Source organism: Pseudomonas sp. 28 E 9, from assembly GCF_900004785.1.
In the GTDB taxonomy this organism is placed as follows: Bacteria; Pseudomonadota; Gammaproteobacteria; order Pseudomonadales; family Pseudomonadaceae; genus Aquipseudomonas; species Aquipseudomonas orientalis_A.
Map to the genome: position 1 here is coordinate 484,789 of NZ_CVTK01000040.1, position 53,780 is coordinate 538,568.

Genomic DNA, 53,780 nt, shown 5'->3' on the forward strand with positions numbered 1-53,780 from the left:
TTTTGCGCTTTTCAAAAGTGAGCCGCTGTAAAAGCGGAACCATTAGCAGCCGTTACCGCAGAAACGGATATGTACTCGGTCCAATCCAACATCCCGGCCAGCCCCGAGGCCGTCATCGGGGGCAAGCCCCCTCCCACATTGGACCGGGATCGACACAAAATCCCGGTCGGCCCAGAGGCCGCCATCAAGGGCAAGTCGAATCGTCGCACCGCCCCTCCCACATGTGGACCGAGGTGCGTCAGATGGATACCCGTCGGTCGCCAAGCGACCGCAGGGCAACGACCGCACTGCCCATCATCGCCTTACAGCCGCACACGACGAAACTCTTGCAGCATCCTTCGGTCGATGCTTTCAAGAGGCCCACGGTGCCTCCGTTGCCTTGTGTGTGCGTGTGAGTGTGAATGCCTGCGGAGACGGCCATGAAAGAAGCCCTGAACGATTTGCCCGGCCCTATAAAACGACAGGCTGACAGAATTCTGCGTGAGATCGAACTGGCGGGGTCAATGATTCTTGCCGTCAAAGGCGGTGCCAAGGCCCAGGGGTTTGTGCTGGGAATCACCTGCTGTGAAGGGCTCACTTCCGAGCGCTGCGAAGCCTTGGCAAGCCATTTTGACAGCGTGGTGGAACAACGGCTGAGGTCGCTGACACTGGGGCTGTAATGCCCGCGGTAGCGCCGCCGCAGTCCGGGCTTTAAAAGCGACGAACAACCTCCTACACTGCCGGGAATTTCCGTTCGCCTGTGCAGCCTCGCTTTTCTGCCCGCCTCCCACCAGGACTACAGACATGCGCCTGCCCGACTTCATTCTGGAAAACCTCGAGCCGATACTGCAGGCCTGGGAAGATTTCGCCAGAACCATCGACACCCCGGGCGAGGAACTCGACAGCGTCGCGCTGCGCGATCATGCCGAGCAGATGTTGCGGGCCATCGTCAGCGACCTGCGCACCAAGCAGACCCGCCAGGAACAAATCGCCAAGGCCCAGGGCCACGCACCGGAGGACGAACAGGAAACTGCGGCCGAAACCCACGCAATGACGCGGCTGATGGCCGGGTTCACCATCGACCAGATGGTCTCCGAATACCGCGCGCTGCGCACCAGTGTGGTCAGCCAGTGGATGCGCCAGGTCAAGGACGGCACACCGATCAACGTCGACGACATGACCCGATTCCACGAGGCCATTGACCAGGCCCTGGCCGAGTCCATTGCCAGCTATTCACGGGCCGTCGAGGCCTCACGCAACATGTTCCTGGGCATCCTCGGCCACGATTTGCGCACCCCACTCGGCGCAATCCTGCTGGGTGCCGACGTGTTGCGCCGCTCCCAGGACGCCGGGGCGCGGGAGACCAAGATCGCCAATCAGGTCTACACCAGCGTGCGCCGGGCAAGCCAGATCGTCGGCGACCTGCTTGACCTGACCCGCTGCCAGATGGGCCCGGGCATCCCGGTCAAAACCAGCGAAATAAACCTCTCGCCACTGTGCCAGCGCGTGGTCGAGGAAATTCGCGCATTTCATCCCGAAGCCATCGTGATGTTCGACGCGAACACAAGCGTATCTGGGCAGTTTGACGGCGGGCGGATGGAGCAAGTGTTTTCGAACATCATCAGCAACGCAGTGCAACATGGCGACACCACACGGCCTATCCAGGTCGAGCTGGGCATGCACGAGGATTTCGCCGTCTTCACCGTGCGCAACAGCGGTGAAGCGATACCCGAGGACGTGCTCCCATTCATATTCAACCCCATGGGCCGTTTCTCCCAGCGCACCGCCATCCACCACGGCCCCACCGAAGGCCTGGGCCTTGGCTTGTTCATCGCCTCGGAAATCGTCGCCTCCCATGGTGGATCGATTGAGGTCAGCTCCGACACGGAACAGGGCACGGTGTTTCAGGTGCGAGTGCCGCTTGACAGGCAAGCGCCTGGCGTTGCCTGAAGTCGGCTATCCCTGACCCTGGCAGAGACACTTTGCGGCGAGCAGGAGCATTAAGTCATAATGCGCCCGCCTGACTGCAACGAGGAGTGGTGACTGTACTCAAGGGCAGCAGGGCTCAATATCTTAAAAGGATTTAAGTATGAAAATAGAGCCGCCCTTCCCGCGTCGCTTCTATGCGTCTCCAATATCCAATTTCGAAAAATTTGATCCCTGCCGTGGAATTGAAGGGTATTGCGCAGCGATCCGAAAATTTCTCATGCCTGACTCAACACCCAACAGCTTCAGCTTTGCGGAGTTTGAAATCGTATCGCGCACTTACTGCAAAGGCTCGATCTTTTCAAGAGTTCGAAGACTAAGCGATAAAAAGCTTGACCCGCTATTATCGACCCCTCTGAAGGTCGATGACTTCTTCCCCCCAACATCCAACGCTGGACACGTCCGTGCCGGCCGTTTCAACGCCGAGGGCGAACGCAAGCTTTATTTGGCCGACCATCCGTTTGTTGCATTAAAAGAATGTGGCATCAAGCCTGCACGCCGGCTGGCTTGCTCGCCACGATGAACAGTACCGCCCATGCTACGAGCAGATGCTTTTGCCCATTGCCAGGAAGAAAAGACAACTTCACTGCGTGCCCTACTTTGGTAACGAGTCGAAATTTTTGTCAGCGCACCAAAAAGTAATGAAAAAATCCAGCAGATCAGAAAAAAAACCGAAATCCTCATCCAGCGAGAAGATTATGAGGACATCAACACCACCCCATTCAAGTTACTACCGCAACAGGGATATATCTGAGTCCTCGGCGCTCACGCCGTCCCAACACCTGACCACATTGGCGCTTGAATACCCTCTACCGGAGAAATAAATGCAATTTGCCGTAGCACTGATCGAATATCTTATATCTGGCGTGGTCGCATCAGCCTGGCTGACCGCAATACTCCATCATTACTATCCGCTGCCACTCGGCAAGATAAATGATTACAAAGAGGTTTTTATCATCATCTACCTGCCCATCACTTACATTTTAGGCATTTATATAGACACCACGTCCTCCTATCTCATAAGAAGAAGCGGAGAAATATTCAGCCTACTGGGTGAAAAGCTGAATATCGCCGAAAGTTTTCGAAATAAGCTCGCATCAATATATTTTGCTATTGCCGGAACGCCGAAGAAAGACTCCTATGAACGAAGCGCTGCAATTCTAGCGCGTTCGGTTCCGGATGCCGTCAGGACAATGGAGGCCTATGTCAGCAGGGATAGAATCGCCCGAGGAGCCGCCCTCAATGCTTTTGCAGGGGCCCTCACCGCATTTTTTTATGCGCCCCCCGAGTACCAAACGCTCATAACGGTCGTCTGCTCCATTGCCTGCGTGTATTCGATCATTATGCATAAGCGATTACGCCGCCTTTCATCACGATTCAAAAAGGTCGCGCTGTCGAACCTGGAGAAGATCAAGCAGACTGAACCGGACGAGGTCACAAACCAGACAACTCCCTTGGATTACCCGCGCCTATAAAACGCCCTCGGTCTGCAACCGCTCAAGCACGTCATCGCACGCCGCTGCCCATGCCTGTGTCGCACCCTTATCTCGCAACACCTCAAGCCCGGCGGCCGTAAAGGTGCCCGGCGTAGCGATGGCATTGCCCAGGGTCGCCATGCTGACCTGGGGCTGATGTCCGGCGCTGGAAAGGCAGTCCTGCATGTTGCCCATTACCAATTGGCGAGCTTGTTCTGCAGTCAGACCCTTATCGGTAAACCACTGCTGAAGATCGTTGAGAAAGAAATAGAACCAGCCATTCATGCATGCCGCTACGGTGGCCAACTCGAAGGCTTCTTCCTGTTCCAGCACGATCAGTGAACCAAGGGTACCCAACAATGCCTCGTGGACGGGCCCCGCCGGCGTGACCACCACGGTGGAGCGGTTGATCTGGGCAGTATAGGACAGCATCGCCCGCACCAACTGCGCCTGTGGGAAGTAACGTGCCAGGTCGTTAAGTGCCATGCCGGCTACCAGGGACACCAGAGGTTGCCCCGGTTTGAGTTGAATATCCCTGCAAAGCCCTTCGACTGCATCGGGGCGCACACCGAGCAACAGCAGGTCGGCCCCATCGACAACCCCTTGGTTGTCGGTCATGACCTCGCACGCCCAAACCTTGCCCAACTGCTCGGCGCGCGCCTGATTGCGGGGCGATAACAGCACCCGCCCGGTAAAACCGCCACGCCGCAGACCGATCACCACTTTTTCAGTCAGTTCGCCAACGCCCAAGACACCAATGCTCAGCAAGATGTTTCCTCCGTTCAAAACCAGTGAAAGATGTTCTGCATCTTAACCCCATGCAGGAAGGCGACCCCACAGGTGCGGACATTGGAGGCGTATCTGTATGATGGGCAATCTCAGCGCCATCCTCATGATTGGAAAAAACAGAGCCCGCAAAAATTGAAGGATCTTTTACAGGAGAACCGGTTAAAAAAAGCAGCGCTCCTGGCGACCATATGTTCACTGCTTGGTGCCTGGATACTTTATATGTTGTGGGCCGCGCGCATTGGCATGCGAACGGTTCTGATGGCATCCATTCCGGAATGGACCACTTATATAACAGCCGGATTTGTCATAGGGCTGATCTTTGCAGCAAAGGCGTTCTACGCTCGGCCCGCTCAACGGAAGCCAACACAGGCCGTAGACCCTTTTTTCGGCGGATTCTGCTTGGGTCTTGCGTGCTCCATCAATATTTACGCTGTCTGCGTCTACCTATTGCCCGGGGACATCACCCACTACGAATCGGCGTATGAAATCACCTACCCAGGGCCCTCCGCTGGAAAATTCAGCCGTTGCGAGGCTGGCTTGCGCATCAAGGACATAAACACCGGACGCTGGATTGAACTCTGTACAAATCAATCGGATTTGGACAAACAACGGCAGCGCGGCATGAATGCCGTATGGGTGACTGCTCGGGCAAACAAGGTGGGTTCTTATATTGTTGGGTATCGGTTTATTTTTGAATGAACCCCTATACGCATGAGTATCTACAAAGCTTCGGTATGACACCGACACGTGGCGCGGGAGCTAGCTGCCGTTGTCTCCCAGGCGACAGCTATCCAACTGATACGCCTCGGTCAATGTGGGAGGGGGCTTGCTCCCGATGGCGGCCTCAGGGCCGACCAGGATGCTGGATTGGACCGGGTACATATCCGTTTCTGCGGTCACGGCTGCTAATGGTTCCGCTTTTACAGCGGCTCACTTTTGAAAAGCGCAAAAGTAAGCAAAACGCTCTTGCCCCACCACTCGGCACCTCGCCTGGGCTCGGTGTGCCCGATCGAAGGCTTGAATCCGTGGGCCGCCGCAATGGGCCATCCATGGCCCAGTGCGGCTAACCCGGCGTCCTGCCGGGTTGCCCACGGATTCAAGCCTGCGTTCGGCCAGCGTGGTTTAACGGGGCGCCTGAGATCAAGATCAAAAGCAGATCAAGATCAAGAGCCACTCGCTTCGCATCGTGGTTACGGTTGAGCGCTACAGAGTTGTGTAGATACCTATGCCTATACGGCAAGCCAAATGCACGCATTGAACATCCATCGCGCTTGAGTGGATTGCCGCACCGCCCCAACAGCCCTTATTCTCGACACTCCCGCCCGAGCCAACCCGGAGCCGCCATGGACCTCGCCACCCTCGCCCTCTTCCTGCCCGCCTGTTTCGCCCTGAACATGGCACCCGGCCCCAACAACCTGCTGTCGGTGAGCAACGCCACGCGTTACGGCTACCGCACCTCCTGCCTCGCCGGTATCGGCCGCTTGCTGGCCTTCGCGGGCATGATCGCCCTCGCCTCCGCCGGGCTGGCGGTGGTGCTGCAAACGTCGGAATTGTTGTTCTACGGGATCAAGCTGCTCGGCGCGGCGTATCTGTTTTACCTGGCCTATCAGCTGTGGCGCGCAGACCCGCAGGCAGAAGCGGACATCGCCGCCAGCAAGACGGGCTTATGGGCCCTGGCACGGCAGGAGTTTCTGGTGGCGGCGGGCAACCCCAAAGCCATCCTGATCTTCACCGCCTTCCTGCCGCAGTTCGTGGTGCCCGGGCAACCCATCACCGCGCAATTCGCTGTGTTGGGCGGTATGTTCCTGGCACTGGAATGGATCGCCATCAGCGCCTACGCCTACATGGGCCTGCACATGCGCCGCTGGTTCGCCGAGCCGAGCGGCAAGCGGATCTTCAATCGTTGCTGCGCGGGGCTGTTGTCGGCGGCGGCCACGGTTTTGTTGACGGCGCGTCGGGCGTGAACCCCGCGCCTGCCTGCGCAAGCAGTGCAGGCGCCCGACCGCGCTACTCCTTGGTCAAATCAACCAACGGCGTCTGCCGCACCTCAGTCTCGCGCCCGGCCTGAATTTCGCTGACCTGCTTCAAGGCCTTGTCCACAGCCGCCTTATCCGCCAGCAAGCTGTAGCTGATGCGGAACTGCTTGTGTGCCTTGGGCTCGATGGTGGGTACCAGGTTCAGTGGCCGCTGATAACGGCGGTTGTAGGAAAAACTGGTGCCCGGCTCCAGCCCCGTGACATAGCCCTGCCCTTGGGTGTCGGTGTTCTTCCACAGGGAAAACACTGGCAGTGTCTGCGTATTGAAACCGACCGATACGCCCAGGCTGCCGGCCTTGTTATGCAGCACGGTCAAGGTATCGCCCTTGGCATCGGCATAGGGCACCACGTTGTACACGGTTTCGTCGTAATCTTTGGTGGGTGCGCGGTAGGTTTGCCAGTCGGCCAATTCGCCCTTGGCCTTGTCGTTGAACGGCGACACCTGCTTCACCGGCGCGGCGAACCGAGCGCCCTGCTCCAGGAACGGGGTGCTGAAGTTACTGTGATACAGCGCCTGGTATTCCTTCGCATAGTCACCGTTGTTGGTCAGCGTGTCGTTGAGCGCGAACACAACGCTGCCGGGCTCGGTGACCAGTTCGGTCGCCACGGAAAAGTCGACCTTCTTGAACGCCTGCTCTTTCAGCTCACCGCGCAGAGTGATGGCGTACGGCGGTTTTTCATCAATGTGCAGGGTGACTTTATTCGCAGGAATATTCGCGGCCCGACCATGCAGGGTCAGCAATTCGCCATTGTCGATGCCGGGGTGACCGACCCATTCATAACCGCAACGGGTGACCAGCTCGTTGAAACCCTCCAACCAGCCCAGCCCACCGCGACCATTGAGCTCGATAAAGGAAGGATTGACCACTTCCTTGACCGGTGAATCCCATCCCATGCGCACATCGCCGACCGAAGCCTGCAACACGTTCATACCGCGAGTCGGCACCACCGAGAGCTTCATCGTGCCGTTATCGATGTCGACAATACTCACCCCCTCCTGCCGACCACCGTGCAAGGTGCGCAAGGTTACGCTGAAGGGTTTGTCGGTTTGCACGCCGAGTTGCTGGCTGGTGACCTGCCAATTCTGCGCGGCTTTGTCGGTGTCGAGGAGCACGTAATCCCAGGCCATGGCGTGGGAGGCGGCAGAGAGTGCGCTGAGGGCGACAACGAGTTTGAGTGGGGTCATGGCGGTAGCCTTTTTTGGAGTTGTGGACGTTTTATAAACTCGATGAAACGTTTCAGCAAGCCTAAAAGGCGGTATTACGTGGGCAATTGCCATAAAGGGGTTGGGGGAAATTGGAAAAACGAGTCGGTGCCATCGTTCGTCTTGAAGAAGAAAACGTGCTGTTGCGTCAGCGTCTTTTCGGGCACGAATCAGAGCGGACTGCTGATACTCAAACCCCACAGCCCTTGCTGAATTTGCTTGCTCGAAAGCTATCGTGACTACCTGATGACCGATGATTACGCTGGTTATAACGCCTTGGGTGCGCAATCCGGTGTCGCATTATTAAACGCGCGGTCCATCTTGATGGCCGGTAGGGTTTAAAATGAGTTCAGAGAACAAGCGGAGCAACGATCATGGAATACGACGATAAACTGATTGAAGAAGCCATGCTTGCCCTGTTGGTAACCTTCAGTTTTGATAACGGCAATGCTTGGAAAGGGTTCGACTTCGAGACCATGAGCCGATTGCATGAACAGGGCTTCATCAGCAATCCAGTGAACAAGAACAAATCGATTTGGTTGACGGCTGAGGGGCTGGAGCGCGGTCGTCAGATAGCCGACCGATTGTTTGGGGTAAGCACTCAAGTGGAGCACGGATCCGACTCGGATACCTGACTTCAAACTGCAAACGGGTCAGACCACCACTACATATATTAGTAGTGGTCTGCCCCCCCTAGTGTTCGGCACGCTCGTTCGCTTACTGAATAATGCCCGGTGTATCCGGCAGTTGGAAGATAGCGGTGCCATCGCCGGCAATGCAGGCATCTTTAAGGAATATCCGACAGTATCAGCGGCTTGCCTGGGTACGCCACAGCACAGGCCAATACACCTGATCCAGCCCCATGCACGGGATCATTTCAGCCGCGTGCGTCAGCGTGAAACCGTTACCATCGTAACGCCAGCGCAGGGTAGTGCCACAATTGCCCATACTCATCGCCCTTACCTGACTGCTTAGTTCACCCGTGGCCGGATCAAACTCTACGAAGCCCTGGGGCTCTCTTTCCGGCAGGTTTGGCACTTCGGCGATCAGCGCCGCACGCGCCTGCTCCGGGTGGTCCAGGGGCGCTTGGTAAATACTGTAGAAACAGTTGTAGGCCCCACAGCCGGTTTCGATGATCACTAGCGCTTGATCTGAACTCAAGGCGTACGCTTTGGCTTTTGGCGCGATACCTTCATTCAGATCTTCCTGCCAGTCCTTGCGCGTGGCGACCACCACGGCATCCGTGATCTCTTTTGCTTTGTCCGGCGTCAGCGCGGCAGGTGTCTGCCAACTTGGCGCTAGCGGAGCTGCAGCGGCTTGCGGCACGCTGCCAGCGGGTGCCGGCCCCTTGGACATCAGCGCGTCCTGCGTGCCGACCCGCCCTTGAACCGAGTCCATCAGCAACAGCGCCGCACTCATCCCGCTTAGCGATGCGTACGATTTATCCTCCTTGAACGGCAGTACCAGGTAGTTCCCATTGCGCAATTCTGTGATCAGGGCTTGGGCTGACTTACCGTTCAGCGCAAACACCTCGGGTGTATCGCCTTCTTTCAGTTCGCCAGGCTCAAATTGAGACTTCAGCGGTTCGTCATCAAGCGTTGGCTGGCCGAGGGGTTTCGTGTAGCTGAACACCCCGACATGCAAGGCTCCCTGCGGACCGGCTTCACGTGTGATTCGTACGCTGAACGTCGAAAAACCAGTGTCATCGCGCTGCTGCACGGCACTGATGGCCGTGCATGTTCGTGTGTTATCGCAGCCGATAACCCAGTCCTTGATTTCGCGCGCCAACGGGACCTTCTCGGCAGCGTGCACGCAGCTAATGCCTGCAGCCAAAAGGAATATGAAAGTGCTTCGTATCATCTGATAGACGCCTTTGAACAAGTAAAAGCGTATTAGGGCAGAATTATTTGCTCATACCTATTGCATGGCCGTCAGTCACAACAGAATTGCCGTATTGAACAATCGGCAAGAAAAAATAGGGGCAGACTACATCGGCAGCCTTGCCGTCCCCTTCGAAGCGAAATGAAAAAACTGATATGTCGCAGCGTTACCTCCATCGTAGATAATCCCGCGCAACCTGATCCCGATTAGAACCACACTGTCGATCATAGGTCGTAAACGCATGAGCGCTCTGAACCATCTGATAAGTCAAATCTACGAGCAGGCCAAAAATGGAGACTGGGACAGCGTTATGTCGCAGTGGATGCAAGAGCCTTTGCTCGGCCGGCTTTGCAGCCTGTACCAGGCGCCCTCCTCCGGCTGGACATTCTTGCACCAAGCCGCTTATTTCGGGCGCGAGGCTGCATGCATTGAACTCATTCGCCTCGGTGGTTCAGCTGCCAGGCAGAGCGCCAAAGGGAAGTCCGCAATTGAGGTGGCTCGGGAGCATGGACACAGTGAACTCGCTCTTCTACTGGATCGGTCAAGCTTTGAGGATCACTCCTTGTGGTCAGTTCCGTCCAACCCAGCTCTGCTGCCCAGCAGTAACCTTTGCCAGGAGGCGAATGAGCATCGCGCGAGTACGTTGATACTCGTTGCCTATGCGGGAGGAGTGGTACAAATTCCCAGCGAAGCCAAGTATTACGCAGATTCGTTTGGGCGCCCGCTGATTGGATGGCATGGCACATTCGATCCTCCCTGTGGAATGGACGGTGAATCGATGCTGCGTATGTGAAATGCCCTGTCTATCGGCCTTGCCCATCGCATACATGCGGGGCCATACAAACGTACAAACGGGGTCAGACCACCACTATCTGAAGTGTGGTCCGACCCATGATTTCATGACCCGGATTTCACCGTACAACCGCTCATGAATCGCGCCGAGTACCCTGGCGCAGCGCATCAAGCTGTCGTTGCGCGTGGGCGGCTTTGCAATAGGCGTTGAGGATATCTGCAACCTGGTCGCAATCCAGGGTAACGCCCTCATGCATCAGGCCGGCAGATTGGATGCGGATCTGCGGCTGGGGCTTTTTCAGGGCCAGGGCCTGGTTGCCGAACAGCTGTCGTGCGGAGCGATGAACAGGCAGGGGCGCATCGGGCCGCAACATCAGTTTCTGCACCGTCAGCCAGCCTTCCTCACCGACGGACACGTCGACAATGTCCACCAGATTCAACGGTGCGCTCAGGGTGTCCACAAACAGCTGGCGGCGGGTCAAGCGCATGAACGCGTGTTGCCCGGCGTTGCGGTGCTGCCAAGTGATCAATACAAACACCACCGCCATCACCGCGGCACACACGGTCAGGCCGGTGGCCCCGCGATTCAGGCCGTACCCCAGCAAGCTCAGGGCAACCAGCAAAAACAGCGGGCCGCGCACCTTGTACCGGCGCGAGTTGGTGAATTCGGTCTGTTCGGGTACGCGCTGGATAACCTGCTCGAGTTCGGCCATCGCACGCTCGCGCTGGGCGTCGCGGGAATCGGCATATTCCTGGCTGAGTGAACTGGCGAGATCCGACAGCGGATCGAAGGGTTGGGTCATGGGTCATTCTCCTTGAGCGTTTGGTATCTGCGGTGATCCGGGCTGCGCGGCAGCCGGCGGCGCCGTACGGGTGAGTTGGCTGAACCAGTGTCGGTCGTGCTCGGTGGGCACGCGGGTGGCCTCGGCCAGCAGCGCCTCATCCAGCGTTACGCCCAGTTGCTGGAGGCGTAATGCCGTCGGCGGGTGTGTATCGAAAGGGTGCGCGATGGCATGGTCCAGCGCCGCCTCGTTCAGGCGCAACGGCGTGTGGCTCAGGTGGTCGGCCAGGGCCTGGATCAGGTTGGAGTGACGCTCGGCGAGCAGCGTGGCGATTTCACCGTCCAACGCGATCAACCGTAACAGCGCCTGGCAGAACAGGCGCTCACCGCCGATATTGCCGCCCACCCGATCCGCGACCAATTCCTGAGCGCGGCCCCAGTGATGCACCGCCAGTTGAAAGTAATGCAGAAAACGTTGCGTCATCCAGATCGCCGGACGCTCGATCCAGGCCGGGTCGGCATCCTCGGCACGGATACACGCAAAGTGCAGGCACATCAGGCTGAACTGCGCACCGATCTCGCTGCCGCGCTCGGTGTCGCGGCGGCTGAAATGGCCCAGTTCATGACCGATGATCGACGCGGTCTCGGCTTGGCTCAGGGTCGAGAGGTAGGTCAGCGGCAGGTAAAGGGTACGCCCGCAGAGCAAGTCGCAGGCCGGTTGCAGGACCACATTGACGCTGGTGACGAAAAACGATTGGTCGATGCCCACCACGATATGGTCGGGCACCGGCGCGCAGGTGGCGGTGGCCAGTTGTTCAATCCACGCCCACAAGGCCGGGGCCTTGTCACGCCCGATCCTTTGCCCCAGAAGCGCCGAGGACGGGCTATCCAGGGCATGCCATTGCTGGCGCAGACGCCCGATCAACAAACATCCTGCCCATAGCACCGCAATCAGCGGCACCGCCACCACCAGCATGAACGCGCCACCGGCCTTGAAGTGGGTCCAGCCCCAGCTCAGTTCATACACCAGGCTCAGGGCCAACGCGCCCACCAACAGCCCGGTGTACGCCACCAGCCAATGCCCCAAGGCACGCCAGCAGAGGAACAGGTGTTCGTAGAGAAAATCCCGGGACTTCAGCGCGCGCCAGGCATCCAGCCTCAGCTTGATCCACGTCGCAGGTCCGGCCACCAACGCGGCGAGGGCCAGCCAGTAGGCCAGCCCCGCCAGCACCTGACGCACGCGCAGCCAGGCGTAGTCGCCGCCGATATTCTGTGCTTCGCGCAGCACGTCATCGGCGCGTCCGCTTTGCACACTGGCCCAGGTCATGAGCACCACCGGCAGCAGCAATATCGTCAGCGGCCACGACCACCGCGCGAACCGGCCCATGGCTCAGTTGGCCTGCAAATAATCGGTCAAAAACGCCTGTGCATTGCCTTGGCTGGACAGGAACTCGTCATAGCCGACGTTCAGCGCCTGCGATTCGCCAGGCAGGTACAGCTCGCCCCAGCCTTTTTGCAGCACCAGTACCACGAATTTCCGGCCGTCCACGGTGGTGGAATAGCGGGTGTCCTTACTGGTCTTTTCCACGGTCATCTTCTGGATCTTCATGTTCCAGTCGTGGTCCACACCCTCCAACTGCACCAGCGCCTGATTGTCACCGCGCGCACCGATGCGCAGAGTCCAGACTTTCACGCCGCCTTCGCCGGCATAGGCCAGCACTTTTTCCGCGACTTCCGGACGATTGTCAGCCTGGGCGAGGCCCGCGATCACGGCCAGAACCAGGCCCAGCAGCGCTGCCCACTTGCGATACATCAACATTTATGGCTTCCTCGACAGTTCAAAGCCGAACATTGAAATCAAAGCGCCGGCGCCTGCCAAGCGGTCCGGCCGTGGCGCACAACAATAAGGCCGTGAGTCACAACAACTGATCGGGCTGCCCGATGTCGATATCATGCAACGCTGCCCACCCGCTCTGACGGACGCTTTTACCAATGGACCGCCGCAACCCCTATCTGGACACCCACTTCTGCTTCGATCACCCAGAGGCCCTGGACGAGGCCGGTGTATTCGATGCCAGCGCGCGGCAGGTCATCGGCAGCGCGATCGGCCATTACCGCGCTCAGACGGTGCGGTCGCACCTGCAGTATTTCGACTGCGATTTGCAGTTCCCCGAGCCGTTACGTATCCACAAGGTGCTGCCCGACAGCGTATGCATCGTGCAGGTACTGGGTGGGCAATGGCAGCATCGGGTAGACGGTCGGCTAAATGAATACACCCCCGGCGCGCCTCATGTGCTGGGCTTGAGCGAAAGCATGGAAGCCATGGACCAGATGCCCGCCGGCAGCCGTGCGCGCATGGCCGGGCTGCGCATCGGCGGGGACTACCTACGCGAATTGGCCGAAGAAGACCCGTCACTGCAATCGCTGGCCAGGCTGCTCGACGATGGCATGCACTTTTCAGAACTGCACGGCTGCCGTGTCGTCGGGCATTTGTTCGAGCGCCTTTATCACTCGCCCTACCAGGGAACGTTGGAGCGGTTGAATCAGGAAAGCCTGAGCCTGGCCGTGCTGGTCGAGCTGGCGACGCACCTGGCGCCACAGCCGGCCAACCCTGTGGCCGGGTTGCGCAGCCACTCGGACCTCGCGCACGAAGCACGCTTCAAGCTCGACGCCGACCTGATGAACCCACCCGGCACTCTGGCGCTGGCACGGGAACTGGGCGTGGGTGAAACCACCCTGAGACGCGCCTTCAGCCGGGTGTACGGCCAGTCGATGCTCGATTACGTGCGCCAACAGCGCCTGGAACTGGCCCGCAACCTGCTGCGCCAGCGCAAATGGCACGTCGCACAAATTGCCCACCGCCTGGGCTACGCCAACCCTGCCAATTTCAACCATGCGTATAAGGCGTATTTCGGCCATCCGCCAGGGGCGGAGTTCTGACAGGCCGCTATCGGCCAGAAGCGGACCCGCACCGCCCCCTCACGCGTGGCGCTTATACGTCAGGTAATCATGGGCACCGGTACCGGTGCATAAAAACCCCGCCTTCTCGTACATCCTCTTCGCGGGGTTATCAGATCGCACACTCAACCGCAACTGCGTGAATCCGTGCCGTGCCGCGTCCAGTGCATAGGCTTCCAAGAGGGCCATTCCCACCCCGCTACGCCGATGTTCTGGACTTACATGGATAGTGCAAAGTTCTGCGTAACTCTGCTCAGGTATCCAGAGTGAGTAACCGGCGAAGGCATTACCCATGAACGCGACGTTCAGACGGTCAAAATTCTCTACCAAACGCGTCAGGTGCCGTCCCAGTTGGGCTCGCCACGATGCCTCATGCTCGGGCTCCCAACAGCGAATATAGCTCTCCTCGCCTCTGTAGATGGCCGGAAGATCGGTAACACGTGCTTGTCTGAGTTGTAGTGCCATTCCATTAGCCTTTGATGACGTGAAGATATGGTATGGCCTGCCTGACATTCCGCAAAGCCGGGCGATGGGTCACGGTCCGGGTGCGGCGCGAGGTTACAGGTGGCTAACAGCCGGTCATGAAAGGCTGTTTCTGCACACAGGTTCACGTCGCGAGCGCACTGCCAGCAAGCGTAGAGGTTCGCAAAGTCGTAAACCCCGTACTCCATTTTAATTTACCATTCGCAGGCGTTCCGTTCCGGCGCCGCTCAGCCCACGCCTGCACTCCGAATTTCCAATGGAAGGATCCCGCTTCATGTCCAGTACCTTGTTCCGTACACTCGCCTTATCCAGCCTGTTAGTCCTCGCCAGCTGCTCCACTGCAACGCCAAGCGTATCGACGCCTGTCACCTCCAAGGCGATCGAAGCCTTCGTCGATATCTGTCTGAAGACCGCCCCCTCGTTCGCCGGCTCTGCTGAAGCGGCCAAGCGGTTCGGCATCAACGACCTCCAGGACATGGGTTTCACGCGCATCGGCTTCACCGCGGACAAAAACCTCTCCGTGCAACTTTCCGAAAAGGAATGCGTCGTTACCACTCCGAAGCAACCCGACGACAGTCTGACCCGCCAACTGCTGAGCGCCGCGCAGACTTACTCGCAAACGTCGTTAGCAGATCGCGTGCCATCGAAGGTGCGTATCCAGGACAACAACTTTATTCTTCAGCATGATCGCAACGGCGGTGAAGCGTATGTGCTACTGCGGAACAAGTAATTAGCACTTTTACCCCGCGTACGAAAGGCCCGTGAAGTGGGCTTTTCTCGAAAAAAAACCAGGGGCAGACCCTGAGGTATCCCCGATTTTTCTTACGAAAAATCAATTTGAGGTGTTGTTGATTGCTGCTTTGGCCAACTAACTTCTGTTCTTAACGGGGCTGCAGGCACGAGAACGCGGTGTGGAGCGACGCTACCAAAGCAACAGCTGATTAGTGGTGGTCTGTCCCCATAGCCTTATAGGCTGTGCCATTTACTAATTGGAATAGGAGAACAGTGCGATGGACATGAGCGGTGGTGGAGAAATCATGACCTACGTGAATGGAGCGATAGCGTTAGTGGCGTTGTGCTTGAGCATACGTAACCGAAAAACTCAGAAAGCGATGTATCGGCTAACCCGGTCCACGCACTGGAGCAGCACGAACGATTTTCATGTGATCAGCGCCGAGCAATTAGATGACTCGGTTTTAGTTAAGTTGGTTTTCTTCAACCCCGGGTCGGTGTCAGCAGTGATACAAAGCTTAGCTGTTTACGAAATCCCCCGCCCAATCTGCTGGTTGCCACGCCGATTTGATTGGTTACGCAGGAAACGTCTAGAACTTGCAAAATGGTGGCCCACCACAGACGAGGAGGAAAAAATACCTCGCTTATTTGCAGAGAGATATCAGGAGCTGATGGTTAAAGAAAGTCGAGTGATACTGGTGAGACTCCCTGGGATGATCAATCGGCTTACTCATGCGTTTGAACTGAAAACCAATCATGGTGTTATCACGACGTGGTATGCCCTTGATTTCATAGAAAAGGGATTTGCCTTTCAATCCCATCGAAATTTCAAATACTGATAACCGGGGGTCGGTATTTGCTTGGAAAAGGTGCCGTGTCAATGGTTAGCAATGCGCGTATGAAATGAGGAATTTAACTTGTGGAGCGCTGAGTATTGGTTAGTTTGCTAGAAGCAGTCTGCACACTAAGGTCCACTCCTGGCCGATACCCGACAAATTCAGAGTCTTGTGATCCGCACGACATGGCTCGCATGAGCATCTTCTATGCGACTGAAGCCGCAGCGCAGGTAAAAAGCGCTCCCCTCCAAGGTATCGGTGTAGAGACGCACACGCTCAAAATGCAACGCGGCGTGGGCAAGCAATGCGTTAACCAATCTGCGGCCAACCTGTCGCCCGCGTGACGCAGGCGCCACATACACACGCCATAGCCTTCCTGTATGGTCATGGGTGAACGGATCAACCGACAGGCCTCCAATGCCCACAAGTTGCTGGTTCAGATAAGCCGCCATGAGGCATTCGCCAGGCGCATCGAAGCGATGGGTGCCTGATTGCCATTCTGAAGTCAGTCGGGTGAGAAACCTGAAGCCTTCTGCAACTGCCGCTTTTTCCAGGTCAAGGATTTGGGGCGGCAGATGCGTGATCCGTTGAATCTTCATTGAGGTCAATCTTCTCTGATCGGGCGCGAAACCCTTCTGAGGTCTCTGGGGATATTGACTTGGGCCGTGGGCACGCCAGTGGCAGCTATCGACCCAGCCGGTGTGAAAACGCAGACGTCAAATCACAGTTTTGCTGCTTATAAAAAGCGGCACACATTTGAAGCCGGCCTTGACTATAAACTCCGTGACATAAGGTATTGCTCTTTCCCCCAAGCCTCAAAGCGCTCCAATACTTTCCAGCCAAGCTTGGTGTAATAACTGCTCTGGTTGTGCGTGTGCAAGTACAAGGTAGTGAACCCAGCGTCTCGTGCATGGACACAGATGCCTTCGATTAACTGCGCTGCGAGCCCCCTCTTTCGAGCTTCAGGTGTGACGAACACACACGCAAGCCACGGACCTAGATCCGGCCGGTCAGACAGGTCATTACTGGCAAGCGTAGCGCCCCCTAGCAACTGGTCTCGTTCGGTTGCGATCAGACACTTCCAACTGCCATCACGCTGCCCATCAAAGAACTCGTGTTGCCAACTCGAAAGAGATTGCTGCGTAAACTCATAATTGAATTCCCGATAAAGCCATTCGGCCATAACGTCACACTTGTCCATTTGCTTATCGAGCCAATCCACTCGCAGCATCTGAAACGCTCCTTATATATTCGTCACGCCGGTAGGATTCGGGACAATCATACAGCCGTCTGCCTGCGGCACAGACTATGTCGAAGCCATATCCATACTGGTTTCCCTGCTCACCCTCATACTGGCTTGGCCCAACGTTGCCGGCTGGGCTTGTAATGGACCTGGCCGGAGCATGGGCTACGCATGGTTACGGTGCAGGTGCCGGCAACTTCTGACACCACTTGATAGAACGTAGCGCTTGCTCGGCAGGCACAAGCGCGTAGCGCGAGTAATACATTGTTCCACCGAAACGCCCCTCGTCGATTTCGCCCAAGGTCTGTCCGTCCGTGTAGGCCGAAGTGCTGAGCTGGTCTGCGATGTAATACACCTTTCCATTCTCGACGGTGATATCGAAACGCTTGTTAACCATACCGCTTATTATCGGTGGCGAGGTGGAAGCGACGCTGTGCTTGCCGGCGGGAATGTCGGCTTTGAAAAAACTCCCGGAGGGCAAGCTGCCAATGGCGCGACCATCGACCAGAATGGTCGGAGCGACCCCGTTACCGATGCTGGCGGGCGTGCGATAAAAGTACACCATGGCCTCGTCCGGACGGGGTTCTGCCGGTGATGTGAAGAATGGTTGGCCTGTGAGGTCCGGACCGCTGATGCAGCCGGTCAGTGAGGCCAGGCCTGCGAACAGGCCGGCCCAGAGGAGCGTACAGCGCTTCATGGCATGAAATTCCTTGAAAGTGGATCAATGGGCGTCGGGGCCGATGACGTTCACCAGTACCGGATTCAGAGCGTGCACAGCCCTTTACCGAAGTCAGTGGCATCAGAACTCGGCCACGGCGCAAAACCGCTCTTTGCCGTCATATTCACGATATTCCGATCCTTGAGCATCGGGTACTTGCGCTTGAGCGCCTGCACAGTGCTCTCGGCATTGTTCACGTTGGACAGGCAAAAACGCAGGGCATCGGACCGCAGGTCGCCGATATAGAGGGTTTCCCCGGCCTTCACCGAGAAAACCGCAGGCACAGGGCGCGGCATCGATTTTCCCGCGTAATACACGTAATGCCACCGCGTGTACTCATACTCACCAGGCGGCACTTCATACATGAAGTAATGGCCCAGCACAGAGGGTGATGGCTGATCATCTTCATTGCCCAGCGTCGTCAGCCGTATTGCGGTACCGGGGGCTCCCTGTTGGTCGATTTCAACCACCAGCCCATGGGGCTGCATCATCGGGAAGCTCTCACCAATCGAACCCACGATGATCGCCTTACTCGGGTCCGGTGCGTGCTTGCCGTCGTAGCGTGACGTAGCGCACCCGGACAGAAGAGTTGCGCAGAGCGCGACCGCGCCCCAGACGAGATATTTACTGCTGACTTTCCCTAGCATTGGTCTCTTTTCCGATCAGTAATCTTGCAGTTTGTAGAGCCCAGCCGAGCGAACCAAACGTTCGCACACCTGGTACTTCGTTGTTAGCTCGGCCGAACCTATTGTCCAGCTACCAGCATCTTGATAACAACCCACTCTGGCCCCACTCCTGTAGGAGCGAGCTTGCTCGCGAAAAAACCAAACGATAACGCAGCGCCTGAAGGCAAAATCCGATTCCCCAGCCGCACCTTGCTCCATTGCCTACGCGTGCGTCAGAATCCGCCGGCTTGTGTACTGGGGTGGCCGTCTCTAAGGTGGCTCGGTCGCTGAATTGTTCAGTGATTCGGGTTTAGTAGCCTGAGCTTGGGATTAGTGCATGAGTTTCATCAGTCAGACAGTGCGTCTGTGCTTGATGGTGGCTGTGCGTAGGGCGTCTTCGGGCGCGCCGGCTTTAGATATCCACCGGTCTACTAACCTGCGTACAGCTGCCACCCACTGTTTAGTAGCGGAAAGGTGGTGGCATCACTCAGGATGTCTACTCATGTCAAAAGCAGCTTCAAGTGCCCTCTTCAACGTTGCCCCCAACGCCAGCAACGAAACCCTCATCACCAACAGCTACGAAACCTTCACCAGCGTCAGCACCCTGCTGCTCGACCTGTCCGAAGACCTCAACGGCAAACACCGCGACATCGCCCTCGCCATCCACCAACTGAGCGAACTGGGCGTACTCCTCACCGCCAGACTCCTAGACCGCGAAGTGCCCTGCCCTGGCTGATGATTAACCCTTCGACTCAATAGCTAGATAACTCGCCGCGTCGTCGTAAGCCACGTACAACGACTCGGCGATTTGTTTTTTGATCACCTTGGTGGACTCCAGCCTCAGCACAAAACCCTCTGCGATGACGAAAGCGGCGACTGCTTTCGGCAAGGAGCAGCCGTTCGATGTGTCTAAAAAACCGAGAAGATTCAGCCTGCGATTACTCGCTTGCCTTAGTTCTCTAGGCTCTGTCTGAAAAAGGTTTCGCAGACACCGCATGACACAAGCCAGCGAGACCATCGCGCCATAACTTTTTCGAGCTCGTCGAAGCGTGTCACGATTCGAGGGGTTCTCTTTCAGCCACCGAACATGCGCTCGATCACATTACGCTGGCGGTACTTTGGCCGATCAAACAGGCGGGGCAATCCAGGCTTGGGTTTGCGCTTCATCGCACGCAAAGGAATAACCGGTTGTGTGCGATATCGATCACAGAAGCGCCTTAGTGCATCAGTGTCGTAGCCCTTGTCGGCCAAAGGCCAGCGGCAGCGCTTGCGAGAGCGGCCACGTTTGCCCACGGGTATGCAGACCTCGTCCAGCAATGGCTGCGTGGAGCTGATATCACTGATTTGACCGCCAGAAAGGAGAAAGCGCAATGGCAAGCAGGTGGCTTCACGGGCATATGAATCTTGGTGGTGAGGCCACCTCGACTGCGGCCTGGAGCGTGATCGGCGGGTTCATCAGGCCCACTTTTTTACCTGCACCTGATGAGGCGCGGATAGCACGAACAGCAGTTGAATAGATCATTCAGGTTTGCGGGTCAGTGAGCCCTTGATCATTGAGCTTGAGATGCAACCGCTTGAGCATTTGATCAAATATCCCCCGGTTTCGCCAGACTCGGAAACGGTGATAAACCGTCCGTCTAGGCCCAAAACACTCGGGTATGTCCCGCCAAGCAGCACCTGAGCGCAACGACCAAGCCACGCCATCGAGCATCAGGCGATCACTTGCTCGCGGTTTGCCTCTGGTGTGGGTTGGGGTGAAGAGATCCGCGACATATCCCATGCTTCATCCGAAATTTCGTATCGCTTAGCTAACACGGGGTTCCTTTCCATAGATGGCTGAAAACCTTACAAAATCTCAGCGCTCGCGGCACTAGAGTTCGGGTTGTCCGGATTTCAGGCAGAGCCTAGAGCTTCGTGAAGACGAACAAGCGTGACTATGTGGCGAGCACGCTCAAATCGTATCCGGAAACGGCGCTGCACAACCAGGTAATTGCCTAAGCGTATTGCAACGAGCAGCATCCGAACTATGCCTTAAACTACCGTTCACCAAGGGAATTCAGGCACTTGGCTGCAGTATCAGTTTAACGGGGAGCTGGTTTCTTGTTTGGTGGGAGCAAGTCCAGACAAGAGTGAGGGTAAGGTAGGTGTGGCAGGCAGCTCTTGATTCGCTTATGCTCCTTCGTGCCAACAGTGATGGCGCAAAGCCATTTAGCACTCAGGAGTCATGTCGTGATCACGGAATTGAACATAGATGGCGTCACCAGCTACAAACTCATGTCTACTATCTCGCTCACCAACAAGACGTCTCTCATCTACGGGCTAAATGGTGCAGGTAAGAGTACCATTTCTGAGTTTTTGTACAGTCATACCGAGCCTCGGTTTTCTAAATGTAGACTGAAAACCAGCCAGCCATGTGAAATTTTGGTATACAACCAAAGCTTTCTCAAGGACTACTTTTACGAAGAGGATAAGTTAAAAGGAATCTTCACCCTTTCGAAAGAGAACAAGGTTGCACTCCAGCAAATCGAAGCCGAGACGAAAGAGCTGGAGAAACATCTGACCGCTCAGCAAGAGAATTTAAAGCGGGCTAGTGGAAACGCCACCAAGCTCGACCAAGAAAAGACTAAAGCAAGCGGAAAAGTCTGGGAGATCAAGACGAATTTCACGGGCGGAGATCGCGTTCTGGAGTTTTGCCTAGAAAACCTCAAAAGAACAGAACTTCTTTTCCAGCATATTATTGGACTACCTCTGCCGGAAAATACACCTCGCTACACCGTAGATGATCTGAAGGCTGAGGCGTCGTCAATTGAAGGAGAGGGAGCCGCGCCGTTCGCGAAAATTCCAACTCTTTCGGCTGGCTGGCTGACCATTGAAGAGGATGCCCTCTGGTCGAAAATTATTGTCGGTAGCCAAGAAGGTTCAGTTGCAGAGTTCATCACTAAAACTCGCAATTCTGACTGGGTGAAGCAAGGGCTCCAGTACATTTCAGATGATAAGGATCCTCAAACCTGCCCTTTCTGCCAGCAAGAAACGATCAATAAAAATATCATCGACTCCATTCGCAAAGTCTTCGACGAAGCCTATGAGCAAGATGTTAAGCAATTGGAGTCAATCAAGACCCGCTATGAGACGCTCACCACTAGCCTGAATCTACAAGATATTTCAAACTCTCCACTTGCCAGCAAAGAGCTTGTGGAAGCTTGGAGCATTGCCTGTGAGGCCATGAAGGCGTCAATCCGCGAAAATATTCTGCACATTGGAAACAAGATCAAAAGCCCGAGCACGCCGGTTGTCCTCACCGATACCCAGTCCGCGGTCGACGTGATCAATGATTTGATCGGTGGCCTGAACGAGCTGATTGAGGCACATAACGACAAGCTGGCGAACAAGAAGAAAACTCGAGATGATATAAGATCGCGCTTTTGGACGCTGATGCGCTGTGATTACGATCAGACGATCTCTGCCTACTCGCAATCAGCTTCAGATCTCAAAGATGAGGCCTGCAAGATAAACCAAGAAGCCACCAAGATTAACACTGATGTTATAGCCTCTAACGGCAAGCTTGCTGCTCTCAGAAAGCAGACGGTAAATATCGAAGAGTCAATTGAGAACATTAATTCCGGGTTGATAGAAATTGGCATTGATGGATTTTCTGTGGTGCCGTACGGTGAGAATTTCTACCGGGTTTCTAGGGCTACCGATCAATCGAATGCATTTCACTCGCTGAGTGAGGGTGAGAAAACTGTTATTAGTTTTCTATACTTCATGGAACTTTGTAAAGGGCAGAAGACGGCCATTGCGGTACCTCAGTCGAAAGTGGTTGTGATCGATGATCCTATTTCCAGTCTTTCTCACCTTTATGTGTTCAATATTGGACAGCTAATCAAGAAGTATTTCATTAATGATAAACTCTATTCGCAGGTGTTTGTTCTCACCCATAGCCTGTATTTCTTCTACGAGTTGACGCACACCAATAAAGAGAAACGTGCGGAAACACAGCAGCTCTTCAGAGTTATCAAAAATACAAGCGGAAGTGCTGTGGTTCCAATGAAGTATGAGGAAATCCAAAACGACTACCAGTCCTATTGGTCGATTATAAAGGACCAGGCCTCACCGCCTGCGCTGATTGCTAACTGCATGCGAAACATTGTCGAATATTTCTTCAATTTTGTTCAAAAGAAAGATTTCAATAATGTTTTCCAAAAGCCAGCCCTGTCGACTGATAAGTTTACGGCGTTCTACAGGTATATGAATCGAGAATCACATTCCTTGGGGCAAAATATTTTTGATATAAAGGAGTTTGATCATAATGTGTTCAAAGATGGTTTGAGGCTGATTTTTGAAGAGTGTGGGTATGCGGAGCACTACCAAGCTATGAGTAAGTAAATCCGCTATGGGGCGGGTATTTGTAATATCGCGATTGCGCCGTTGGTGAGAGGGGCCTGGTTCGCATACTCGGAGCTTCAACAAAAATCTGGTTACGGGAGTTGAAAATGTCTACTTCGATTAAAAAGTCTTGATCGCGATGGTAGCCTCAGCCCCCATTTCATACAATATAACAGTCCTCCATGTGTTGGTTTGAAAATATGTCTGAAAATAGTGGCACCGGACGGCGTCTCGCTGAGATGAATGATGCTGCGGCTTTTGAGCATATTGCCGCGGCTGTGTTGCGCGCGAGTTCATCGACCTATGCAAGCTTGTCCCATCCAGGTGTGAAGCCTGGAGGGAAAACCGTTAAGGCTCCTTTTGATAATGTCGGGTGGGTAGATTCTGTCGGAGGGAGGCGATTCGTGTGCGCTGCGCACACTACTGGCCAGAAAGATTTGCTAGGTAAGTGGCTTCACGATCCGGCGACAGTCAAACCAAGAAAGCCTGGAAGCAAGCCGACTAAACCAGCGGGCGACTTAGTCAAGGGTATTGAAGAAATTCTGAAACTGCGCAATGCGCATCTAAATCTAAAAGTTACCTTCGCTCTGACGACCAATCTAGAGCCATCATTGGAGTTGCTCTCTTCTGTAGAAGTTTTGGCCCAGACTGCTGAAATTGAGGTTGATGTATGGTCCGTTTCCAGAATTGCTCATTTTCTGGATACAGACCCTATAGGGCAGATAATCCGGAAAAACTACTTGGGGACCCCAATTAAGCTTTTGTCGCGAGAGCTTTTGCTACAGATGGGAAAGCAAGGTATCCAAGACCACCTTCCTCTTGTGTCGACAGAGGATAGCATCGGTCGTGATGGCTTCGTCCTTGGACGAGTCGATACACTGGTTGCTGGTGCTTCTGGGATGGGGAAAACGACTGCTTGTGCGGTTGCACTGGATGCATTTATTAAGAGGGGATTGCCCGCAATCCTTCTCAAATCTGAATTCGTAGCTGGCGCCGCCACTATTGAGGTTGCGCTTGGGGAAGAGTTGCGTCGTCAAGAGCCCGAAATCGAATCTAGGGCTGGTGATAAGGCAATCTTTTTGTGTACAGATCAAGAACCGTTGTTGATATTCGTGGAGGACGTGAACCGTTCTCACAATCCAGGGCTGGTGCTTAACAAAATTATGTCTTGGGCACTTGCACCATCAAGAGCTTGGCGCGTTGTATGTCCTATATGGCCTCAGTACCTTGATCTTATCGAGGATCAGAGAAATGTTCTAGCTGCGGTGACAGTGCTGCATGTAGACAGGTATAACTCGGAGGAGGCGATCCGGGCCATACAGGCGCGCGCAAAGTCTCTTGGATTGGAGATCAGTAAACACCGCGCAAAATCTCTTGCTGACCAGCTTGGTCAGGATCCTCTACTGATCGGTCTCCACGACTTGGTCTCGGAAGGCGATGCTACAAATGTTATCCAAGCCTATATAAATGAACGATTAGGCATCATTGCTAATCAGGCGCAATCTACAAGGTCCGAGGTGCTGCAGGCACTGCATCAGCTGATGCGCGGTATGTTGCAGCAACGAACGCTCAATCCCCAATGGAGCGAGGTCAAGACTTGGCTCGTGGAAGCAGAATCTATCGCGCTGCTAAGAAGTGTTGCACGCGAAGGCAATGTGATGCGGATGGCTTCAACGGGCGAAAGAGAAACGCTCGAATTCAGGCATGACCGAGTGATGTATTGGCTCTTAAGCGGGGCGATTGCTGAGGAGCTTAAGACAAATAAAATCCCTGAATACGCCATCGATCCTTTCTTTTCTGAAGCAGTAGCAAGTGCTGTGTTTCAGATCAAACTGCCGCATATGCAACTGGCAGAGTTGACGGATGCAAACCCTCTCGTCTCAGCTCACGCATTGAAATTGGCTTCTGATGTTGGCAGTAAATATGCCGAGGTTGCAGCGAATGCGATTAGCCACTGGTTGGAGAAGGAGGAGGTGGGGGGCGACTTTTTCACTAGCCGTCGATATGCAGTTGCCCGTGTGCTTTCTGAAACTACGTCTCCGTATGTGACGCGGCTTGTCTCGCAGTTTCAGGAAGATGACCACCCTTGGTATCCACTCTTTTCGGCTGCTTTCAGGAATGGGGCTGTAAGTGCTGGGTTGTCTCTTCTTGCGATGTATGATATTGGCGTAACCATTCCGGGAAAACAACACCTACTTGCTTTAGTGAAGAGCATGTATGGCTCGGATTTGATTTCTGCTGTTGACAATCTGCTACGCCGACCGGAATTGAATCACTTTTCAAACGGAGGAAAGAGAACCGGTGCCTTAAGATTGGCCGGATATTTGGGGGACTCTTCCTTAGCGCAATCGATTCAAGTGTGTTGGGACCAGGACGAAAACGGACACGATGATCTGCGGTCTTATCTATTTGCAGCTGCGCGATGTTGTGGCGATGAGGCAGTGGCGACATTAGGGCCTGTATGCGATGCATGGGAGGCTTTACCAAAAATTTTGGATTCCATGATTGGACAGCCAGTCGAGTTACTGGCTGCGGACCATGTGGCGTGGGAGTTCAGGGAGTACTCTCCTGATGATGCAATACGCTATTTCGTCGACAGGGCTAAGGCGTCTGAAATCCTCAGGTGGCCAATCACTTATATGCTGCGAACTGTAGATCATCCTGATGCGCTGGAGCAGTTGGTGCGATACGCTGCGGAGTCTGGCTTTATAGTTAAGCGGTCCTTGAAATCCGACTGGGAGCGTCATGCCCGTAAATCGGGTAGAAGTATGTCGTCGAAGTCAAAGGAGCGGTTACTTAGTATCTCCTGTGATGAAAAAGAGAGCGATGAAATTCGGGTGCAAGCTTTTAGTTTTTGGCAGTTGGCACTTAATAATCTAGATCTAGAGCATGTGCGTAGGATTCCAGCAGGAAGTCTTCTATATGAGAGTGCGTTGTGGGCTCGCGCAGAGTTGGAAGATTATTCCGTTGTTTCTGAAATTCTCCAGAAAATCTCCGAAAACTCTGAGCACTGGCTTCAGGTCAGTCGCTATATTTGGTCTGACTATTTTACGGACGCGCTTGATTCGATCCTCGATCAAGTGGCTGAGGAGGGTAAGGCTAACTCAAACTTGGAATATGCGGTTGTCGGGACGTTCAGGCATGTGGAGCCCAATAGATTGGTCGCTATGTTGGGCTGTCGGTGGGAGAAATTAAAAAACAGCCCACTGATGGTTCAGAAAACAATGCTTTTGGGTACTCCAGAATCTACTATTTTAGTGAGTAAAGCTTTCGCAGCATCTCCCAGTCCAAGTGCTTTGCTAAAACACTTCATATCAGGTGCCACTATAAGTTTTAACGGAAGAAAAGAATTATCGGAGTCATTCCAGCTACAGAGACTCATACCATATCTTGATTATTTTCCTGATGACGAACTCGTGGCGCTATGGCATATATGTACAGAGAGAGGCTGGCTTGATTTTCGCACTCTGTATCTGGATCCTCGAATGAGAAGAATCCCGGATAATAGCGAGTATTTTCTAGATGATTCCGTCAGTACCGATTCTTTGGACCGCGCGCTGATGAGAAATCCAGGAGAAATAGTAAATTTATACCACTGGCTTGAACGACCGAGGGAACCACCTGCTAACAATGAAATTAAGCGTGCCAACATTTTTGCAAGCACGCTGGAGTGGCTCACACGACATGATGAGGAGTATGCCTTGGCAATTGTGAGCGACATCATAAGTCGTGAGGGCACTCGTAAAGAGTTCTACTTGTTCGAAAAGTGTGTTGAACAGCGTGTTGGTTCACTGTCGTATGTGAACTCTTGCCGCTTTGATGTATTTAATCGATCGTTGGTTTAAACGATCAATCTCGATCACCGAGTTCATGCCGCCCTAGATCAGATCAATCACACATAGGGCACGGGAGCGCTGTGTCGACCAGCGTTCCGGCTGTTCTAGGGTGTGGCAGTTGAAGTGTTCAGTTGGTTTTTCAGCAACCAATGTCCTCAGACAGCAGGCCGTGAACTAGCTTGAGGCGCTGCCTGATCGTCCTTTGGCAGCGTGGTCCAGACCTTCAGTCCGGAGCGTTGCTCAATTGTTGATGCTGACCCCTGATTGACCCAGTTGCCGACGAAAGACTGTTTCATCTCCAAAAACTGCAACAATCGAGCGCAGCAATGATTCACGAGGAGTCATGGGCCAGTGAAATCTCGGCGATAGAGTCAACTCGGCATCGGCGCCAACAGTCGTCACCGATGAATCTGCAACTCGACACTTGGTTGAAAAGATAGCCTAATGACACTACTGTTGCCATCACAGACCCCCTATTTGGTGGTAGGGATATAGGGGAACCGGATGGGAAAATTCTCACTACAACAGGCATCTCAGAAAAGCCCGAGGTCATGGCGAAACGAACAATGCATGCCATAGAGCTATCGCCCCGGATGTATGGCAACGTAGATATCGCAAGTATCCGAGCGGCGCCAAGACGATGGAGGACGTATGGCGCGCGGCGCGTGGCGGCAATGTGCTCCGGTACGGCACCTTGCACTCTGGCGCGGCCGAGTTCACCTTCGGGAAGCTGTGCAGTTCCCTAGCTAGCGGCATCGGTTCGCACCTGGCCTCAAGGTGGATTCGACACCGCCGAGATTGCCGGAATCGATGGCCGATTGCACGTAGTAGGCATTGCCGGATGACCGCTCCTGGGCGGTTTCTGCCGTTCGTGAAGGACAACAATCGGCAAACCTGTTACCCAGAGTTAAACCCCCGGTATCTGGTACACAACCGAATCATATTTCTCCGTCATCCGCCTCTCAATGACAACTCCCCGCAAAGCTTTGGCAATACGTCGACTCGCACGATTCTGCGTCGCAACAGGGTAAATAAAGCACTTTGCCGCCACCCGCTTGCTAGCCCACTGAACAACCGCCCGCACCGCTTCACCACCAAAGCCCAGCCCGTGTCTATCTTCACGGATCCAGATACCCAACTCCGGTGTTTCACTGCCGGTATGGTGCAGCCCGACCAAGCCGGTAAAACGGGCACTCACCAGTTCCCTGACCGTGAACACGATGTCGCTGCCATCCGCTATCGCAGGCAGCCACTGCTCCCAGACTTGCGCGTACTCTTCTGGCGAGGCAGGCGGTTCCCAGGACATGTAGCGAGTCAGAGACGGTGTGAGACAAGGGAAAGACTCAGCAGCGTCCTGCTCGCAGAAGGGCTCAATACTAAGGCGTTGCGAGAGAATGCGGATTGGGTGGGCGTCGACTGGCATTGCAATTTCCTTCCTGGGGTCCATTACTCCATTTATGCCGTGAACATACCATGCGGGTCGCTTCATCAGTATCAGGCTCTCTATACTGAGCCCCCAGGATGGTAGTTGGAGCACACCCTATGCCCGTCACACCCAATCAAAATTCCCCCATCACTTTGGTCCCCGTTCAACAAAGCGACTTGGATAATCTGGTAGCCATTCGAATTGAGGCCATGCGCGAAAGTCTGGAGCGTGTTGGGCGGTTTGATCCGGTCCGTGCGCGAGAGCGGTTTCTTAGCGGCTTTGAAGCTCGCTACACACGTTACATCGAGGTATCTGGAGAGAGGGTGGGTTTCGTAGTGATCAAACATCATCACAATGAACTCTTGCTCGATCATTTGTATGTAAGGCCGAGCGCGCAAGGATCAGGGGTGGGGTCTGCAGTTCTCACGCAGATTTTCAAAGAGGCGGATGCAGCTGCGCTTCCTCTTAAAGTGGGCGCTCTCAAAGAAAGCGCTTCCAATCGCTTTTATACCCGCCATGGCTTCCAGTTCATCGAAAGCAGTGAATTCGACAATTATTATGTTCGTCAGCATGTTCCGGCGATTGGCCCAACCTGCTAGCTGGATATGATGCACCGCGACGTACGCAAAGCTCTGCCTTTTCAACAGGCTCGTTTTCAGCTTGGCCAGCCGGGTTCAAACGCTGCAACGCGACCAGGCACTGGCCACCGTTCAACAGAATCAGTTCATAGTCCTGACCCGCCTCTGGGGTGAAGCGGAAGGTTTTCTGGCAGGGTTAGCAGCAGTGGTAAGGACTCTCGCTGCGCAGTTCCTCGCCACTATGGTGATAGCCGTTAGCGGCAACCAGGACCACTGCGCAAGCTATTGAAATTGAAGGGTTGCAGGCTGGATATGTGTTAGTTCCTGCAGGCTGTGAATTCGCTGTTCATCCGATGTGTCAAAAAGGCAACCCTTGGCTTAAAGAATTCTGGTCACCTGCCGTTATAGAGGTTGAGTCTTGCTGTCTTTTCTATACAAGACGACGCGCAAGGACAAGAGTCATAGTGATTATCAAATTAAAGGGATATTTATGAGATTCGCTAAACTGTTCGGGGCAGCAACTCTATTCGCCTCTATGATTGCATCTGCCCAAGCAGGCACAATCGTCACCGTAAAGGTGAAGAACTCTACGACCGGTCCAGCCGCGTACACTTTCGAGTACTTTTCAGGGAGTGTAGCGCCCACCCCAAGTACGATTCTGCCTTCTGCAACGACAACATTTGCCCTGGCCAGTGTCGCGGATACGGTTTCAGGAATGCGATTCGTCTATACGTCAGGTAATAAGAAATGTCGTTTTGCAGCAAGCCACAAAGTCAATCCAACGACTAAAGCTCCTAGCTGGACTAAAATGGGCACTAGCGCTGGCTCCGATAACGCTACTTGCAACGCCACTATCACAGCAATTCAATCGGCGCCTCCCTATAACTACACTGTCGAATTTGAAATCAAATAATCCGACATTTGTATAGGCACCTAGCTGAAGATAGCTTTCGAGCTATCTTCAGCGCATGGAGTATCACCATGGATATTTCGATCAAATCGTATCAAGCCAGTACACAAGCAAAGGTTTCTACACAAGAGAAGCTTCCTTCGTCCAACCCTGTAAATTTACCTTCAAGGGATGCCGCCCCCAAGACGGCGGAGACCGTCACAATCTCCGATTCTGCACGGGCACTGTACGCATTAAGTAACGCTGATGATAAACAAGCCTCTATGTCCAATAGGGATTTAAAAGGACAATATGCAAAAGGTCAGAGCGATATGTACAATTTCGGGCAGCGGATTGCTGGCGGGAATCTTAATAATGAGGATCTACTTCCCAAAACAGACGACCCTGCCCGTTTGGCGTTAGGTCAGCAGTCACTGGATTACGCAATTGGGCTTTCTAAGCGCCCCCCCGAAAAACTTCCAAACCCATTTGAAGGTATGGCCCGAAACGGGCTAAGCAATATTGTTTATGATGATTCAGGAACCTATACGGATGCAGAACGATATGCTGCTTATGGGGAGCTTAGCAAGCAAGATGAAACCTATTTTTCCAAGTTGTACGCCACTATAACGAACGGCGGTGACAACAGTGAAATATTCAAAGGCATCATGGACTATTTCGATGATCTTCCAGCGGTCGAGAAAGCGGCATACCCTGATGGCTTTAGGGACAGTATAAAAAGTCTTTACCAAGAGCAGTTAGGACAATCGGGGCCGCTCGCCCTGCTCAGGCAATCGACTGAAAATGACTCTGATAAATTTTCCCCGAGCTTCTTTAACAAGGAACAATCACCGGACCAGATGTTACAAGCGGTCTTGAAAAAAGCGATTGCTCTTTCGACGGTCTGACCAGTTCAAAGCAACCAATGTGTCACTGCACGGATCAATGACGAAGGGTTTTCACCCACTCTGGGTCGATTCAAGCCTTTCATGAGAAGCAGAAATCGTCCCAAAGCGAACTGCTCCAAAGCCCTTCAGTCAGCCAGGAGCCGCCCGTTACTGTAATGAGTACGGGCGTACTGAACTAAAAAACATCCATCGCTCTACAGAGCCCTGCCTTCTCGGCAGTCTCGTTTTCAGGTTTCCCGGTTGGATTCAAGCGTTGCAACGCGACCAGGCACTGGCCACTGTCCAGCAGGATCAGCTCATAGTCCTCGCCTACCTTCGGGGTGAAGCGAAAGCTTTGCCGGCAACTATAGGAATAGCCGCCGGAGGCGTGGCCTTCACTCTGGAAGTTCATGGCGAAAGGTTTGCCCGCCGGTACTTTCAACTCGGTACGCGCCAGCGCTTGCCCTTCCACTCGGCGGTTGCTCTCGGGCATGCCCAGGCTGCGACCATTATTTTGATCGGCAAAGCCGGATTCGGAAACGGCCATCACCCCGGCGCCGGGAACGCGCCAGTCGATGCAGTCGCGGCCCGGTACGCCACGCGCCATGCCATTGGTGATGATGCGCAAACGCGCGGTATCACCTGAGGCGGGTTCAACATAGGCCGTGGAGTAAGCACGGATGTTGGAAATATTGCCGCAGCCGCTCATGGCTAAGGCCAGGCCTGCGATCAGAAACGTTCTCATGGAAATCCCTTTTTTATGGTTCAACGGCAGTGATATGGACTTTCACTGCGCAGTTCTTCGCCGGCCCTGGCGTCACGAATGATCACCGTAGCACCCCGGGCCTACGGACATATACCAACTATCCGACAAGCGATACAGCCAGGGATATCGTCAACCCCCATGCCGCTCCACCAAAAAATCCACAAACGCCCTCACCCGCGCCGGCATCGCCGTGCCGCCCACAAACACCGCATGAATCGGCTCCACATCCCCCGGGTTGTAAGCCTCCAGCAACGGCACCAGGTCGCCGCGTTCAAGATCCTGCGCCACGCTGAACGTCCCTACCCGCGCAATCCCCGCCCCCAGCTTCGCCAATTGCGCCAAGGCCTCGCCGCTGTTCCCTTCAATCGTTCCCGCCACCTTCAGCGAAAACTCCCGCCCGTCCATGCGAAACGGCCAGTCGGGAGCCGCCCGACGGAAGTTGAAGCGCAGGCAGTTGTGCTGAAGTAGATCCTGCGGCGTCACCGGGGTGCCGTGCCGGTCCAGGTAGTCCGGGGAGGCGACGATGACTTGGCCGGTGGCGCCGATGTGTCGGGCGGTCAAGGGGCTGTCGGGGAGTGGGCCGAAGCGGATGGCCACGTCTGCCTGGCCGCTGAGGATGTCCACCACTTCATCGCCGAGCATCAGGTCGACCACGATGGCAGGATAGCGGGCGCTGAAGGCGGCGATCAGTGGGACGATGGTCATGCGGCCATGGGCCAGTGCTGCGCTGACTCGCAGGCGGCCGCGTGGGGCGCCCTGGTCGGTGATGGCGTCTTCGACTTCGGCCATGTCCGCGAGGATGCGCCGGGCGCCGGGCGCCGCGCAGGTAGGCTTCGCCTTCGGCGGTGAACGTGATGGCGCGGGTGGTGCGCAGCAGTAGCCGGGTGCCGATGCGCTGTTCGGTGCGGGTGATGATGCGGCTGATGGACGAAGGCGTCAGCCCCAGGGCGCGCGCCGCGCCGGACAGGCTGCCGTGTTCGGCGACCAGGGTGAACACTTCCATCTCGCCTGAGCGACCGCCCACGTCCATTTTTGCCTCCTGCGCAAAGGTATAGTTCCCAATCGAGGGCTACTGCTTGAAAAGCCTGGATTGTAGCATTCGACACACAGATGAGGAGTCACCCATGCGTATCAATCCCCCCCTTGTAGCGTTGTCCGTCGGTGCCTTTGGCATCGGGGTCACAGAGTTTGCCCCCATGGGCATGTTGCCCGGTATTGCCGCCGATCTTGGCGTTTCCATTCCCGCCGCCGGGCTGTTGGTGAGCGCCTACGCCATGGGCGTGTTGATTGGCGCCCCGATCATGACGCTGGCGACGGCCAGGGTGCCGCGCCGCTATCTGCTGATCGGGCTGATGGCGATTTTCACCTTGGGTAATTTGCTGTCGGCGCTGGCGACCAACTACCAGACCTTGATGATCGCGAGGCTAGTGACGTCGTTGAACCACGGAGCGTTCTTCGGCATTGGCGCGATCGTGGCGGCGAGTGTGGTGGCGCCGGAAAAACGCGCGGGTGCGGTCGCGGCGATGTTTCTGGGGCTGACCCTGGCCACCATCGGGGGCGTGCCGCTGGCGACCTGGTTTGGCGAGAACTTCGGCTGGCGCACGGCGTTCTGGGGCATCAGCGGGTTGGGTGCGGTGGTGATGGCGGCGCTATGGTGGGCATTGCCGAATGCGCCCGCGCCGAAAGGCGGCAGCCTGATGGCGGAGATTCGTGTGCTGGGTCGCGGGCCGGTGCTGGCCGCATTGGCGCTGACGGTGGTGGGCTCCAGTGCGATGTTTACGGTATTCACTTACATCGCGCCGATTTTGCGGGATGTCACCCACGCATCGACTAACTTCGTCACTGGCATGCTCGTGCTGTTCGGTATCGGACTGACCCTGGGCAACGTGTGGGGCGGCAAGTCTGCGGACCGCTCGGTGGACCGCACGCTCATCACGTCGCTGGTGGTGTTGATCGCCGTGCTGCTGGCTTTCTCGGTGCTGATGCAATGGCCGCTGCCTGCCGCACTGTCGATCCTGCTGTGGGGCGCCGCCAGCTTTGCCCTGGTGCCGCCGTTGCAGATGCGCGTGATGGAGGCGGCTAAAGCTGCACCCAACCTGGCCTCGGCAATGAATATCGGTGCCTTCAATTTCGGCAACGCGATTGGCGCGGCAGTGGGCGGCGCGGTGATCAACGCCGGGCTCGGCTATCCCGCCATTTCCCTGGCCGGTGCGCTGATGGCAGGGCTGGGTTTGCTGATGGTGCTGGGGTTGGGCTGGCGTTCGCGGCGTAAGGGTTCACGCACTTGCGCAGGCATCCATTTGCCGACGATAGTGGATGAGCGCGTTTAACCGAAGAGAGTAGCCCATGACCCGCGACCCACTCGCCCGCTTCTACAAACGCTATATCGATTGTCTGAATCGCCAGGATTGGCAGCACCTGGGTGATTTTGTCCACTCGGATGTCACCTACAACGCAAGCCCGGTCGGCCTGGAGGGTTATCGGGCGATGCTGGAGCGGGACTTCCGGGAAATTCCCGACCTGGTGTTCCGCATTCAGTTGCTGGTTGCCGACCCGCCGACGGTCGCCAGTCGGCTGAACTTTCGGGTGAGCCCCAAGGGAGAATTTTTCGGGCTGCCGATCAATGGCAAGACGGTGGTGTTCGACGAGAACGTGTTCTATGAATGCGTCGACGGGAAATTCGCTCGCGTCTGGTCGGTGATTGACAAGGCTGCGATTGCCCAGCAGTTGTGAGAGAACACGCGCCGGCTTTGTGGGAGCGATCGAGCCTTGGCGAGGCCGCGATGGCGGTGGGTCAGGTGACCTGAATGCCAGCAGTGCCGCCGCCATCGCGGCCTCGCTAAAGCTCGTGCGCTCCCACAGTTGATCTGCATCGCAATCCCCGATTTTGCGCTGTCCCATCACCCATGCGCCAAAAAAAGTCATGCATCGGACCGCACGGTTGCGAGCCTGGCGATACCGGCCTATGTTTCAAGCCATGCTGTGATTTGCTGTGCCCCGCCCTGTGCCCATCCCGCAACCCAGGTGACGACATGCCTACCCTCTCCCGCCCCGCCGTACTTGAACTGATTGGTAACACGCCGCTGGTCAAGGTCAGCCGCTTCGACACCGGCCCCTGCACGCTGTTTCTCAAGCTTGAATCGCAAAACCCCGGTGGTTCCATCAAGGACCGTATCGGCCTGGCCATGATCGACGCCGCCGAGCGCGACGGCCGCCTGCTCCCTGGCGGCACCATTATCGAAGCCACCGCCGGCAACACCGGCCTGGGCCTGGCGCTGGTCGGTCGGGCCAAGGGCTATCGGGTCGTGCTGGTGGTGCCGGACAAGATGTCCACGGAAAAAGTGCTGCACCTCAAGGCCATGGGCGCCGAGGTGCATATCACCCGCTCCGATGTGGGCAAGGGGCATCCCGAGTATTACCAGGACGTGGCCGCGCGCCTGGCCAAGGATATTCCGGGTTCGTTCTTTGCCGATCAGTTCAACAACCCGGCCAACCCGCTGGCCCATGAAACCAGCACCGCACCGGAGATCTGGGCGCAGACCCAGCATGATGTCGATGCGATTGTGGTGGGCGTCGGCTCGGCCGGCACCCTCACCGGTCTGACACGTTTCTTCAAGCGCGTGCAGCCCGAACTGGCCATGGTGCTGGCTGATCCGGTGGGTTCGGTGATGGCCGAGTACAGCCGCAGCGGTCGGCTTGAAACCCCGGGCTCCTGGGCCGTGGAAGGCATCGGCGAGGATTTCATTCCGTCGATTGCCGACCTGTCCAGCGTGCGCCACGCCTACTCGATCAGCGATGAAGAAAGCTTCGACCATGCCCGCCAACTGCTCAAGGCCGAAGGCATTCTTGGCGGTTCGTCCACCGGTACCCTGCTCGCCGCCGCGCTGCGCTATTGCCGCGAGCAAACCGAGCCCAAGCGCGTGGTGACGTTCGTGTGCGACACCGGCACGCGCTACCTGTCCAAGGTCTACAACGACCAATGGATGAACGACGCCGGGCTCTTGCAGTACAAGCATTACGGCGACCTGCGCGACCTGATCGCCCGCCGTTTCGAAGATGGCCGGGTGATCAGCGTCAGCCCCGACGACACCCTGCTCACCGCCTTCCAGCGCATGCGCCTGGCGGATGTCTCGCAACTGCCGGTATTGATCGACGGCCAGCAACTGGCGGGCGTTATCGATGAATCCGACCTGCTGCTGGGCCTGCATCAGGACGCCACGCACTTTTCCATGAGCGTGGCCAGCGCCATGACCCGCACCCCGCACACCCTGGCCCCCGGCGCCAGCCTGGCCGAACTGCAGGCGGAACTGGATCGCGGCCTGGTCGCCATCATTGCCGACGCCTCGGGCTTCCATGGCCTGATCACCCGCGTCGACCTGCTCAACCATCTACGGAGATCCCTTGCATGAGTCAGCCCGATAAAAGCGCGTTTGCCACCCGTGTGATCCATGCCGGACAGTCCCCCGACCCGACCACCGGCGCGCTGATGCCGCCGATCTATGCCAACTCCACCTACCTGCAAGACAGCCCTGGCGTGCACAAAGGCTTTGACTACGGGCGCTCCCACAACCCCACGCGCTTTGCGCTGGAGCGTTGCGTGGCCGACCTTGAAGGCGGCACTCAGGCCTTCGCGTTTGCCTCCGGGCTGGCGGCGATTTCCACGGTGCTGGAGTTGCTCGATGCCGGTGCGCATATCGTTTCCGGCAATGACCTGTATGGCGGCACCTTCCGCCTGTTCGACAAGGTGCGCCAGCGCAGTGCCGGGCACCGGTTCAGCTACGCAGACTTGAGTGACGTGTCGGCCTTCGAAGCGGCGCTGCAAGACGACACGCGCATGGTCTGGGTCGAAACGCCGAGCAACCCGCTGCTCAGCCTCACCGACCTCAGCGCCATTGCCCGCGTGTGCCGTGCGCGCGGCATTCTGTGTGTGGCCGACAACACCTTCGCCAGCCCGTGGATCCAGCGCCCGCTGGAGCTGGGGTGCGATATCGTCGTGCACTCCACCACCAAGTACCTGAACGGCCACTCGGATGTGATCGGCGGCATCGCCGTTGTTGGCGACAACCCGGAATTGGCCGAACGCCTGGGCTTTCTGCAAAATTCGGTGGGCGCCATCGCCGGGCCTTTTGATGCATTCCTGACACTGCGCGGCGTGAAAACCCTGGCCCTGCGCATGGAGCGCCATTGCAGCAACGCGCTGGAACTGGCGACCTGGCTGGAACAGCAGCCGCAGGTGGCGCGGGTGCACTACCCGGGCTTGAAATCCCACCCGCAGCACGAGCTGGCCAAACGGCAGATGCGCGGGTTTGGCGGGATGATTTCAGTGGACCTGAACAGCGACCTGGCGGGCGCCACACGCTTTCTGGAAAACGTAAAAATCTTCGCCCTGGCCGAGAGCCTGGGTGGCGTGGAAAGCCTGATCGAACACCCGGCGATCATGACCCACGCGAGCATCCCGGCGGCAACGCGGGCGCAGTTGGGGATTGGGGATGGGTTGGTGCGCTTGTCGGTGGGGGTTGAAGATGTAGAGGATTTGCGCGCAGATCTGGCCCAGGCCCTGGCACACATCTAAAGTCAGAAATCGATCAAATGTGGGAGGGGGCTTGCCCCCGATGGCGGTACGTCAGTCAGCTTATTGGCAACTGACCCACCGCTATCGGGGGCAAGCCCCCTCCCACACTGGTTATGCTAATCGGCCCGAGGTTAGGCGGCGCGGGCGGATCTGGCCACAGGCCCACACATCTAACTTCAAACACCAATCAAACTGTGGGAGGGGGCTTGCCCCCGATGGCGGTGTATCAGCCAGCTTGTTGGCAACTGACCCACCGCTATCGGGGGCAAGCCCCCTCCCACATTGGTTGTGCTAATCAGGCCTGGGTGATGTTGGCCCGTGCGCTGTGCAGCTTCTTGTAGCTGTCGATCAAGCGCAAATGCCGGTCCAGCCCTTCCAGCTTCATGCTGGTCGGTGTCAGTCCGTAGAAGCGCACACTGCCCTCGACCGAGCCGATCACTGCGTCCATGCGTTCATTGCCGAACATGCGCCGGAAGTTGGCTTCGTAGTCGGCCAGTTCCAGGTCGTCGTCCAGTTCCATTTCCAGCACCGCGTTCATCGCCTGGTAGAACAGCCCACGCTCGACGGTGTTGTCGTTGTACTGCAGGAACATTTCCACGCATTCCTTGGCCTCTTCATACTGCTTCAACGCCAGGAAGATCAGCAGTTTCAATTCCAGGATGGTCAGTTGGCCCCACGCGGTGTTGTCGTCGAATTCGATGCCGATCAGGGTGGTGATATCGGTGTAGTCGTCCAGCTCGCTTTCGATCAGGCGCTCGACCAAGGCCTGCAACGCGTCCTCATCGAGGCGGTGCAGGTTGAGGATGTCTTCGCGGAAGAACAGCGCCTTGTTGGTGTTGTCCCAGATCAGGTCGTCCACCGGGTAGATTTCCGAATAATCCGGCACCAGGATGCGGCAGGCGGTGGCGCCCAGGTGTTGGTAGACCGCCATGTACGACTCTTTGCCCATGCCTTCCAGGATACCGAACAGCGTCGCGGCTTCCTGGACATTGGAGTCTTCGCCGTGGCCGGAGAAGTCCCATTCGACGAATTCGTAGTCCGACCGGGCGCTGAAGAAGCGCCACGACACCACACCGCTGGAGTCGATAAAGTGCTCGACGAAGTTGTTCGGCTCGGTGACCGCCTGGCCTTCGAAGGTCGGCTGCGGCAAGTCGTTCAAACCTTCGAAACTGCGACCTTGCAGCAGTTCGGTGAGGCTGCGCTCCAGCGCCACTTCAAAGCTTGGGTGCGCGCCGAACGAGGCGAATACACCGCCGGTGCGCGGGTTCATCAGGGTCACGCACATCACCGGGAATTCACCGCCCAGGGACGCATCCTTGACCAGCACCGGGAAGCCCTGGGCCTCCAGGCCTTCAATACCGGCGAGGATGCCAGGGTATTTGGCCAACACGTCGGCGGGTACGTCCGGCAGGGCAAATTCGCCTTCGATGATTTCGCGCTTCACCGCCCGCTCGAAAATCTCCGACAGGCACTGCACCTGGGCTTCGGCCAAGGTGTTGCCGGCGCTCATGCCGTTGCTCAGGTAGAGGTTTTCGATCAGGTTGGAGGGGAAATACACCACCTCGCCATCGGACTGACGCACAAACGGCAGCGAGACAATGCCCCGCGCTTCGTTACCCGAGTTGGTGTCGAACAGGTGCGAACCGCGCAGCTCGCCTTCGCGGTCGTAGACCTTGCGGCAGTAGGCGTCGAGGATCTCACTCGGCAGCTCGTCGTTCGGACCCGGCTGGAACCAGCGTTCATCCGGGTAATGCACGAACGGTGCATTGGCCAGCTCTTCGCCCCAGAACTGATCGTTGTAGAAGAAGTTGCAGTTGAGCCGCTCGATAAACTCGCCCAGTGCCGACGCCAGCGCGCCCTCCTTCGTCGCGCCCTTGCCGTTGGTGAAACACATCGGCGAGTGGGCATCGCGCACATGCAGCGACCAGACGTTGGGCACGATGTTGCGCCACGAGGCGATCTCGATCTTCATGCCCAGGCGCGCAAGGATCGCCGACATATTGGCGATGGTCTGCTCCAGCGGCAGGTCCTTGCCGGCGATGTAGGTGCCCGCCTCCGACGTCGAGTTGGGCATCAACAGCGCCTGGGCGTCGGCGTCGAGGTTGTCCACTTGCTCGATCACAAACTCAGGCCCGGCCTGCACTACTTTTTTCACGGTGCAACGGTCGATGGAACGCAGGATGCCTTGGCGGTCCTTGTCGGAAATGTCCGCCGGCAGCTCGACCTGGATCTTGAAGATCTGGTTGTAGCGGTTTTCCGGGTCGACGATGTTGTTCTGCGACAGGCGAATATTGTCCGTGGGGATATTGCGCGTGGCGCAGTACAGCTTCACGAAGTACGCCGCGCACAACGCCGACGAAGCCAGGAAGTAATCGAATGGCCCCGGCGCCGAACCGTCGCCCTTGTAGCGAATCGGCTGGTCGGCAATCACCGTGAAATCATCGAACTTGGCTTCAAGCCGAAGGTTGTCGAGAAAGTTGACCTTAATTTCCATGCGGGCACACCAGAATAACGGGCTAAACAAAATGGCCGCCATTATGAAGATTTTCGCCGGGAAGTCGCAGGGTTTTGCGCGTGGGCTGCTGATCGGTAGCGCTATGCCAACAGCCTGCGGCCGCCGGCATAGCGTTGCGCGGGACTAGGGCTGGCTTGAGCTCAGGCGTTGCGCCAGGCTCTTGCGGTTGATCGCCAGCTCGCTGCTGACGTCCGGCCCGTGGTAGACCATGGACGTTTCATGGTGCACAAAGTCGCCCGAGCGTGCAGCGCTCAGCCAGTTGAATGAGCCGACACACAGCAGTTCCTCATCGGCCATTACCAGCTTGCTGTGTACCTTGTTGACCACGCGCACCTGCACGGCATGGTTTTTCAGCGCTGCGATTGCATCCTGAAAGTAAGCGGCCTTGGCCGGCTTACCTTCGGTGTTGAAGCGCAGGTCAGTGTAGACCGTCACCGGCACGCCTCGCTGCACGGTGTCGCCCATCGCTTCCAGGGCACCGCTTTCGCGCATCCCGCGCAACTTGACCCACGGCGTGACAATCTGCACCTGCTGGCGCGCAGTTTCCAGGGTTCGCAACAGGAACCGATCATGCTCGGCGAATTCATGCAGGTGGCTCAAGCCGGTGCGCACCGTGAGCAAATCCGCCCGGGGTTGGAAGTCGAATGTGAGCTCATTTTCCGGGCTGTTCAGCAGGTACTGCGCCAGACGTCCACGGGGTTTGCTGGCGGGTATCTGGCTGAACAGGTCCATGTCGCCGAACACCAGGAAACTGTCTTTGGCGCGGGAAACGGCCACGTTCAACATGCTGTCGCGGCGGTCGATAAAAGGCCCGTCGGCATGCTTGGAGTACACAGCGGAAAAAATCACCACCGGCCGTTCGGCGCCCTGGAAGGAGTGCACGGTGCCTACGGTGAGTTCGCCGTCGCCTTTGCCGGTACGAATACCCAGCGCGCTGCACGCGTCAGTAATAGCCTGGGTCTGGGCGCCAAATGGGGTAATCACCCCGAGGATTTCCCAGAGTTCCTTGCCGTAGCGTTCAGTGAGTGGCTGTTCATGGGCCTTGATCCAGGCCGCGATGGTCTGGGCTTCCAGCAGGTTATGGCGGCTGCCGCCCTGCTTTTGCTGACAGATCCCGTCGATATGCAGGTACCCCAGCCCCGGCAGGCCGCCGTCGGGTTTGGCGCCGCGCCGTGGTTGCAGCTTGCCCTTGTAGCAGAGCGCGTTGCAGTAATCGATGATCGAGTCATAACACCGGCGGTGTTCGTACAGGTAAAGGCCGCGCGCCAGGTCGCGGTCGTAATGATAGCGGCTGGTGGACTGTGCAATCGCCATGACGCTGCCACTGGCGGCGCTGCGTCCACTGTCACAAAAGGCCTCGTACTCATCGTCCACGCGGCTGCGCGACAGCAGGCCGGTGGCGAGCAGATTGCCGATATCCACCGCCGGCGGCACCGACCAGATGGGCTCGATCTGCTGCGTGTCGCCAATCACCAGCGCTTGCCGTGCGAGGGCGAACGACGGCGCCGCCACCTCGGGCAGCACCTGGCCGGCTTCGTCCACGATCAACAGGTCGATGAAATTCAGCGCGTAATCGTCGACAAGGCCGTTGCCATCATGGCGCTCGCAGGACAACTCTCTCGGTAGCCGGTAGAACGTGGCCACGACGCAGGGCGTGAGCTTCATCCAGCGGCGCCAGTTTTTTTCCAACGTCTTGCGGCCGGTTTTTTTGCGGCTCTTGAGAATCAGCGGCAGCTCGTCGATGACTTCCAGCAGCCAACGGCCCTCCCAATAATGCGTGGTCAGCAGGAACGTCTCGAAGCGCAACGAGGTGTCGGCCCAACGGTCGCAATCTTCCAGGGTCACCTGGGCGGCGGGCTTGCCGGCCGCCTGGGGTAACCGGCCAATCACCGCCTGCCAGTTCAACAGTTCACGCTGTTCGCCGCGCAGCAGTTGCTCAACATGTTCGCGCTGGGTTTCGAGGGTTTTCAGGCTTTGTGCGTGATGCGCCACGGCGGCCGTCAACCGGCGCTCGATGTCATGCACATCGGTGGCCTCCTGCAGTTGTACGTCAGCCTCATCGATGTGCAGTTTGGCCAGGCGCAGGCGCTTGGCGGCAATCGGGCCGAACCAGCCGAACAGCGTATACACCAGCGACTCATGGGCCAGGTAATGCCTGAAATCTTTCAGACGTGCCTTGGCATTGGTCAGCCGCTCCGAATGTGCCCGCAGCTGAGCGCCAAGCCCCGCGACCGCCGCCTGTGGTTCATCGCCCAGCACGGCCTCGAGGGCGTCGCGCGCCACCCGCAATCGGGCCCATCCCTGCTCGATATCACTCAGTTGCTGCAGGCGCAGGCGAATCCGCGCCTGCAGCGCGTCTACGGTGTTTTTGAGCGTGGGCTGCGACTGTCCCGGGAAAGCGATGGCGGCGTGCTCCAGATAAGCCTGTTGCGCCTTGTCGACATAGGCCTGCGTCTCCAGCGCCAGGTAAAAGCTCTTGGTCTGGTAGGTGCGGGCCATCTCCGCTTCCGCCGAGGCCGTCGGAAAGTAGGCGCCAAAGCTGCTGATATCGGGAAGCCAGCGCCCGGCAAAGGGGCCGGTGCCTTCGGAGAAGTCCTTACCGAACGCCTTGATGATGTTGGTGACCGCCTGGTTGTTCGTCGAACTGGCGACGATCACCGGCGGCTCGCCGCCCTCGGCGGCGGCCCTGGCCCAGAGCGACGCGACCACGGACAACAGCAATGTGGTCTTGCCGGTGCCCGGCGGCCCGTTGACCGCGAGGATATCCCCGGTGTTACCCACCAGCAGGTGCGCGAGACTGTCGCGTTGGGCCGACGCCAGCGCGTATTCGTCACCGGCATGCCCGCCTCGTCCGGCGAACAGGCCATTGGCCGGCAGGCAGGGTTCATCGGGCGTGGGTTCACGTTGTGCAAAGCGCTCGAACAATGGCGCCTCGGGTTTGGCGAGGCGCAGGTGATCGTATAGCGCAACGATATTGCGACTGAAACCGTCCGCCTTCTGCTCCTTGAACACGTAGCAATAGCTGGCCGGATCGAAACCGTCGTCCTCGCCGTTCCAGGCGTTGCACACCGTTTGGAACATCGTCTTGCAGTAGCGCAGGTAGGTGAGCCATTTGTCGCGATATTCGTCCGGCTGCGCCTCTGTGCCGTGGGCAGGCACTTCGAATCGGGGGGCGTCTTGCGTGGTTAAAAACCTGTCCAGGTCAGGTTGGGCGCCGATGGTGAAATTGTCGCGGTCCAACGGTTCCAGGATGTCGCGGGGTACCAGCGTGGGGCCGGTCGGATAGATAAGCCCGTCGCGGGTGACCGACACCCGGCAAATGATCGGTGTGATGAACGCCGGCAGCCCTCTGCGCGCCATGCGGTGTTCCCGGCGCGAGGCGTACACAAACGGGCGCAGCGTGATATCCACGTCGAGCCGTTGCGCCGGTTCGTCGGCGAACAGGAGTTCCACCTGCTCAGCCGGCAGACAACCGGCGGCCAGGGCGGCCAAAGGTATGACCGCGTAGGTTTTGACATGGCTGGGGGATAAGGCACCGTTGCCGTTTTCCGCGTCGGCCAACGAGTTTCGCCAGTAGTTGGCAAGCTTCAGAGAGTAATCGTTCATCGTCCTGATTCGGTGCAGACCGTGACTCACTGTTACGGTCGGTGGCTGGGGAGTTCAAACCCAAGGGTAGCGGTTCCGTGTGCGGATGGGCAATCACCTGCGTCTTACGGCGCTTGCCTGGTATCAGGCGTGTCCGCCGTTTCAGTTTTGCAGATCGCCCTCCTGCACCATCGCTCGCCAGGCCTTGACGCTGGCGCGCTCGTTCATCGTCGCGTGCCAGGCATGCAGCGCTTCACATTCCGCAGGCACGACCAGCTTGACCAGCGACGCGAAGATCAGGCCGCCCAGCAGGGCAATGTCGGCCATCGAAAACGCCTCACCCGCCACGAACGGCCGGGTCTTGAGAATGGCGTCGAAGTGGCGCATGCCCCTTACCGCCTTGTCACGCATGCGCTCGCCCCATTCAGCGTTCTGGTACAGCTCAACCTCAGGCCCCAGCCCCGGTGTGGCGTGATGGAAGTAGACGCTGACCGCATCCATCACTTCAATTTCCGCGCGCCGCGTCATCATATGAATCAGGCCTTGCTCCTTGGGCGTGTTGCCGGTGAGCAGCGGGTCGCCGTCCAGCAGGTCAAGGTATTGGGTGATGGCCGTGCACTCGGCGATCAGGGTGCCGTCCTGCAACGCCAGTACCGGCAAGGTTCCGGAGTAGTTCAAGGCCAGAAAAGCCGGCTGCTTGTGCTTGCCTTCCCAGAGATTGATGGAAACGAATTCGGTGTGTGCGAGCAGCCCTTTTTCGGCCAGGGCGATTCGGACACGCGCCGGATAAGGCCCGTTATACCAATCGTAGATTTTAAGCACGGGGTCTTGAGCGCTCGTGGACTGTGTTTGCTGAGAAGTCATGATTTATCTGCCTACCTGTCAAGTGGTAGGCAAAGATTGCGAGCTTTATCCATAGCTGTCAACCACTACCTGTCAGTTGGCAGGTAAAATAATTTGCGCGTAGAATCGACCCCCTGTCGCCAACCCACGAGGACTCAATACGTGAGCGAGAACGCCCGGGAAGCCATTCTGGAAGCCGCCAAAATCGCCGCGCAGCACTTCGGCTACAGCGGCATCAACTTTCGCAGCATCGGCGAAACGGTGGGGATCAAGAACGCCAGTATCTATTACCACTTCCCCAGCAAGGCCGAGCTTGGCGCGGCGGTCGCCAAACGCTATTGGGAAGACACCGCCGGCGTGCTCGAAGCCATCCACCGCGAAACCCCTGACCCGCGCGACAGCCTGCGGCGCTACCCAGGCATTTTTCGGACCTCACTCGAAAACGGCAACCGACTGTGCCTGTCCAGCTTTATGGCGGCCGAGTACCAGGACTTGCCCGAGCCGGTTAAAAAAGAAATCGTCGCGTTCGCCGACATCAACGTAGCGTGGCTGGCCGCACGCCTCATTGAGCTGGAACTGGGCGACACAGAAACCTGCCAGCGCCGCGCCCGCGCGATCTACACGGCTGTCGCCGGCGCACAATTGATTGCGCGCACACGTGCGGATATCGGTTTGTTTGATGAACTGGTCGAGAGCTATCAGGAGGCGGGGTTGCTGCCGGTGTGACGACCAATCGGCGGCCTACCTTGCGCTCGGGTATAGGCTTATTCCGACTGCGACGCCATCCACTCAACAAAAACGTCAAGACGCTGCAAAAATGCCGCGCACTCGGCGCTCGGGTTTCTGGCTTCGAAGAGAAAATACGCGATTTGCGCGACTCTGGTGGGATAACGCTGGGTGAACATCGCTACATGCTCCTCCAGCGTTTGCGGCCACATCAGTGCGTCGGGTGAACGCAGCGTATGCGTGGAGCGGATCAACTTGCGTGCGGCTTCGCGCTGCAAGCGCAGGCGCTGCGGTGGGTTCGCGGCCTGCAGGATAGACGCGCGATAGCGGGACAACACCTGCGCAAAATCACCGTTGAGCGCCAGGGCGATGTCTCGGCTTGGCCGGAATGGCTCGAACCGCAATCCGAGGTCATCGCCCCACACACATCGGCAATGGTGCTTGATCCAGAAGCCCCAGCGATTGTGGTTTTCCGGCGCCAATACCTGCGCGCGATGGCCGATGTCGAAATCGATTTTGCTGACACAGGAATGCCGCTGTTCCAGTGCCAGCCGCGCCAGTTCGAGTTGTTCAAGCACCGCCGCCTGGGGAGGATCACGCAGGATCAGGGTGAGATCGAGGTCGGACGCTTCGGCATTGGCATCACCCCGGGCGACACTGCCGTACAGGTAGATACCCTCCAGGCCGAATGCGGGCTGTGAAAGCGTCGCCAGGACATCCTTCAATAAAGGCTCGAACTCGGGCTGCACAGGGACGGCATCGACGGTGACAATGTGGCCCTCGACGTCAACACCGATAGGACATTCAGCGCTCACGGCCGATGCACCTCAATCACCAAACCCTCCTCCTCACTCGGCACACAAAAGTGGCGGGTAATCAGGTCGAACTCGGCGTCGGTCGCGGCAAAGTCATGCTCGCCACTGGCGTTGCGTGCGTGCAGCCGCGCACGGCAGGCGGCGTCATCCAGTTCCAGGTAATGCAGGCAGTGCGCTGCCTGGGCGGCCTGGGCGAGGCCGAGCAGCCATTCGCGATTGGCCAGGGTGTTGGCCGGAAAATCCAGCACCACGTTGACGCCGGACGCCAGCAGATCGATCACCAGCGGCCCCACCACACCGCGCATCTGCCCGGCACAGGTCAGGTAATCGGCAATCGTCTGGATCCGTCCGGGATACAGCGTAGCGAGCCAGTGGTCTTCGCTGAGCAGGACAGCGGCGTGATCGGTGGCAAGACGTCCGGCAAGAGTGGATTTGCCGGACGCGATCTTGCCGCAGAGCAGGTGCAGGGTAGCCATGGGACGGTTCCTTTTGTCAGGCCGTGAAGCATGCCATGGTTCACGCCGATTGGCTCTGCCAATACCCATGGAACGCCAGGGCCGCGACGTTCTTGTCCTTGGCTTCGAGCATGATGTCGAAGCGATCCAGAAACTGCAGCGCGTAGTCGTTGGTCCAGCGGTTCCACATTTGCGCGCTGTGGCCGTAGAGGTCGCGCTTGGAAACCACCTTCAACAAGGCGGACATTTCCAGTTTGTGCTCGGCGTCAAACCCGAGGGCCTGCAGGCTTTCCTGGGGCTGGGAGTAATGCAGGGTCGGCCGCACGCCGCGCCAGCTGTCAATGACCCTGGCGACGCGGGGCGAGTGCGGGTCGATGTACTCGTCCTCGTTGATCCAGCAATGGTGAATATCCAGTACCACCGGCGCCAGGTCGGCGACTTGCAGGCAATGGTCCAGGCCGTACGTCTTTTCATCGTTCTCGAAAGTGATGCAGTTGCGCGCCACGTCGGACAGGCGCGACCAGACTGCGCGGGTACCCGCCACGCCCAGCCGGCCGGCGATATGCACGTTGCATTTGAGGTCCTGGAAGCGGCGGCCGTAGCCCATCATGCGGATCATGTCGGCGTGGTATTCGAACTCGGCCAGGCTGTTTTCCACCACACCGGGGTTTTCCGAGCCCAGCACGCAGTACTGGCCGGGATGGAACGACAGGCGGATATCCGAGGCCCGCGCCAGCTCGCCGATGGCGGCAAAGCCGTCCTGCAACTGGCGCGCGATGGCAGGGTCCTGATACACCGCGGCGACTTTCGGGTGGCTGTAAAACGGCAACAGGTCACTGCTCAGGCGCAGCATGCGCAAGGTCGGTGGCAGTTCGGCGACGTAGGCCAGCAGGCGCAATTGGGCCGCGAGATTGTGCGTGACCACCTCGACCAGTTTGTCGCGGGCCACCTGCGGTTCGACGCTGTCCATCCAGCGCAAGGTGGTGGTACGCGGGTTGAACGGGCCTTCGATTGCCTTCAGGGCGCTGGCGGACGGGAGTCGTTCGGGATGCCTGTATTGGCATGCAAAGCCGATGCGGGGGTGGGTCATGGGAGCGCCTGGTGATATGCCATCGGGAAGATTATAGAGGCTTAGGCGATGCAGGCCGCCAAGGGTTCATTCGGTCAATCCGGTTGAATCCTGCGTGCGCAGCGGGGTCACCTATTGCACGACAACATTGAAACGACGACGTTATGGAGGTGGTTATGAACCTTGCAATGACACTCTTCAGCCTGTTCGCCGGTTGGCTGGCGATTGTGATGTCGATGATGTGGGGCGTGTTGCGGGTGCTGCGCTGGCACCATGATTGACACCCCGGATGGCCGCTATTTCGTGCTCAAGGGCCGACTCTGGCGGCGCACCAACCCGACGCTGGATGAACCCACACGCCAGCGCTGGGTGGATGCGTTGATGGATGCACGGCGTGCCGTCAAGGCGGCCAAGGCCTCTGGCGACACACAGCAGTTGAAGCAGGCCCGCGAGCAGGTACAGCGCGCGAAGGTCGCGCTCGGTGAGCGCGGGCCGGTGTGGTGGACGGATGGCAGCCCGGATTTCAACCGCTATAACGTGGTGAACACACCCTACGCCGACTGGTTCGATAAACATTCGGACACGAACCCTCAGTGAACTTTCTCACACGCAGCAAGCTCCTTTCCTATGCAAAGTCTCTATGCAAAGCCATCGCCACCAGGCCCGCCGAACGATAAGGAGCTGCATCGCCCATGACCACCCTCCCCACCTATCGCTGCACACCAGGCCCGCTGCATGCGACATTGCTCGCCGGCAGCGTGCCGCTGTTCCTGGGCGCCCTGCTCAGTGACATTGCCTACGGCCAGACCTACCAGATTCAATGGGCCAACTTCGCCTCTTGGCTGATCGCCGGTGCACTGGTGTTCAGTGGATTTGCCCTGTTGTTCGCCCTGGTCAATCTGCTGCGCGCCGAACGCAAGGCCGGGCGTCCTGCCGCCTACTTTCTCCTGCTGCTGGCCGCCTGGGTGCTGGGGCTGATCAACGCCTTCCAGCACGCCAAGGATGCCTACGCCATGATGCCGACCGGCCTGGTGCTGTCGGCAGTCGTCACCCTGCTGGCGATGCTGGCGACCTGGATCGGCCTGACTAACCTGCGTTCCGGAGCTGCCCAATGAAAACCACCAGCACGTTGACCCTGTTAAGCGCAGCGTTGTTGCTGAGCGCCTGCGGTGGTGAAGGCGACAAGACCCAGGCCCACGGCCCCGATCCCAAGCTGCCGGCGCAACAAAGCAGCCTGCTGCCAAGCATGAAGATCGCCGAGCCGGTCGCCTGGGGCGATCAGAAGCCCAAGGTACCAGAGGGTTACAGCATCACCGCCATCGCCACCGACCTGGCCATCCCGCGCCAGACCCTGGTCCTGCCCAACGGCGATATCCTCGTCGCCGAAGGCCGTGGCGGCAGCGCGGCCAAGCTCAAGCCCAAGGACGTGATCGCCAGCCTGATCAAGGCCGAGGGCAATACCAAGGTCAAGAGCGGCAACCGCATCACTCTGTTGCGCGACGCTGACGGCGACGGCACCTACGAACTCAAGACGGTGTTCGCCGACAACCTCAATGCGCCCTACGGCCTGGCTTACGCCGACGGCAATCTGTACGTGGCCAACCAGGATGCGCTGGTTCGCTTCGACTACACCGACGGCCAGACCAAGGCCAGCGGCGCTCCGACCAAAGTCACCGACCTTCCGGCGCAGATCAATCATCACTGGACCAAATCCCTGGCGGTGAGCGAGGACGGACGCCAGCTCTACGTCGGGATCGGCTCCAACAGCAACATCACCGAGCGCGGCATGGAAGTGGAAATCGACCGGGCGATGGTCTGGCAGATCGACGCCGCCACCGGTGCGCACAGGCCCTACGCAACCGGCCTGCGCAACCCGACGGCACTGACCATCCAGCCCGGCTCGGGGCAGTTGTGGACCGTGGTCAACGAACGCGATGAATTGGGCCCGGACCTGGTGCCGGACTACCTCAGTTCGGTACGCGAAGGTGCTTTCTACGGCTGGCCCTACAGCTACTGGGGCCAGAATGTCGACCCGCGTGCACAACCGCAGAATCCGGCCAAGGTCGCCTCGGCGATCAAACCGGATTACAGCCTGGGTTCCCACGTAGCCGCGCTCGGCGTGGACTTCTCCATCCCGGCCATGGGCGAAAAATTCGCCGACGGCGTATTCGTTGGCGAACACGGCAGTTGGAACCGCGACAATCCGGTGGGCTACAAGGTGATCTTCGTACCGTTCAGCAACGGCAAACCGGCCGGCGAGCCTGTCGACTTCGCCACCGGCTTTCGCGGTGACGACGGCAAGACCCGTGGGCGTCCGGTGGGCGTGACAGTCGATCCGAAAGGCGCGCTGATCATCGCCGATGATTTGGCCAACACGGTGTGGCGCGTTACGCGTAATCAATAACCGGGACTTTAAGGTTGTTTGTAGGAGCGAGCTTGCTCGCGAAGAACGTCGACGATAACGCGTGTTTTCTGAAGGAACGCGGTGCCTGTGAGTTTTTCGCGAGCAAGCTCGCTCCTACATAGAGCGGTGTACGCTTAGCTGACTGACAGGGGCCATCGCGCCCCCTGTCAGCCGTCACTCTGCAACTGCGCTTCAAGCCAGGCCAGCAGTGCCACGACCTCATCCCGATTGCCTGCCCCTTGCTGCCTGTACACCGAAATAGCCTCTGGCAAAAACACGCTTTCGGCACAGGGCCTGACCAATGCCCCACTTTCAATCAGCCTGCTTGCGGTACGACGCCAGCCCATGGCGATACCGTGCCCTTCCACAGCGGCCTGCAACATCAGTGGGTAGCTGTCGAACGTGATGCCGCGCGCATCACGGGCCAATGACTGGCCGAACACCTTCAGCCACTCATCCCACTCCATCAGGTGCGGAGGTTCGCTGCTGTGGTGCAAAAACGTGCAGGTCGCCAATTCAGCCAGCGCCAGCGGTTGTTCCGGGCACAGGTAAGCGGGACTGCACACCGGGAAAACCTCGTCGCAGGCGGTAAACATCAGCGCATGGGCGCCACTGGCGCGCCGGGTACTTTGCAGGGCGACATCGAAAGGGTCATTGAACTGCGTGATCGGCCGCGTGCACGTCACCACCTGGATTTCAATCTGCGGATATTGCTGGTGGAATGTTGCCAGGCGCGGCATCAACCAATAAAACGCCTCGCACAACTGGCACAGCAGCACCACCCGATTGCGCCGCTGGGCCGCCCTCAGGCTGGCCGCGCCCTCACTGATGCTTTGCAACGCAAGGCTGACCACCCGCCCCAACTCGCGCCCTTCTTCAGTCAGGAACACCGCACGGTTGCGTCGATAAAACAGCTTCACCCCCAGATTATCTTCCAGCCCGCGTATCTGGCGGCTGACCGCCGCCTGGGTGATGTGCAACTCATCGGCCGCCCGGGAAAAACTCTCCAGGCGCGCTGCGGCTTCAAACGGCAACAGACTGGCAAGAGGCGGTAGGGATTTTCCAAGTAGATTCATAATCTCAGGTTATGTACTCAGGACCGAGAACTCGTTTGTAGCACACCCGCGTGGCTGCGCACCATGGACCCCATCACTTCATGGACCCGCCTGATGCGCACTTCCCACACCTCTGTAGTCGCCGGCGTGATATTCGCCATCGTCGCCACGCTCGGCTGGGCGCTGAATTTCATTGCGCCCTATGTCACGGGCGCCTACAGCGTCTACGACCTGATGAGCGTGCGCTTCCTGATGGCCGGTGGAGTGGGCGTAGCCGGGGTAATCCTGTGCCGCGCGCAACTGCGTGCGCTGAGCCGCGGCCAATACCTGCTCGCGGCAGTGCTGGGCGCATGGGGCTGCCTGGGTTATGGCGTATGCATCGCTGCGGGCGTGATATTCGGCGGCCCGGTATTGACGCCGGCTTTTGTTGGAATGGTCCCGGTGCTGCTGGCGCTGATCGGCAATGCCGGCCATAAGACCCTGCGCTGGCGCCTATTGGTGATGCCATTGGGCTGTATCACGCTGGGGCTGTTGCTGACCAATATCAGCAGCCTCCACCAGGCCTCGCTAAGCCCCCAATCCTGGCTGGCCGGGCTGTTTTTTTCCTTGGGCGCGGTAGCCTTATGGCTGGGCTTCAGCGTGATCAACCAGAAGCAGCTGGCACACTTGCCTGCCAACGTGACAAGCCTGTGGACCGCCCTGATGCTGACGGGCGCCGGTGCCGCAGCGCTGTTCATCCTCCCATGGACATACGCGACAGGCCTGTTGCGGTTGCCAACCCTTGGCGCCGGCTGGAGCCAGGCATGGGCGCTGTATGCCTGGAGCCTGGTGATTGCCGTGATGTCCACCGTCGTCGGTGCCTGGGCCTGGAATGCGGCGACGCGGCGCCTGCCCATGGTACTCAGCGGCCAATTGATTGCCCTTGAGTCCTTGTTCGCCACGCTGCTCGGGCTCTGGTTTCATCAGCGTTGGCCAGCCCCCATGGAAACCGCAGGGCTGGCCGCAGTGCTGGTCGGTGTCGTGATGTCAGTTCGGATCATTCTGGCCGATGCAACGTTTCCAGGCAGCGCTACAGATCAGTGATTTCCTTGTGGCGCGGCACCAGCGCCTTCATCACGCTCCACGCCACCAGGTACGCCAGGGCACAGATCGCAAACATGATCATGTAGCCGGTGTGGATGTCATTGATGGACTTGTAGTAATCAAAGACCCAGCCGCCGATCTTGGTCATCACCACACCGCCCAGGCCGCCGGCCATGCCGCCGATACCGACCACCGACGCGACGGTTTTCTGCGGGAACATGTCCGACACCGTGGTGAAGATATTGCACGACCACGCCTGGTGCGCCGAAGCCCCCACGCCGATCAGCAAGACCGGAACCCAGAAGCTGATGTAGCCCAGCGGTTGCGCCAGCAACACCACCAGCGGGAACAGCGCGATCACCAGCATGGCCTTCATGCGGCCGTCATACGGCGCATCGCCCCGCGCCATGAAATAGCTGGGAAACCAGCCGCCACCGATACTGCCGACCATGGTCATGCTGTACAGCACGGCCAGCGGCATCACGATATCGGCGCCCTTCATGCCGTACTGCGCCGACAGGAACGTGGGCAGCCAGAACAGGAAGAACCACCACACACCGTCGGTCATGAACTTGCCGAAGGCAAAGGCCCAAGTCTGACGATAGGTCAGCAACTTGAACCATGAGACTTTTTTTGCGGTTGCGCCCGCAGCGCCCGTAGGGGTTGGCGCCAAGGGTTGTGCGGTCTGATCACTGCGAATGTAGGCCAATTCTGCGGCCGACAGACGCTTTTGCTGCTCCGGTTTTTCGTACACGGCGGCCCAGACCGCCACCCACACAAAACCCAGCATGCCGATGATCATGAAGGCCGCTTCCCAACCCCACATGCCGGCGATCAAGGGCACACAGATCGGCGCGAGGATCGCGCCCACGTTGGCCCCCGAGTTGAAGATGCCGGTGGCAAAAGAGCGTTCTTTCTTGGGGAAGTACTCGGCCGTGGCCTTGATCGCGATGGGAAAGTTGCCCGCCTCACCAATCGCCAGCACCGCGCGTGACAGCATGAAACCGGCAATCGACACCGGAATCACCGCCAGGCCGATGGCCGTGCTGACAGCCGCAATGCCCTCGCCCATCTGCACCGAGAACGCATGCATGATCGCGCCGGTGGACCAGATAACGATCGCCACGATGTAAGCGGCCTTGGTGCCGATCCTGTCGACAAAGCGCCCGGCGAACAGCATGGAAATCGCGTAGACGAACTGGAACACCGCCGCGATATTGGCGTAATCGGTATTGCTCCAGCCAAATTGCGTCGACAACTGCGGCGCCAGCAGGCTGAGCACCTGACGGTCGAGGTAGTTGACGGTCGTGGCAAAAAACAGCATCGCGCAGATCGTCCAGCGATAGCTGCCGACCGCCTGGCCAACACGATGGGCACTGATGGGCTCGTTCAGATTCATGGCATCACTTTGTTATTTTTGTTAGGCAGGACATATGCAACGTCATATGTCGTCGTACAACCATGACTTTTATATCGGTCCGCTTTGACAGTGTCAATCTCAAAGATTGCTGTCAGCCAGGCTCTACCGGGGATGAAAGAACTTCAGGCAGTTACAGTTGTAGGATGACAAATGCGCATTACCAGGCTTGGGGCTTGGCCGGGCACGTCGTCCAGCAGACCGAATGGCTGCATGCCGATTTTTTTCAAAACCCGGATCGACGCCGCGTGATCGGGTCTTACCAGTCCGAACACTTCCGGCACCCCCAGTGTGTCGAACGCCAGCGCCAGGGCATCGCGTCCGACCTCGGTGGCATAGCCCTGCCCCCAAGCTTGCACGGCGAATCGATAACCGAGGTTGATGCGCCGCACGGTCAGATAGTCGAGCGGTGCAATGCCGCCGAAACCGATGATCTGCTCGGGGCTCTCGCGCCGCGCAATCGCCCACCAGCCGTAACCCTCGCTGGACCACTGCTCGATCCATCGGCCCAGCAGACGCCGGGCGTCCTCCATACCGGCCATGGGGCCGGCAGGATTGAACAGATTGGTCTGGGGATCGCCGAAGATGGCGAATAACCGTTCCAGATCTTCTGGAACAGGTGCTCGGTAGACGAGGCGTGACACGCTGTCTGGCATCAGATGGTTCCACTGGGGTAAAAAACTAATGCTCTCAAACCCACCCTGCATAGGCATAGGCATTTACACAACACTATAGCGCCCAACCGTAACCACGATGCGCAGCGAGCCGCTCTTGATCTTGATCTCAGGCGCCCCGTCAAACCATGCTGGCTGAATGCAGGGGCGGATATGCCCCCGGCATCCTGGCCAGCCCAGAGGCCGCCATCGGGGGCAAGCCCCCTCCCACATTTGCACCGGGATCGACAAAAAATCCCGG

48 protein-coding genes and 3 pseudogenes are annotated in these 53,780 nt (G+C 57.7%); 27 read left to right on the plus strand and 24 right to left on the minus strand.

Annotated features, from left to right (window positions below; translation table 11 throughout):
- Positions 1-419 precede the first annotated feature (419 nt).
- The 4 genes from BFQ00_RS09730 (at position 420) to BFQ00_RS09740 (ending at position 3,440) form a co-directional block, all read left to right on the plus strand.
- Positions 420-659 carry a hypothetical protein gene (locus tag BFQ00_RS09730; protein WP_065886662.1) on the plus strand — a complete coding sequence of 80 codons (240 nt, stop codon included), beginning with the start codon at positions 420-422 and terminating at the stop codon, positions 657-659.
- A gap of 124 nt (positions 660-783) precedes the next feature.
- On the plus strand, positions 784-1,929 hold the full coding sequence (locus tag BFQ00_RS09735) for a sensor histidine kinase (RefSeq protein WP_065933340.1): 1,146 nt from the start codon (positions 784-786) through the stop codon (positions 1,927-1,929).
- A 139-nt stretch (positions 1,930-2,068) separates the two neighbouring features.
- Positions 2,069-2,488: a hypothetical protein gene (locus BFQ00_RS29070; protein WP_130184715.1), complete on the plus strand. Its 420-nt coding sequence runs from the start codon at positions 2,069-2,071 to the stop codon at positions 2,486-2,488.
- Between the two features lie 301 nt (positions 2,489-2,789).
- Positions 2,790-3,440: a hypothetical protein gene (locus BFQ00_RS09740; protein ID WP_065933341.1), complete on the plus strand. Its 651-nt coding sequence runs from the start codon at positions 2,790-2,792 to the stop codon at positions 3,438-3,440.
- Here the strand turns inward: BFQ00_RS09740 and BFQ00_RS09745 are convergent.
- Positions 3,435-4,208, minus strand: coding sequence for a pyrroline-5-carboxylate reductase dimerization domain-containing protein (locus BFQ00_RS09745; RefSeq protein ID WP_065933342.1), 774 nt, complete (start codon positions 4,206-4,208; stop codon positions 3,435-3,437). The two genes, BFQ00_RS09740 and BFQ00_RS09745, sit on opposite strands and share 6 nt — an antisense overlap.
- An 81-nt stretch (positions 4,209-4,289) precedes the next feature.
- Here BFQ00_RS09745 and BFQ00_RS09750 point away from each other — a divergent pair, with 81 nt between their 5' ends.
- A complete protein-coding gene (locus BFQ00_RS09750; RefSeq protein WP_242527126.1) occupies positions 4,290-4,928 on the plus strand; it encodes a hypothetical protein in 639 nt (212 codons plus the stop codon).
- A gap of 644 nt (positions 4,929-5,572) precedes the next feature.
- The gene (locus BFQ00_RS09755; RefSeq protein WP_065933343.1) at positions 5,573-6,193 is read left to right on the plus strand and encodes a LysE family translocator; all 621 of its coding nucleotides are present in this window, start codon (positions 5,573-5,575) and stop codon (positions 6,191-6,193) included.
- A 43-nt stretch (positions 6,194-6,236) separates the two neighbouring features.
- Here the strand turns inward: BFQ00_RS09755 and BFQ00_RS09760 are convergent, their stop codons facing one another.
- Positions 6,237-7,451 carry an aldose 1-epimerase family protein gene (locus tag BFQ00_RS09760; protein WP_065896850.1) on the minus strand — a complete coding sequence of 405 codons (1,215 nt, stop codon included), beginning with the start codon at positions 7,449-7,451 and terminating at the stop codon, positions 6,237-6,239.
- A 392-nt stretch (positions 7,452-7,843) separates the two neighbouring features.
- On the opposite strand from BFQ00_RS09760, the gene BFQ00_RS09765 reads away from it, so the two are divergent.
- Positions 7,844-8,104, plus strand: coding sequence for a DUF6429 family protein (locus tag BFQ00_RS09765; RefSeq protein ID WP_065886653.1), 261 nt, complete (start codon positions 7,844-7,846; stop codon positions 8,102-8,104).
- 172 nt (positions 8,105-8,276) lie between these two features.
- On the opposite strand, the gene BFQ00_RS09770 is transcribed toward BFQ00_RS09765, so the two are convergent.
- A complete protein-coding gene (locus BFQ00_RS09770) occupies positions 8,277-9,281 on the minus strand; it encodes a DUF1176 domain-containing protein (RefSeq protein WP_242527104.1) in 1,005 nt (334 codons plus the stop codon).
- A gap of 310 nt (positions 9,282-9,591) precedes the next feature.
- On the opposite strand from BFQ00_RS09770, the gene BFQ00_RS09775 reads away from it, so the two are divergent.
- Positions 9,592-10,143 carry an ankyrin repeat domain-containing protein gene (locus BFQ00_RS09775; RefSeq protein ID WP_065933345.1) on the plus strand — a complete coding sequence of 184 codons (552 nt, stop codon included), beginning with the start codon at positions 9,592-9,594 and terminating at the stop codon, positions 10,141-10,143.
- A gap of 133 nt (positions 10,144-10,276) precedes the next feature.
- Here BFQ00_RS09775 and BFQ00_RS09780 read toward each other — a convergent pair whose 3' ends face one another.
- Genes BFQ00_RS09780 through BFQ00_RS09790 form a run of 3 tightly spaced genes read right to left on the minus strand, consistent with a single transcriptional unit; the run spans position 10,277 to position 12,742 of the window.
- Complete coding sequence (locus tag BFQ00_RS09780) at positions 10,277-10,945, minus strand: hypothetical protein (protein WP_065933346.1); 669 nt, start codon at positions 10,943-10,945, stop codon at positions 10,277-10,279.
- A gap of 3 nt (positions 10,946-10,948) precedes the next feature.
- Entirely contained in the window at positions 10,949-12,310 is a 1,362-nt protein-coding gene (locus BFQ00_RS09785; protein ID WP_065933347.1) for a M48 family metallopeptidase, read from the minus strand.
- A 3-nt stretch (positions 12,311-12,313) separates the two neighbouring features.
- Positions 12,314-12,742, minus strand: coding sequence for a hypothetical protein (locus tag BFQ00_RS09790; RefSeq protein ID WP_065933348.1), 429 nt, complete (start codon positions 12,740-12,742; stop codon positions 12,314-12,316).
- A gap of 173 nt (positions 12,743-12,915) precedes the next feature.
- Here BFQ00_RS09790 and BFQ00_RS09795 point away from each other — a divergent pair, with 173 nt between their 5' ends.
- Positions 12,916-13,863, plus strand: a complete 948-nt coding sequence (locus BFQ00_RS09795) for a helix-turn-helix transcriptional regulator (RefSeq protein WP_065933349.1) — start codon at positions 12,916-12,918, stop codon at positions 13,861-13,863.
- A gap of 39 nt (positions 13,864-13,902) precedes the next feature.
- Here the strand turns inward: BFQ00_RS09795 and BFQ00_RS09800 are convergent, their stop codons facing one another.
- Complete coding sequence (locus BFQ00_RS09800; protein WP_371914189.1) at positions 13,903-14,394, minus strand: GNAT family N-acetyltransferase; 492 nt, start codon at positions 14,392-14,394, stop codon at positions 13,903-13,905.
- A 244-nt stretch (positions 14,395-14,638) separates the two neighbouring features.
- Here BFQ00_RS09800 and BFQ00_RS09805 point away from each other — a divergent pair, with 244 nt between their 5' ends.
- Together BFQ00_RS09805 and BFQ00_RS09810 are read left to right on the plus strand one after the other, a co-directional pair.
- Positions 14,639-15,094, plus strand: coding sequence for a hypothetical protein (locus BFQ00_RS09805; RefSeq protein ID WP_065933351.1), 456 nt, complete (start codon positions 14,639-14,641; stop codon positions 15,092-15,094).
- 280 nt (positions 15,095-15,374) lie between these two features.
- On the plus strand, positions 15,375-15,935 hold the full coding sequence (locus BFQ00_RS09810) for a hypothetical protein (RefSeq protein ID WP_065886644.1): 561 nt from the start codon (positions 15,375-15,377) through the stop codon (positions 15,933-15,935).
- A 158-nt stretch (positions 15,936-16,093) separates the two neighbouring features.
- On the opposite strand, the gene BFQ00_RS27905 is transcribed toward BFQ00_RS09810, so the two are convergent.
- The 4 genes from BFQ00_RS27905 to BFQ00_RS09825 form a co-directional block, all read right to left on the minus strand.
- The gene (locus BFQ00_RS27905; protein ID WP_083227337.1) at positions 16,094-16,531 is read right to left on the minus strand and encodes a GNAT family N-acetyltransferase; all 438 of its coding nucleotides are present in this window, start codon (positions 16,529-16,531) and stop codon (positions 16,094-16,096) included.
- A 173-nt stretch (positions 16,532-16,704) separates the two neighbouring features.
- On the minus strand, positions 16,705-17,163 hold the full coding sequence (locus tag BFQ00_RS09815) for a GNAT family N-acetyltransferase (RefSeq protein ID WP_065933352.1): 459 nt from the start codon (positions 17,161-17,163) through the stop codon (positions 16,705-16,707).
- 187 nt (positions 17,164-17,350) lie between these two features.
- Positions 17,351-17,872, minus strand: coding sequence for a DUF2846 domain-containing protein (locus BFQ00_RS09820; protein WP_065933353.1), 522 nt, complete (start codon positions 17,870-17,872; stop codon positions 17,351-17,353).
- Positions 17,873-17,937: 65 nt separating this feature from the next.
- A complete protein-coding gene (locus BFQ00_RS09825) occupies positions 17,938-18,540 on the minus strand; it encodes a hypothetical protein (RefSeq protein WP_065933354.1) in 603 nt (200 codons plus the stop codon).
- A gap of 520 nt (positions 18,541-19,060) precedes the next feature.
- Between BFQ00_RS09825 and BFQ00_RS09830 the strand changes: the two genes are divergently transcribed.
- Positions 19,061-19,294: a DUF6124 family protein gene (locus BFQ00_RS09830; protein WP_065933355.1), complete on the plus strand. Its 234-nt coding sequence runs from the start codon at positions 19,061-19,063 to the stop codon at positions 19,292-19,294.
- 237 nt (positions 19,295-19,531) lie between these two features.
- On the opposite strand, the pseudogene BFQ00_RS27910 reads toward BFQ00_RS09830, so the two are convergent.
- Positions 19,532-20,388 (minus strand): annotated as a pseudogene (locus tag BFQ00_RS27910) (IS5 family transposase); the annotation flags it as partial.
- 78 nt (positions 20,389-20,466) lie between these two features.
- Between BFQ00_RS27910 and BFQ00_RS30430 the strand changes: the two are divergent.
- The 3 genes and pseudogenes from BFQ00_RS30430 to BFQ00_RS09845 all read left to right on the plus strand — a co-directional run.
- Positions 20,467-20,643 (plus strand): annotated as a pseudogene (locus BFQ00_RS30430) (IS3 family transposase); the annotation flags it as partial.
- Between the two features lie 144 nt (positions 20,644-20,787).
- The gene (locus BFQ00_RS09840) at positions 20,788-22,944 is read left to right on the plus strand and encodes an AAA family ATPase (protein WP_065933356.1); all 2,157 of its coding nucleotides are present in this window, start codon (positions 20,788-20,790) and stop codon (positions 22,942-22,944) included.
- Positions 22,945-23,144: 200 nt separating this feature from the next.
- Positions 23,145-26,789, plus strand: a complete 3,645-nt coding sequence (locus BFQ00_RS09845; RefSeq protein ID WP_139114982.1) for a hypothetical protein — start codon at positions 23,145-23,147, stop codon at positions 26,787-26,789.
- Between the two features lie 898 nt (positions 26,790-27,687).
- Here the strand turns inward: BFQ00_RS09845 and BFQ00_RS09850 are convergent.
- Positions 27,688-28,203 carry a GNAT family N-acetyltransferase gene (locus BFQ00_RS09850; protein WP_065933358.1) on the minus strand — a complete coding sequence of 172 codons (516 nt, stop codon included), beginning with the start codon at positions 28,201-28,203 and terminating at the stop codon, positions 27,688-27,690.
- A gap of 119 nt (positions 28,204-28,322) precedes the next feature.
- On the opposite strand from BFQ00_RS09850, the gene BFQ00_RS27915 reads away from it, so the two are divergent.
- The 3 genes from BFQ00_RS27915 (at position 28,323) to BFQ00_RS09870 (ending at position 30,581) form a co-directional block, all read left to right on the plus strand.
- Positions 28,323-28,805 (plus strand): GNAT family N-acetyltransferase, encoded by a 483-nt coding sequence (locus BFQ00_RS27915; protein WP_083227339.1) that lies wholly within the window; start codon positions 28,323-28,325, stop codon positions 28,803-28,805.
- A gap of 397 nt (positions 28,806-29,202) precedes the next feature.
- Positions 29,203-29,697: a hypothetical protein gene (locus tag BFQ00_RS27920; RefSeq protein ID WP_256536137.1), complete on the plus strand. Its 495-nt coding sequence runs from the start codon at positions 29,203-29,205 to the stop codon at positions 29,695-29,697.
- Between the two features lie 68 nt (positions 29,698-29,765).
- A complete protein-coding gene (locus BFQ00_RS09870) occupies positions 29,766-30,581 on the plus strand; it encodes a hypothetical protein (RefSeq protein WP_065887279.1) in 816 nt (271 codons plus the stop codon).
- A gap of 175 nt (positions 30,582-30,756) precedes the next feature.
- Here the strand turns inward: BFQ00_RS09870 and BFQ00_RS09875 are convergent, their stop codons facing one another.
- Positions 30,757-31,305 carry a hypothetical protein gene (locus tag BFQ00_RS09875; protein ID WP_065933361.1) on the minus strand — a complete coding sequence of 183 codons (549 nt, stop codon included), beginning with the start codon at positions 31,303-31,305 and terminating at the stop codon, positions 30,757-30,759.
- Between the two features lie 150 nt (positions 31,306-31,455).
- Positions 31,456-32,356: pseudogene (locus BFQ00_RS09880) on the minus strand (LysR family transcriptional regulator).
- A 94-nt stretch (positions 32,357-32,450) separates the two neighbouring features.
- Between BFQ00_RS09880 and BFQ00_RS09885 the strand changes: the two are divergent.
- The 4 genes from BFQ00_RS09885 (at position 32,451) to BFQ00_RS09900 (ending at position 36,898) form a co-directional block, all read left to right on the plus strand.
- Positions 32,451-33,656 (plus strand): MFS transporter, encoded by a 1,206-nt coding sequence (locus tag BFQ00_RS09885; protein ID WP_065887285.1) that lies wholly within the window; start codon positions 32,451-32,453, stop codon positions 33,654-33,656.
- Between the two features lie 16 nt (positions 33,657-33,672).
- On the plus strand, positions 33,673-34,059 hold the full coding sequence (locus BFQ00_RS09890; RefSeq protein WP_065933362.1) for an ester cyclase: 387 nt from the start codon (positions 33,673-33,675) through the stop codon (positions 34,057-34,059).
- A gap of 299 nt (positions 34,060-34,358) precedes the next feature.
- On the plus strand, positions 34,359-35,735 hold the full coding sequence (locus BFQ00_RS09895; protein ID WP_065933363.1) for a pyridoxal-phosphate dependent enzyme: 1,377 nt from the start codon (positions 34,359-34,361) through the stop codon (positions 35,733-35,735).
- Positions 35,732-36,898, plus strand: coding sequence for a cystathionine gamma-synthase (locus BFQ00_RS09900; protein ID WP_065933364.1), 1,167 nt, complete (start codon positions 35,732-35,734; stop codon positions 36,896-36,898). The genes BFQ00_RS09895 and BFQ00_RS09900 overlap by 4 nt, the downstream gene beginning before the upstream one ends.
- 295 nt (positions 36,899-37,193) lie before the next feature.
- Here the strand turns inward: BFQ00_RS09900 and BFQ00_RS09905 are convergent, their stop codons facing one another.
- The 3 genes from BFQ00_RS09905 to BFQ00_RS09915 form a co-directional block, all read right to left on the minus strand.
- Complete coding sequence (locus BFQ00_RS09905; protein WP_065933365.1) at positions 37,194-39,392, minus strand: OsmC domain/YcaO domain-containing protein; 2,199 nt, start codon at positions 39,390-39,392, stop codon at positions 37,194-37,196.
- Positions 39,393-39,536: 144 nt separating this feature from the next.
- Positions 39,537-43,019, minus strand: coding sequence for an AAA domain-containing protein (locus tag BFQ00_RS09910; protein WP_065933366.1), 3,483 nt, complete (start codon positions 43,017-43,019; stop codon positions 39,537-39,539).
- Between the two features lie 141 nt (positions 43,020-43,160).
- Positions 43,161-43,862, minus strand: a complete 702-nt coding sequence (locus BFQ00_RS09915) for a glutathione S-transferase (RefSeq protein WP_065933367.1) — start codon at positions 43,860-43,862, stop codon at positions 43,161-43,163.
- Between the two features lie 141 nt (positions 43,863-44,003).
- Between BFQ00_RS09915 and BFQ00_RS09920 the strand changes: the two genes are divergently transcribed.
- On the plus strand, positions 44,004-44,567 hold the full coding sequence (locus BFQ00_RS09920) for a TetR/AcrR family transcriptional regulator (protein ID WP_065887297.1): 564 nt from the start codon (positions 44,004-44,006) through the stop codon (positions 44,565-44,567).
- Positions 44,568-44,605: 38 nt separating this feature from the next.
- Here BFQ00_RS09920 and BFQ00_RS09925 read toward each other — a convergent pair whose 3' ends face one another.
- From BFQ00_RS09925 to uvsE, 3 genes are read right to left on the minus strand one after another with little or no spacing between them, the layout of a single operon-like run.
- A complete protein-coding gene (locus tag BFQ00_RS09925; protein ID WP_065933368.1) occupies positions 44,606-45,382 on the minus strand; it encodes a nucleotidyltransferase domain-containing protein in 777 nt (258 codons plus the stop codon).
- Positions 45,379-45,858 carry an AAA family ATPase gene (locus tag BFQ00_RS09930; RefSeq protein WP_065933369.1) on the minus strand — a complete coding sequence of 160 codons (480 nt, stop codon included), beginning with the start codon at positions 45,856-45,858 and terminating at the stop codon, positions 45,379-45,381. The genes BFQ00_RS09925 and BFQ00_RS09930 overlap by 4 nt, the downstream gene beginning before the upstream one ends.
- Positions 45,859-45,898: 40 nt before the next feature.
- Positions 45,899-46,927, minus strand: coding sequence for a UV DNA damage repair endonuclease UvsE (gene uvsE, locus BFQ00_RS09935; protein ID WP_065933370.1), 1,029 nt, complete (start codon positions 46,925-46,927; stop codon positions 45,899-45,901).
- Between the two features lie 252 nt (positions 46,928-47,179).
- Between uvsE and BFQ00_RS09940 the strand changes: the two genes are divergently transcribed.
- The 3 genes from BFQ00_RS09940 (at position 47,180) to BFQ00_RS09950 (ending at position 49,310) form a co-directional block, all read left to right on the plus strand.
- Positions 47,180-47,503 carry a hypothetical protein gene (locus BFQ00_RS09940; RefSeq protein ID WP_065933371.1) on the plus strand — a complete coding sequence of 108 codons (324 nt, stop codon included), beginning with the start codon at positions 47,180-47,182 and terminating at the stop codon, positions 47,501-47,503.
- A gap of 95 nt (positions 47,504-47,598) precedes the next feature.
- Entirely contained in the window at positions 47,599-48,021 is a 423-nt protein-coding gene (locus BFQ00_RS09945) for a DUF2231 domain-containing protein (protein ID WP_065933372.1), read from the plus strand.
- Entirely contained in the window at positions 48,018-49,310 is a 1,293-nt protein-coding gene (locus tag BFQ00_RS09950; protein WP_065933373.1) for a PQQ-dependent sugar dehydrogenase, read from the plus strand. The genes BFQ00_RS09945 and BFQ00_RS09950 overlap by 4 nt, the downstream gene beginning before the upstream one ends.
- Before the next feature lie 167 nt (positions 49,311-49,477).
- Here the strand turns inward: BFQ00_RS09950 and BFQ00_RS09955 are convergent, their stop codons facing one another.
- Entirely contained in the window at positions 49,478-50,386 is a 909-nt protein-coding gene (locus BFQ00_RS09955) for a LysR substrate-binding domain-containing protein (protein WP_065933374.1), read from the minus strand.
- Positions 50,387-50,479: 93 nt separating this feature from the next.
- Between BFQ00_RS09955 and BFQ00_RS09960 the strand changes: the two genes are divergently transcribed.
- Positions 50,480-51,448, plus strand: coding sequence for a DMT family transporter (locus BFQ00_RS09960; protein ID WP_065933375.1), 969 nt, complete (start codon positions 50,480-50,482; stop codon positions 51,446-51,448).
- Here the strand turns inward: BFQ00_RS09960 and BFQ00_RS09965 are convergent.
- Positions 51,435-52,847 carry an MFS transporter gene (locus BFQ00_RS09965; RefSeq protein WP_065933376.1) on the minus strand — a complete coding sequence of 471 codons (1,413 nt, stop codon included), beginning with the start codon at positions 52,845-52,847 and terminating at the stop codon, positions 51,435-51,437. The two genes, BFQ00_RS09960 and BFQ00_RS09965, sit on opposite strands and share 14 nt — an antisense overlap.
- A 143-nt stretch (positions 52,848-52,990) precedes the next feature.
- Complete coding sequence (locus BFQ00_RS09970; RefSeq protein WP_065933377.1) at positions 52,991-53,521, minus strand: GNAT family N-acetyltransferase; 531 nt, start codon at positions 53,519-53,521, stop codon at positions 52,991-52,993.
- Between the last annotated feature and the right edge of the window lie 259 nt (positions 53,522-53,780).

Coding starts and splice junctions, on each gene's coding strand:
- BFQ00_RS09800 (WP_371914189.1), bottom strand. CDS start 14,394: ATGTCAGGCAGGCCATACCATATCTTCACGTCATCAAAGGCTAATGGA.
- BFQ00_RS09850 (WP_065933358.1), bottom strand. CDS start 28,203: ATGCCAGTCGACGCCCACCCAATCCGCATTCTCTCGCAACGCCTTAGT.
- BFQ00_RS09945 (WP_065933372.1), top strand. CDS start 47,599: ATGACCACCCTCCCCACCTATCGCTGCACACCAGGCCCGCTGCATGCG.
- BFQ00_RS09810 (WP_065886644.1), top strand. CDS start 15,375: ATGGACATGAGCGGTGGTGGAGAAATCATGACCTACGTGAATGGAGCG.
- BFQ00_RS09755 (WP_065933343.1), top strand. CDS start 5,573: ATGGACCTCGCCACCCTCGCCCTCTTCCTGCCCGCCTGTTTCGCCCTG.
- BFQ00_RS09875 (WP_065933361.1), bottom strand. CDS start 31,305: ATGAGAACGTTTCTGATCGCAGGCCTGGCCTTAGCCATGAGCGGCTGC.
- BFQ00_RS09830 (WP_065933355.1), top strand. CDS start 19,061: ATGTCAAAAGCAGCTTCAAGTGCCCTCTTCAACGTTGCCCCCAACGCC.
- BFQ00_RS09795 (WP_065933349.1), top strand. CDS start 12,916: ATGGACCGCCGCAACCCCTATCTGGACACCCACTTCTGCTTCGATCAC.
- BFQ00_RS09845 (WP_139114982.1), top strand. CDS start 23,145: ATGTCTGAAAATAGTGGCACCGGACGGCGTCTCGCTGAGATGAATGAT.
- BFQ00_RS09805 (WP_065933351.1), top strand. CDS start 14,639: ATGTCCAGTACCTTGTTCCGTACACTCGCCTTATCCAGCCTGTTAGTC.
- BFQ00_RS09765 (WP_065886653.1), top strand. CDS start 7,844: ATGGAATACGACGATAAACTGATTGAAGAAGCCATGCTTGCCCTGTTG.
- BFQ00_RS09775 (WP_065933345.1), top strand. CDS start 9,592: ATGAGCGCTCTGAACCATCTGATAAGTCAAATCTACGAGCAGGCCAAA.
- BFQ00_RS09895 (WP_065933363.1), top strand. CDS start 34,359: ATGCCTACCCTCTCCCGCCCCGCCGTACTTGAACTGATTGGTAACACG.
- BFQ00_RS09885 (WP_065887285.1), top strand. CDS start 32,451: ATGCGTATCAATCCCCCCCTTGTAGCGTTGTCCGTCGGTGCCTTTGGC.
- BFQ00_RS09930 (WP_065933369.1), bottom strand. CDS start 45,858: ATGGCTACCCTGCACCTGCTCTGCGGCAAGATCGCGTCCGGCAAATCC.
- BFQ00_RS27905 (WP_083227337.1), bottom strand. CDS start 16,531: ATGAAGATTCAACGGATCACGCATCTGCCGCCCCAAATCCTTGACCTG.
- BFQ00_RS09905 (WP_065933365.1), bottom strand. CDS start 39,392: ATGGAAATTAAGGTCAACTTTCTCGACAACCTTCGGCTTGAAGCCAAG.
- BFQ00_RS27915 (WP_083227339.1), top strand. CDS start 28,323: ATGCCCGTCACACCCAATCAAAATTCCCCCATCACTTTGGTCCCCGTT.
- BFQ00_RS09735 (WP_065933340.1), top strand. CDS start 784: ATGCGCCTGCCCGACTTCATTCTGGAAAACCTCGAGCCGATACTGCAG.
- BFQ00_RS09790 (WP_065933348.1), bottom strand. CDS start 12,742: ATGTTGATGTATCGCAAGTGGGCAGCGCTGCTGGGCCTGGTTCTGGCC.
- BFQ00_RS09960 (WP_065933375.1), top strand. CDS start 50,480: ATGCGCACTTCCCACACCTCTGTAGTCGCCGGCGTGATATTCGCCATC.
- BFQ00_RS09815 (WP_065933352.1), bottom strand. CDS start 17,163: ATGCTGCGAGTGGATTGGCTCGATAAGCAAATGGACAAGTGTGACGTT.
- BFQ00_RS09955 (WP_065933374.1), bottom strand. CDS start 50,386: ATGAATCTACTTGGAAAATCCCTACCGCCTCTTGCCAGTCTGTTGCCG.
- BFQ00_RS09970 (WP_065933377.1), bottom strand. CDS start 53,521: ATGCCAGACAGCGTGTCACGCCTCGTCTACCGAGCACCTGTTCCAGAA.
- BFQ00_RS09740 (WP_065933341.1), top strand. CDS start 2,790: ATGCAATTTGCCGTAGCACTGATCGAATATCTTATATCTGGCGTGGTC.
- BFQ00_RS09820 (WP_065933353.1), bottom strand. CDS start 17,872: ATGAAGCGCTGTACGCTCCTCTGGGCCGGCCTGTTCGCAGGCCTGGCC.
- BFQ00_RS09950 (WP_065933373.1), top strand. CDS start 48,018: ATGAAAACCACCAGCACGTTGACCCTGTTAAGCGCAGCGTTGTTGCTG.
- BFQ00_RS09730 (WP_065886662.1), top strand. CDS start 420: ATGAAAGAAGCCCTGAACGATTTGCCCGGCCCTATAAAACGACAGGCT.
- BFQ00_RS09965 (WP_065933376.1), bottom strand. CDS start 52,847: ATGAATCTGAACGAGCCCATCAGTGCCCATCGTGTTGGCCAGGCGGTC.
- BFQ00_RS09900 (WP_065933364.1), top strand. CDS start 35,732: ATGAGTCAGCCCGATAAAAGCGCGTTTGCCACCCGTGTGATCCATGCC.
- BFQ00_RS09780 (WP_065933346.1), bottom strand. CDS start 10,945: ATGACCCAACCCTTCGATCCGCTGTCGGATCTCGCCAGTTCACTCAGC.
- BFQ00_RS09760 (WP_065896850.1), bottom strand. CDS start 7,451: ATGACCCCACTCAAACTCGTTGTCGCCCTCAGCGCACTCTCTGCCGCC.
- BFQ00_RS09940 (WP_065933371.1), top strand. CDS start 47,180: ATGATTGACACCCCGGATGGCCGCTATTTCGTGCTCAAGGGCCGACTC.
- BFQ00_RS09910 (WP_065933366.1), bottom strand. CDS start 43,019: ATGAACGATTACTCTCTGAAGCTTGCCAACTACTGGCGAAACTCGTTG.
- BFQ00_RS09825 (WP_065933354.1), bottom strand. CDS start 18,540: ATGCTAGGGAAAGTCAGCAGTAAATATCTCGTCTGGGGCGCGGTCGCG.
- BFQ00_RS29070 (WP_130184715.1), top strand. CDS start 2,069: ATGAAAATAGAGCCGCCCTTCCCGCGTCGCTTCTATGCGTCTCCAATA.
- BFQ00_RS09870 (WP_065887279.1), top strand. CDS start 29,766: ATGGATATTTCGATCAAATCGTATCAAGCCAGTACACAAGCAAAGGTT.
- BFQ00_RS09785 (WP_065933347.1), bottom strand. CDS start 12,310: ATGGGCCGGTTCGCGCGGTGGTCGTGGCCGCTGACGATATTGCTGCTG.
- BFQ00_RS09890 (WP_065933362.1), top strand. CDS start 33,673: ATGACCCGCGACCCACTCGCCCGCTTCTACAAACGCTATATCGATTGT.
- BFQ00_RS09915 (WP_065933367.1), bottom strand. CDS start 43,862: ATGACTTCTCAGCAAACACAGTCCACGAGCGCTCAAGACCCCGTGCTT.
- uvsE (WP_065933370.1), bottom strand. CDS start 46,927: ATGACCCACCCCCGCATCGGCTTTGCATGCCAATACAGGCATCCCGAA.